This window comes from Metallibacterium sp. (assembly GCF_054637675.1).
Map to the genome: position 1 here is coordinate 1 of NZ_JBTSRB010000020.1, position 49546 is coordinate 49546.

33 protein-coding genes and 3 pseudogenes are annotated in these 49546 nt (G+C 63.9%); 14 read left to right on the forward strand and 22 right to left on the reverse strand.

Features of this window, described 5'->3' with window-relative positions:
* Positions 1–379 precede the first annotated feature (379 nt).
* From ACYDAT_RS08105 to ACYDAT_RS08120, 4 genes are all read left to right on the forward strand, one after another.
* Complete coding sequence (locus tag ACYDAT_RS08105; protein WP_461449479.1) at positions 380–2218, forward strand: type I restriction-modification system subunit M; 1839 nt, start codon at positions 380–382, stop codon at positions 2216–2218.
* A gap of 106 nt (positions 2219–2324) precedes the next feature.
* Positions 2325–3680, forward strand: a complete 1356-nt coding sequence (locus ACYDAT_RS08110) for a restriction endonuclease subunit S (protein WP_461449481.1) — start codon at positions 2325–2327, stop codon at positions 3678–3680.
* Positions 3677–4534, forward strand: coding sequence for a PIN domain-containing protein (locus ACYDAT_RS08115; protein WP_461449483.1), 858 nt, complete (start codon positions 3677–3679; stop codon positions 4532–4534). The genes ACYDAT_RS08110 and ACYDAT_RS08115 overlap by 4 nt, the downstream gene beginning before the upstream one ends.
* 13 nt (positions 4535–4547) lie before the next feature.
* Entirely contained in the window at positions 4548–7742 is a 3195-nt protein-coding gene (locus ACYDAT_RS08120) for a type I restriction endonuclease subunit R (protein WP_461449485.1), read from the forward strand.
* 52 nt (positions 7743–7794) lie between these two features.
* Here the strand turns inward: ACYDAT_RS08120 and ACYDAT_RS08125 are convergent, their stop codons facing one another.
* The 7 genes and pseudogenes from ACYDAT_RS08125 to ACYDAT_RS08155 all read right to left on the reverse strand — a co-directional run bounded on the left by ACYDAT_RS08125 (position 7795) and on the right by ACYDAT_RS08155 (position 20811).
* Entirely contained in the window at positions 7795–9309 is a 1515-nt protein-coding gene (locus ACYDAT_RS08125; RefSeq protein WP_461449487.1) for a hypothetical protein, read from the reverse strand.
* Complete coding sequence (locus ACYDAT_RS08130) at positions 9309–14243, reverse strand: NACHT domain-containing protein (protein ID WP_461449489.1); 4935 nt, start codon at positions 14241–14243, stop codon at positions 9309–9311. Before ACYDAT_RS08130 ends, ACYDAT_RS08125 begins: the two co-directional genes overlap by 1 nt.
* A gap of 185 nt (positions 14244–14428) precedes the next feature.
* Positions 14429–14638 (reverse strand): annotated as a pseudogene (locus ACYDAT_RS08135) (IS3 family transposase); the annotation flags it as partial.
* 210 nt (positions 14639–14848) lie between these two features.
* The gene (locus ACYDAT_RS08140) at positions 14849–16141 is read right to left on the reverse strand and encodes an AAA family ATPase (protein WP_461449491.1); all 1293 of its coding nucleotides are present in this window, start codon (positions 16139–16141) and stop codon (positions 14849–14851) included.
* On the reverse strand, positions 16128–18398 hold the full coding sequence (locus ACYDAT_RS08145) for a hypothetical protein (RefSeq protein WP_461449493.1): 2271 nt from the start codon (positions 18396–18398) through the stop codon (positions 16128–16130). The genes ACYDAT_RS08140 and ACYDAT_RS08145 overlap by 14 nt, the downstream gene beginning before the upstream one ends.
* Entirely contained in the window at positions 18386–19114 is a 729-nt protein-coding gene (locus ACYDAT_RS08150) for a TnsA endonuclease N-terminal domain-containing protein (protein WP_461449495.1), read from the reverse strand. The genes ACYDAT_RS08145 and ACYDAT_RS08150 overlap by 13 nt, the downstream gene beginning before the upstream one ends.
* Before the next feature lie 1061 nt (positions 19115–20175).
* Positions 20176–20811, reverse strand: a complete 636-nt coding sequence (locus tag ACYDAT_RS08155) for an SOS response-associated peptidase (RefSeq protein ID WP_461449497.1) — start codon at positions 20809–20811, stop codon at positions 20176–20178.
* A 179-nt stretch (positions 20812–20990) separates the two neighbouring features.
* On the opposite strand from ACYDAT_RS08155, the pseudogene ACYDAT_RS08160 reads away from it, so the two are divergent.
* A pseudogene (locus ACYDAT_RS08160) lies at positions 20991–21458 on the forward strand (DEAD/DEAH box helicase); the annotation flags it as partial.
* A gap of 220 nt (positions 21459–21678) precedes the next feature.
* On the opposite strand, the gene ACYDAT_RS08165 reads toward ACYDAT_RS08160, so the two are convergent.
* From ACYDAT_RS08165 to ACYDAT_RS08180, 4 genes are all read right to left on the reverse strand, one after another.
* The gene (locus ACYDAT_RS08165; RefSeq protein ID WP_461449499.1) at positions 21679–22968 is read right to left on the reverse strand and encodes a hypothetical protein; all 1290 of its coding nucleotides are present in this window, start codon (positions 22966–22968) and stop codon (positions 21679–21681) included.
* Between the two features lie 192 nt (positions 22969–23160).
* Positions 23161–23784: a hypothetical protein gene (locus tag ACYDAT_RS08170; RefSeq protein WP_461449501.1), complete on the reverse strand. Its 624-nt coding sequence runs from the start codon at positions 23782–23784 to the stop codon at positions 23161–23163.
* A complete protein-coding gene (locus ACYDAT_RS08175) occupies positions 23781–24803 on the reverse strand; it encodes an ImmA/IrrE family metallo-endopeptidase (protein ID WP_461449503.1) in 1023 nt (340 codons plus the stop codon). The genes ACYDAT_RS08170 and ACYDAT_RS08175 overlap by 4 nt, the downstream gene beginning before the upstream one ends.
* Positions 24781–25176 (reverse strand): helix-turn-helix domain-containing protein, encoded by a 396-nt coding sequence (locus tag ACYDAT_RS08180; protein ID WP_461449505.1) that lies wholly within the window; start codon positions 25174–25176, stop codon positions 24781–24783. The genes ACYDAT_RS08175 and ACYDAT_RS08180 overlap by 23 nt, the downstream gene beginning before the upstream one ends.
* A 29-nt stretch (positions 25177–25205) precedes the next feature.
* Here ACYDAT_RS08180 and ACYDAT_RS08185 point away from each other — a divergent pair, with 29 nt between their 5' ends.
* Positions 25206–25805 carry a sce7726 family protein gene (locus ACYDAT_RS08185; RefSeq protein ID WP_461449507.1) on the forward strand — a complete coding sequence of 200 codons (600 nt, stop codon included), beginning with the start codon at positions 25206–25208 and terminating at the stop codon, positions 25803–25805.
* On the opposite strand, the gene ACYDAT_RS08190 is transcribed toward ACYDAT_RS08185, so the two are convergent.
* Complete coding sequence (locus tag ACYDAT_RS08190) at positions 25785–26810, reverse strand: beta family protein (protein ID WP_461449509.1); 1026 nt, start codon at positions 26808–26810, stop codon at positions 25785–25787. The two genes, ACYDAT_RS08185 and ACYDAT_RS08190, sit on opposite strands and share 21 nt — an antisense overlap.
* Positions 26811–27344: 534 nt before the next feature.
* A complete protein-coding gene (locus tag ACYDAT_RS08195; protein ID WP_461449511.1) occupies positions 27345–27500 on the reverse strand; it encodes a hypothetical protein in 156 nt (51 codons plus the stop codon).
* A gap of 108 nt (positions 27501–27608) precedes the next feature.
* On the opposite strand from ACYDAT_RS08195, the gene ACYDAT_RS08200 reads away from it, so the two are divergent.
* Entirely contained in the window at positions 27609–28571 is a 963-nt protein-coding gene (locus ACYDAT_RS08200) for an IS1595 family transposase (protein ID WP_461449513.1), read from the forward strand.
* 423 nt (positions 28572–28994) lie between these two features.
* Here ACYDAT_RS08200 and ACYDAT_RS08205 read toward each other — a convergent pair whose 3' ends face one another.
* A complete protein-coding gene (locus ACYDAT_RS08205; RefSeq protein WP_461449515.1) occupies positions 28995–29375 on the reverse strand; it encodes an antitoxin Xre/MbcA/ParS toxin-binding domain-containing protein in 381 nt (126 codons plus the stop codon).
* 96 nt (positions 29376–29471) lie between these two features.
* Between ACYDAT_RS08205 and ACYDAT_RS08210 the strand changes: the two genes are divergently transcribed.
* The 6 genes from ACYDAT_RS08210 (at position 29472) to asnB (ending at position 36351) form a co-directional block, all read left to right on the forward strand.
* The gene (locus tag ACYDAT_RS08210; RefSeq protein WP_461449517.1) at positions 29472–30545 is read left to right on the forward strand and encodes a BufA1 family periplasmic bufferin-type metallophore; all 1074 of its coding nucleotides are present in this window, start codon (positions 29472–29474) and stop codon (positions 30543–30545) included.
* Between the two features lie 132 nt (positions 30546–30677).
* Positions 30678–31160, forward strand: a complete 483-nt coding sequence (locus tag ACYDAT_RS08215) for a DoxX family protein (RefSeq protein ID WP_461449519.1) — start codon at positions 30678–30680, stop codon at positions 31158–31160.
* A 620-nt stretch (positions 31161–31780) separates the two neighbouring features.
* On the forward strand, positions 31781–32056 hold the full coding sequence (locus tag ACYDAT_RS08220; protein WP_461439921.1) for a lipid-A-disaccharide synthase N-terminal domain-containing protein: 276 nt from the start codon (positions 31781–31783) through the stop codon (positions 32054–32056).
* Positions 32057–32512: 456 nt separating this feature from the next.
* The gene (locus ACYDAT_RS08225) at positions 32513–32833 is read left to right on the forward strand and encodes a lipid-A-disaccharide synthase N-terminal domain-containing protein (protein ID WP_461449521.1); all 321 of its coding nucleotides are present in this window, start codon (positions 32513–32515) and stop codon (positions 32831–32833) included.
* A 52-nt stretch (positions 32834–32885) separates the two neighbouring features.
* Positions 32886–34409: a glycosyltransferase family 39 protein gene (locus ACYDAT_RS08230; RefSeq protein WP_461449523.1), complete on the forward strand. Its 1524-nt coding sequence runs from the start codon at positions 32886–32888 to the stop codon at positions 34407–34409.
* A gap of 46 nt (positions 34410–34455) precedes the next feature.
* Positions 34456–36351: an asparagine synthase (glutamine-hydrolyzing) gene (gene asnB, locus ACYDAT_RS08235; protein WP_461449525.1), complete on the forward strand. Its 1896-nt coding sequence runs from the start codon at positions 34456–34458 to the stop codon at positions 36349–36351.
* A 74-nt stretch (positions 36352–36425) separates the two neighbouring features.
* Here asnB and ACYDAT_RS08240 read toward each other — a convergent pair whose 3' ends face one another.
* The 8 genes from ACYDAT_RS08240 to ACYDAT_RS08275 all read right to left on the reverse strand — a co-directional run bounded on the left by ACYDAT_RS08240 (position 36426) and on the right by ACYDAT_RS08275 (position 49282).
* The gene (locus ACYDAT_RS08240; RefSeq protein ID WP_461449527.1) at positions 36426–37286 is read right to left on the reverse strand and encodes a DUF6159 family protein; all 861 of its coding nucleotides are present in this window, start codon (positions 37284–37286) and stop codon (positions 36426–36428) included.
* 237 nt (positions 37287–37523) lie between these two features.
* Positions 37524–39713, reverse strand: a complete 2190-nt coding sequence (locus tag ACYDAT_RS08245) for a prolyl oligopeptidase family serine peptidase (protein WP_461449529.1) — start codon at positions 39711–39713, stop codon at positions 37524–37526.
* A gap of 109 nt (positions 39714–39822) precedes the next feature.
* Positions 39823–42276 (reverse strand): heavy metal translocating P-type ATPase, encoded by a 2454-nt coding sequence (locus ACYDAT_RS08250; RefSeq protein WP_461449535.1) that lies wholly within the window; start codon positions 42274–42276, stop codon positions 39823–39825.
* Positions 42277–42419: 143 nt separating this feature from the next.
* Entirely contained in the window at positions 42420–42860 is a 441-nt protein-coding gene (locus ACYDAT_RS08255) for a MerR family transcriptional regulator (protein ID WP_461440289.1), read from the reverse strand.
* 103 nt (positions 42861–42963) lie between these two features.
* Positions 42964–46152 (reverse strand): efflux RND transporter permease subunit, encoded by a 3189-nt coding sequence (locus ACYDAT_RS08260; protein WP_461440290.1) that lies wholly within the window; start codon positions 46150–46152, stop codon positions 42964–42966.
* Positions 46149–47531: an efflux RND transporter periplasmic adaptor subunit gene (locus ACYDAT_RS08265; RefSeq protein ID WP_461449531.1), complete on the reverse strand. Its 1383-nt coding sequence runs from the start codon at positions 47529–47531 to the stop codon at positions 46149–46151. Before ACYDAT_RS08265 ends, ACYDAT_RS08260 begins: the two co-directional genes overlap by 4 nt.
* Positions 47528–48805, reverse strand: a complete 1278-nt coding sequence (locus ACYDAT_RS08270; RefSeq protein WP_461449533.1) for a TolC family protein — start codon at positions 48803–48805, stop codon at positions 47528–47530. Before ACYDAT_RS08270 ends, ACYDAT_RS08265 begins: the two co-directional genes overlap by 4 nt.
* Positions 48806–48877: 72 nt before the next feature.
* Positions 48878–49282, reverse strand: coding sequence for a hypothetical protein (locus ACYDAT_RS08275; RefSeq protein WP_461440293.1), 405 nt, complete (start codon positions 49280–49282; stop codon positions 48878–48880).
* 141 nt (positions 49283–49423) lie between these two features.
* Here ACYDAT_RS08275 and ACYDAT_RS08280 point away from each other — a divergent pair.
* A pseudogene (locus ACYDAT_RS08280) lies at positions 49424–49546 on the forward strand (IS3 family transposase); the annotation flags it as partial.

Sequence of the window (49546 nt, forward strand, 5' to 3'; positions counted from 1 at the left end):
GGACAAGGACACCGCCTGGGCCTTGAAATCATCGGTATAGATACGACGCGGAATCGATTGCATGGTGAGCTCCAAGTAGCGGGAAAAGTATCGCTTCTTGGGCTCCGGTATGACGGGGCAGCTTCAACGTAACCCCAGAAGCGATGCTGACGGCTGCAAAGGCTGTAAAACGTCTCGTCAGGCAGCCACTCAAGAAGCGATGGCGCCGACAGTGCCAGCTGTCCTGGGTTGACGATGGGCCTAAGCGCCATAGCCTCGGCCCTGACACTCGCAGCCCGCAACCATCGTCCACCCTTGGCCCCTCCTCAGCCACCACAATACGCGAGAACCGCAGTGCGATTCAGCAGTCCAACCCTCCGCCACTCGAAGCCAAGACCCCATGAACCAACAATCGCTCTCCGCCCTGATCTGGTCCGTGGCCGACCTGCTTCGCGGCGACTTCAAGCCGCACGAATATGGGCGGGTGATCCTTCCGTTCACGGTGTTGCGGCGACTGGACTGCGTCCTCGCGCCAACCAAGGCGGCCGTGCTCGCCGAATATGATTCCAAGAAGGCCTCTGGTATCGCCTATGACGCCTTCGTGCTGCGCGCGGCGAAACAGACCTTCTTCAATATCTCCAGCCTGGACCTGCCGAAGATCATCGGGGACCAGGACCACATCCGGCCCAACCTGCTGAGTTACATCCAGGGATTCTCGGACGATGTCCGGGACATCTTCACCCGCTTCGACTTCGCAGTGACCGTGGACCGCTTGCACAAGGCGAACCTGCTCTACCTGGTCACGGAGCGCTTCACCAAGAACCTCGACCTGCACCCGGATGCGGTCGACAACTTTCAAATGGGCCTGGTCTTCGAAGAGCTGCTGCGGCGCTTCTCGGAAATGTCCAACGAGACCGCCGGCGAGCACTTCACGCCGCGTGAGGTCATTCGGCTCATGGTCGAGCTGCTGTTCATCGAGGATGACGAGGCGCTCTCGAAGACCGGCATCGTGCGCACCATCTACGACCCCACCGCCGGTACCGGCGGCATGCTGTCCGTGGCGGACGAGCATCTCCACAGCCTGAACCCCGGCGCCCGCCTGATCATGTTCGGGCAGGAGCTGAACGACGAGTCCTACGCCATCTGCAAGGCAGACATGCTCATCAAGGGCCAGAGCGTCGGCAACATCATCGCCGGTAACACGCTCTCGGATGACGGGCACCCGGGCGAGAAGTTCGACTACATGCTCTCGAACCCACCCTTCGGCGTGGAGTGGAAAAAGGTCGAGAAGGAAGTTCGCTCCGAGCACGAATCCCGCGGATTTCAGGGTCGCTTCGGTCCGGGTCTGCCCCGCGTTTCGGACGGGTCCATGCTGTTCCTGCTGCACCTGATCTCGAAGATGCGCGCGCCAAAGGATGGCGGCAGCCGCTTTGGCATCGTGCTCAACGGCTCGCCACTGTTCACTGGCGGCGCCGGCAGCGGCGAGAGCGAGATCAGGCGCTACGTGCTGGAGAACGACCTGGTGGAGGCCATCGTCGCCCTGCCCACGGATATGTTTTATAACACCGGCATCGCCACCTACGTCTGGATCCTGTCCAACAGGAAGCCGGATGAACGCAAGGGCTATGTACAGCTGATCGACGCCAGCAGCTTCTGGCAGAAGATGCGCAAGAGCTTGGGCGCCAAGCGAAAAGAGATCGGCCCTGGACACATCGAGGAGATTGCGCAGCTCTTCGGCGGCTTCAGGGAAGCCGAACTCGCCACCGTTTTCGATGCCGAAGGTAAGGTCGTCGGGCGCCAGGTCATCGATGCCGCCGAATTCGCGCCATCAGCGCCTGAAGGCGGCAAGGTCAAGGTGGTGCCGATCTCGCGGATCTTCCGCAACGAGCAATTCGGCTACACCACCATCACCGTGGAACGCCCGCTGCGCGATGAGCAGAGCCAGGTGGTCTTGGGCCAGAAGGGCAAGCAGAAGGGCAAGCCGCAGCCGGACACCAACTTGCGTGACACGGAAAACGTCCCGCTAGGCGAGGACATCCAGGCCTACTTCGAGCGCGAGGTGCTGCCGCACGCTCCCGACGCCTGGATCGACGAGGCCAAGAGCAAGGTCGGCTACGAGATTCCCTTCAACCGCCACTTCTACGTGTTCGAACCGCCGCGTGATCTCGCCGAGATAGACGCCGATCTAAAGACTGTCTCGGCGCGGATCATGGCCATGCTGGGGGAGTTGGCGGAATGATCCCGCACGTAGCGCCTGCCAACGTCATTGGCGCGCCCGCTGCGCCACTGAGCATGCCCCATCCCCAGCAAGGCGCGCCTCGGCTTTGCTTCTACGAGGCGCAGCCATGAGCCGGCGGCGCTATCCGACCTACAAGGACAGCGGATTGCCGTGGCTTGGGTCAGTGCCAAAGCACTGGGCTCTTAAGCCACTCTGGGTCATGTTCAATCGGGTCAAGAAGGTTGGATTCGAGGGCGAACAATTGTTGTCTGTTTATCGCGACCACGGTGTTGTTCCGAAGGCCAGCCGCGACGACAACAACAACAAGCCGTCTGACGATCTGAGTCCTTATCAACTTGTCTGCCCGGGAGACTTGGTAATCAACAAAATGAAGGCCTGGCAAGGGGCTGTCGCAATTTCAGATCACCGGGGAATCGTAAGTCCAGCTTACTTCGTCTACGAGGCGAGGCACGAAGAGTCGGGCAAATATCTCCATTACTTGATGCGGTCGCCGCAGTACGTGGCTGGGTACCTTTCAATGTCGAAGGGTATCCGCGTCAATCAGTGGGACTTAGAGCCGCAGTATCACTCACGCCTTCCGGTCCTTCTTCCGCCCAAGGAAGATCAGGAGCAGATCGTCGCCTTCCTCGACCGCGAAACCGCCAAGATCGACGCGCTGATCGCCGAACAGGAAAAGCTGCTGGCGCTGCTGGCCGAAAAGCGCCAGGCCACCATCTCCCACGCTGTCACCCGCGGCCTCAATCCCAACGCTCCGATGAAAGACTCCGGCATCCTCTGGCTGGGGGAGGTGCCGGAGCATTGGGAGGTCAGGAGCATTTCGTCGGTGAGCACGAAGATCACCAATGGATACGTTGGTCCCACCCGTGACTTGTTCGTCGAGGATGGGATTCGCTATTTGCAGTCTTTGCACATTAAAGAGAACTGCATCCGGTTTGATCCGCCCTACTTCGTAAGGCAGGAATGGAGTGACGAACACAACAAATCGATACTGGAAGTCGGTGATGTTCTGATCGTTCAAACAGGCGATATCGGGCAGTCGGCAGTAGTAACCAAGGATTTTGCTGGCTGCAATTGCCACGCGCTGATCATCGTGGCTCCACTCCGCGAGCAGTTGGACGGCCGCTGGCTCTCATGGGTGCTCAACTCGAACTTCGGTGTCAACAGTCTCTTATCGATCCAGACCGGGGCGCTTCATCCGCATTTGAACTGTGGAAATGTCAAAGGGCTTTACGTTCCCCTGCCGCCTCTCAAAGAGCAGGCAAGCATCATCGAATACATCGATGATGTGGGTAGTAGGTACGAAGCGTTGAGTGATGACGTGGTTATGGGCGTTAATCTGCTACGTGAGCGCCGCAGCGCGCTGATTTCCGCCGCCGTCACCGGCAAGATCGATGTGCGCGGAGAAATCGCGACGCATGATCGTGCGCCGATACTGCCGCATGAAGAGGCGGTAGCCAAATGATGGATGACTTGCGTTGGGGAAACATACGGTCTGAGACGCTAGCGTTCCTGCGAACGCTCGAATGGGCTAAGCAGTTCGTCGGGACGCTCGCGCAGTTTGTCATCGTTGTGGACGCCAACGTTGTCCTGTGCGATCTCATCTGGTTGGCGAGCAGGCGCCGAAACCCGACCGCGACCACATCAGTCATGGAATGCATCGTTGCTGGGACGTTTGTTGCCTACATCTCCGGAAGCGCGTTGAGCGAGATCGAAGAGCACATTCCGCGCATAGCGCGTGAGAACAACCTGCCGCTCGCGACACTGCGTGCCGAATGGAAGCAGTATCGCAAGCTGCTCAAGAAAAGAACGCCGAAGCAGTCCATTGTCGACAGGTATCGCGACGGACGGGATCCAGATGACGCGCCTCACCTTGCACTGGCCGAACAACTGGACGCAGCGGGGATTCTTTCCAACGACACCGACCTCGTCGCAATGGGCGGTCGTGTGCTTGAAATGGAATTCTCGATCGAGGCCAGGTACTACTCCCGCAAGATGGCCGTAGCCGTTTCGATGAAGGTGCTCGGTGTCACCGCAATCCTTGGCGCGGTGACCGCAACCAAGATCATCGGCGAGCTCGCCGGTGAGGCAATACGCTTGTTCGCGAGATTACCCCCGGCTTATAGGCTGCTGATCCTGATCGCGATCTTGCTGCTTGCCAACAACGAGCGCGTGCAAGATGGCGCCAAGAAAACTTTCTCGCGCATCCGTGACGCGCTCGCTGGCAATGCTCCTGGCGCTCTCGAATTCATCTCGAAGGCTTCCGAAACGTACAGCAAGAATGTGGTTCCGCCGCCGCAACTCAAGTATCGATCCTAGGGAGACTGATCCGATGCCGGCCATCCACATGGAAGAGCGCTTTGAGTCCGAGATCTGCGACGACCTTGCCGCGGCCGGCTGGCTCTATACGCGTCCCACGTCTGGCGAGATCAGCCCCGACGCCAAGCTCTACGACCGCGAGCAGGCCCTGTTCCCCGAGGATCTGAGGGCATGGCTTGTAGACAGTCAGCCGGCCACCTGGGCGGCGATCACCAAGATGCACGGCGACAGAGCGCTGCCGGAGGTCATGACGCGACTGCGCAAGGCGCTCGATGACCAGGGCGTCGTCCATGTGCTGCGCAACGGCTTCGAGATGCTGGGCCTGCGCCGGCCCGTCGAGGTCAGCCAGTTCCGGCCCGCGCTGGCCATGAACCCGGACCTGCAGGCAAAGTACCAGGCCAACCGCCTGCGGGTCGTCCGCCAGGTGCGCTACTCCCTGCATAACGAGAACTGCATCGACCTGGTGCTTTTCCTCAATGGCATCCCCGTCGCCACGATCGAGATCAAGACCGACTACACCCAGGCGGTCGAGGACGCCGTATACCAGTACAAGAGGGACCGCGACCCCAAGGTCGCCGGCAAGAACGCCACCGAGCCGCTACTCAGCTTCCCTGGTGGTGCGATCGTGCACTTCGCCCTGAGCAACTCCGAAGTCCGCATGACGACCCGGCTCGCGGGCATGGACACACGGTTCATCCCCTTCAACCAGGGCAGCAACGGTGCGGGCGAGTCCGGCGGCGCCGGCAACCCGGCGAACCCTGATGGCTATGCGACCGACTACTTCTGGAAGCATGTCTGTCAGCCAGAATCCTGGCTGGAGATCCTCGGGCGCTACATCGTTCCGGAACGCGACGCCAAGAAGCGGCTCGCCCGTGTGGTCTTTCCCCGGTTCCACCAGCTGGACTGCACCAGGAAAATTATCCAGGCCGTCCTCCACGATGGCCCCGGCGAGAAGTACCTCATCCAGCATTCGGCGGGTTCTGGCAAGACGCACTCGATCGCCTGGGCCGCCAACCTACTCGCGGACCTTCACGATGACGCCAACCGCAAGATGTTCGACAGCGTCATCGTCATCTCGGATCGCACGGTCCTCGATGACCAGTTGCAAGACGCGCTGAGCGCCCACGAGCGCACTCGCGGCGTCGTCGCCTACATCAAGGGGGAGTCCGGCGCCAAGGGCAAGGAGCTGACGAACGCTTTCGCCAGCGACAAGAAGATCATCGCCTGCACCCTACAGACATTCCCTGCCCTGCTGAGGAAGTCTCAGGAACTCTCCGAAACCCAGGGCAAGCGGTTTGCCGTGATCGCGGACGAGGCTCATTCGTCTCAGACCAACGAGTCGGCGGCCGCGGTCAAGCTCATCCTGTCTGAAAAGCTCGCCGGCGAGGTGGTCGAGATCGAGGAGGTCAGTAGCGAGGACATCCTGAACGATCAGCTTGCCGACGCCATGCGTTCCAAGGCGGCTGGCAAGGAAGCGGGTATCACTTTCGTCGCCTTCACCGCGACGCCCAAGGAACGGACGATCCAGCTCTTCGGCACGCGCCCGGACCCATCAAGGCCTCCATCCAGCGACAACATCCCGCACGCCTTCCATGTCTACTCCATGCGCCAGGCCATCGAGGAGAAGTTCATCCTCGACGTCCTGCAGAACTACATCAGCTACAAGACCGCGTTCCAGCTTGCGCATTTCGGCAAGGGCGGCAAGCAGGTGGTCGATGAGTCGGCGGCCAAGGCTGGGATCATGGGCTGGGTCGACCTGCACAGCTTCAACATCGCCAAGCACGTCGAGATCGTCGTCGAACACTTCCGCGAACATGTCGAGCCGCTACTGAACGGCCAGGCCAAGGCCATGGTCGTGACCTCGAGCCGCCTCGAAGCCGTACGCTGGCAGCGAGCTGTCCAGAAGTACATCGCCACCAAGGGCTACAAGATCAACACGCTCGTCGCTTTCTCCGGTGAGGTGGTCGATCCGGAAGTCGGCGAGGATCCGGTCACCGAATTCAGCAAGTCGCTCAATCCCATGCTCGGCGGCAAGAGCATCCGTGAGGCCTTCTCCAGCAAGCATGGCCAGCGCGGCGACTATGCGTTGCTACTCGTCGCCAACAAGTTCCAGACAGGATTTGATGAGCCTCTGCTGTGCGGCATGTATGTGCACAAGCGACTCGATGGCATCGCGGCCGTGCAGACACTCTCCCGGTTGAACCGGTCGTATCCAGGCAAGGACACGACCTATGTCGTCGACTTCAGGAACGACCCGCAGGAGATCCTCGCAGCCTTCCAGCAGTATTACGAGACGGCCGAACTTGCGGACGTCACGGACCCACATGTCGTTTATGCCCTGCGGGCGAAGCTTGATGCGGTTGGCTATTACATGGATCGGGATGTCGAGGCCGTTTCGCGTCTTCGAGTTTTTGGCGGGAAGCAGTCCGAGCTGGACGGCGTCCTGGTCCCCATCGCGAACCGCCTCTTGGCTGAATTCCATCAAGCCAAGGAGGTCTTCAAGGCCGAAGACGATGCCAGCAGCGAGCCAGCCCGCTCAGCCAAGGCAACCATGGACGCCTTGCTCCTCTTCAAGAAGGACATGGCCTCCTATGTGCGGCTTTACAGCTTTCTGAGCCAGATTTTTGACTATGGCAACACCGACATCGAGAAGCGCGGGATCTTCTACAAGCTGCTCGGGCGCCTGCTGACCTTCGACCGCGATCTGGACACGGTCGACCTTTCAGAGCTTGAACTCACCCATCACACCATCAAGGAGCTTGGCCGGCAGACGCTGAAGCTTGCCAAGGGCGGCCCCATGGAGCCCACGCAAGGAGCGGGCGGCGGCCTGGTTCAAGACAAACACAAGGAAGCGCTGGATGCGATCCTGCACAAGGTCAACGACCTCTTTGCCGGCGAGATCAGCGAAGACGACAAGCTCGTCTACGTGAATGACGTCATCAAGGGCAAGCTGCTCGACTGCGAGATCCTGATCCAGCAAGCGGTCAACAACACGAAGGAGCAATTTGCGAGCTCGCCCGATCTGGACCAGCAGATCTTGAATGCGGTGATGGATGCGCTCGCATCCTTCACGTCAATGAGCCGGCAGGCGCTCGAATCGGCGAAGATTCGGCTGGAGCTCAAGGAGATCCTGCTGGGACCCGTCGGCCTCTATGAGGCGCTTAAGAACAAGGGGAACGCGGCGTCAAAGACTCAGCCGAGCCAATGAATGTCAATCAGTCGAGCACAGATATGTGCCGTCGACTAAGTGTTATGGTCAGTCAGGGCCGGTGACAAGGCAGGTGAAAGGCGGTGGCCTTGGTGCAGACGGACTCGAACACGCAGGTTCTGCAGCACAGGTATTCGTCCACGCGCCATATCTCGCAGAACGCCTGCCCTATGTCGCCGCTCCGCGGCCCGCACTGTGCCCGGTTCTCCGCTGTGATGGCTGAGGCTTTTGCCCTCCATACCTCAACGTGCGCGCAGTGATGATCCTCCCCTGAGATGAAGAAAGCCCTCGGTTTAAGGGACCTTGCCATGATTGGAGTCGCCGGCCCGACGCCTTGCGCAAATGCGGCCGACGCCTCGTGGAAGGGGCACACGGGGACTGTGGGCATTTCCCTCAGGTAGTGCGTCTCATCCCCGGTGACCACGATGTATTCGTCGATGGAGGTTTCCCGCACCGCCGAGAGCGTCCCGAACGATGTGGCGTCGGCATAATGGGACGTGAGCCGTTTAGGCGCGATCGTCGTACCGAGGGCCTGGTTCACCTGCGCGAGGAGTGCAGCCGAGGCGACGGCGACTGCCGCGAGGTGCTGGCCGAGTTGCTTCTTCTCGTGCGGGAGCTCGAACTGGTGGTTGGAAGCGTCCACGGTCAGCCACGCTCCGAACCGGGACTGGAGGAAGAGCACCGGCGCCAGCGATATGTGGGGCGACGGCGTGTGCACGTTGAGCAGCTTCTCATAGCGCAGCTTGATCCCGTGCATCATCCCCTGCACGTTCTGGCTCTCGATGCTGAAGGCCACCGTCCCGGCCGACAGGTGCGGTGACTTGCCAAGCACCCTCTGGTATTCGAGGTGTTCGAATACCTCCGTGTACCGGCGTTCCATCTCCGAAGGGGCAGCTTGCTGGGCGTTGGGATCCCAGCCGCCGGAACCCTCGATGACCAAAATCTTTGCGGAGTCCCTGGTGCCCGCCTCCAGAAATGAGTCAGCCGGGTCGAGAAAGAGGATGAACCAGTCACCGTTGGTGATGATCGCTCTCGCAGGCGTCCTGTCGGCCATTGCCTGCACGGACCGCACATAGTCACGTAGGGTGGCGAGCCACTTGTTCCAGTCGTACGCCAGTTTGGTCCCATTCAAACCCTGCGACACGATTGCCGAGTAGTTGACCTCGGCGTACACGTTCGATGGGTCACGCAGTCTCGGCAACTCGGCGCTCGGCCGCTTGGTCTCCACAACCAGAAGCGGCACACCCGTCTGCCTCTCAATGCCGAGATAGTCCAGGAACCTTGTCGTCCCATTCTCAGACGACTGCAGCGCCACCTCGGGCACGAGGTTAAGTAGGCCATCCGCTGCGGAGACGTCCATACGCCAGTTCAGGGCAGCGAGGAGCGAGTTCACCACGTAAACGCGCACGTGGGCCTCAAGATCAAGATTCGCCTTGGTCTCCTCGGCAGTTGGCTCGCCCACGAGCCTCGCCCGCATCTGCTGGAGTAGTGGCCGGACCGTGTCGAGGTATTGCCCGCGGATCTCCCGGAATCGCGTCAGGAACTGGTCCGCGTTCACGGCGGGCATCACTTGAAGATCTCATCCAGCCTGTACGTTAACTGGCGGGCGGATGGCCACCCGGCTTCGACGAAGGCATCCAGTATCTCCATCAGCACGTGTCGGCACTCGGGATCGGTCTGGAGTACCTCCCTGTATTCGGCTAGGTAGCGCTCCACTAACCGGACTACCTGATCTGCGGCCATGGACTCGTATTGGAACCCGCCTGCCTTCCCGAAGCCGACGATCTTGCCAACCTGCTTGAACACGGCGGGTGGATCAAAGTCCACCATGTACTCAAGGATTTTCATCAGGTTGTGGGTCACGCTCGGTAGGCCGGAGGACGCCAGGAGCTCGAAGGAGGCCCGGGATTCCTCGTAATAGCGGCACGCCTTCCCGCCGGGCATATGCCCGTCAGAGTCATCCGCAGCCTGCCCTCCGGGGTTGTACGCACCGGAGGCGAAGTAGAGTTCCGTGCCGATGTGGTCGATCAGCCGATTCAGATCCTTCACCGCCTCCTGGTCCGCCTTGGCCCATTCCCCGTAGAGAACGCCCTTGTTCCTGGCGAGAATCCCATGCACCTCGTCGATGCTGGACTTCAGCAAGGTCTCGATGAGCTTCCAAATCCTGTAACGGACAGCATCCTTCGTCGGGTCCGCGGGCTCGACTGGGCCTTCGGTGGACGCTTCCCGGAAGTTCCGTACCAGCGTACTTGCCGCGTCGATGTTGGAGAGTGGATGCTCGGCGATTGAATAGACGACAGCCTCGCAGCGCGCCGCATTGCGCCATATGTGGAGGCCGGAGATGAGGCCGATGCAAAAATTGCGGACGGTGCCGGCGCCTGGGCCGTCCTTAACCCGGTCCAGGATGATCAATAGCAACCCCACCACCCTTTCGACGCTTGACGGCGCCAGATTCTGTATCGGCCCCGCGACCAATCCCTGGAGGACGCTGCGGCTGCTCTCCGCACGGCACATGTCCTCGATGATTCCCCACATCAACTCAGGCGCAGTTCGGCTGATCGTGTTCAGTGCGCATGCGACCTGGTAACGCACCGCTGGTACAGGATCCTTGGCGAGCGTGGCAATCGCATCCCGCACGGCCTGCGTTGCGTACGGCGCACTTCGGGCTAGGACTGTCATCCCGGCGGCGGCCTCGATGCGCGCAGCAGGACTTCCCCAGGACGGGCTCTTGTCGAACTGCGCGTCGTACTCGGGATGGTGCACAGGCTCCGGGTGCACAGCCCCGTCCAGGAGGATGTCCCTAGCCAGGTCGCCCTCGGGGGACTCCTTCAAGTCAGTGCGCGCGATCCTCGCCGCAACCGCTACGAGGTAGTGCATGGCGTGGTCGGCCTGCTGCCTTGCGACGCCGTCACGCTCCGCCGCGAGAAGCGCCTCGCGAAGCTCCCTCATGGCTGGGACGATGGACTTGATCTGTTCAGCCGTCGGGACGCCGTTCAGGTTCTGCTCCGCGAACTCCTTGACTGGCGCCTCCAACGTGCGGAGTCTGCGGTTTGGCTCGGCGTCCACATCGACACCTTGCTCCGCCAGGTACTCGACTTCGCCGAACGCGCGGCTATAGGAGCGAAGCCTTTCCGGTTCCTCGTAACTTGGCACTTTGTCGGCTGAGCGGAGCTCGTCCATGATCTTCCTCGCTTCCGCCGTGACCAGCGACCCCGCATCGGCTAGCGCCACGAGGAGACGGTGCTGAGTATTCTCGGAGGCCGGGAAGCCGATGTCCCGGTCCGTGCCCAAGCAAAGAATCGTCGTCTCGACCCTCTCCTTCTCGTCTGGCGCCATGGCCGGGCCGAGCGCCTTCAGGAGAGCAGCCATTGGGTAGGTCGTGTCGATGCTCTTGAGCATCGCCGAAGAGGTGGTCAGCGGCCGGACGATCTCACCCAGGGATTGCGGGTTCTCCGCCGCGACCATGAGGATCCGCCTCCAGAGGAAGCCGCTCCGGTTCTGCGTGACCGCCTCGGCGACGACCATCCTGAGCGCCGCAGTGTCTCCCTCCTTCGCCAGCGACTCCAGCTTCTTCTGGAACGCGTCGACCATCTTCATGGCGTCGTCATGACGGTATGTGCCGCCGTCCCAGATGCTGCTGTAGTCGATGCGGAGCACGCCGCTCAGGCCACCGAGATCGTACGCCTGCTCCTGAATTTCGCCGGACGAGGATGCATGGTCCTGGAGCGCGTAGTTATTGGCAGTCGCCACCAGGATGCGGGCCGCCGCCGGCAGGTTTGTGTCCATGAGCTCCGGGAAGGCCTCGCCGAGCTGGAAGAGCGCCATGTTGTAGTCTTGGCGCCGGTTGGACGTGAAGGAAAAGATCCGACCCGGTGCCATGGCCGTCGGTTCGTCGGATGCTTCCTTGAACGCGAAGGCCCTCTTGTAGAGCTCCTCGGTGAAGGATGGGCTATGACGGAAGATCCGCTTGATGTCGCGTGTGATCCAAGGGAGCTCCTCGAAGCCGAACTGGGCTAGATGATCCTTCTCCAGGGTCTTGCGCAGCAGAGCTTCAGATGCGAAGACGTCGGACTCAAACGTGCGCGACACGCAGAGCAGCCCCGCAACGACCAGCCAGTGGTCACGCTGGGGGCGCTTCCACGCGTAGTCCAACAACCGCCTGGCCACCTCGCCGGCGTGTTTGAAGCCGTCAGGCGGAAGGCGTTCCGTGTGGTCGCAGAAGGTCAGCAGGAGAGGCCGAATGCTGTAGGCAATCGGGTCGGACATGGTTCGGGTCACACGCTCAAGCACCGAGCACCATAGTTCTAGGTCCGCTGCATCGAGCTTCGATGGGCCAGACTCCTCCACCAGCAGGGCGCCGACCAAGTGGCGGAATGCGCTTTCGCCCGATGTCCGCACTACTTCCGTCTTTGACTCCATCGCAGCACAGAGCGCGTCTAGGTCGCCGAGAGTGGCGAGGGATTCTGCGGCGACATACGGCCCGATCAGCTTCGCGATCTGGGGGACACCATTCGCGTTCATCAGCCGGATTGTCAGGTCCCAGAACTGGCCATGGTCGGTGTCGGCCGCCCAGAGGTGCTGAAAGTGCATGAGGATGCTGGGCCTAACCACGATGGCCAGCTGCGTGTCGTCGCGCAGCTTCTCGATCAGCGCATCTGGGCACCCACGAAACATGAGCCGCGCTGCGGAGTAGTCGAAGAGGACGTGGTGCGAGAACGCCAGTACCTCGCGGTTCGGAAGGGACGCGATACCCTGCTGCCATTCCACCATGACGCGCTGGCTCAGGAGCCTGTAAATGCTCGGGCCCGCACCGGCCTTTGCGACCGCCGCCCTTTCCACGCGCAGCGCCCTTGATTCCACCATCTTCTGGACTACGTCGCGGAGCACGGTTTCGCGGCTGTCCCCGTCGTGATCATGGTCCGCATCAATCACCCGGTGCACCCAGTACCGCTCGAGTAGTTCCATCGTCGACGCGATGGGCGACAAGTCGCCGGGTTTCAGACCCGATCCAAGCATGTCGGCCAGGAGGCGGAGATGGAAGGGCTGGCTCATGAGGTCTTTAAGCGCGCCCGATGCCGACTTGATCAGTTCACCCAGCTCAGGCGACGACGCTTCTACCTGCGCCAACTCTTCCTTCGTTAAAGTGCCGACGTTCAGGTGTCGCACGTCGACGAACTCGGGGTCGACCAACCCGCTGATTGCGCCGCCGCGAAACAGGCGCCTGAGCTCCGTGCCGTACCGCAGGTCAAACTTGCGGATTGATGCGATGACGCGCCAGTTGCTGTCTCCGATGACGGAACTGATGAGTTCCCTGACCGCGCCGCCCAGGATGTTGCCGCGGGCTGCGTCAAGCGCATCGATAATGAGGAACTTCGGCTGGGAGCTGGGCCAGTTCGTCAGTACATTGACCAGTTCGTGCTCGAGCCCGAGTTCTTGCCGAATGGCTGGCAGGCTGCCTGCGGCGAGCCTATCGACAGCTATGAATACATAGTCGCGGCCTTCCTTCTTGAGGATCTCGACCAATCCGTGCAGCGCGCCTGACTTGCCCGCGCCAGGCTCGCCCACCACGAGCAGCGACGCCTGCTCGGCTTCGTCCCGCAGGACGGCCTTGATGGGCCTGTCGATCCACACGTTCTGTTGGCCGACCAATATCACAGAAAGCTGGTTCAGCCCCTCAGACGTCGACTCGGACTGGGCGCGCAGCTTTTCGATGTCCGCCCGGTAGCTTCGCGGGACCTGCAGCCGGATGCCATGGCCCATGAGCTGCGTTTGCAGCCCCTGGCGATTGATGCTCGATCTGCGCGATGCAAGTTCCGAGCAGGTCGTCACGAGCTGCGACCACGCGCTGTCGGCCTGGTCGGGGTTACTAAGGGTCGCCGCCTTCAATGCCTGCTTCGCTGCCGCCTCGTCCTTGCCTCCCATCAAGTCGAGCGCCTCGAAGCGCACCAGCCCCAAGAGCTGACGCAGTTCGGCCTCCGAAGGAGCGGCGCCAGTGACGCGCTGCCATGACGTATTCGCGTGAGCAGTCAATGCATGCAGAGCACTCTGCTCATGATCGTTAACGGCTGCATCCATCAGCGGCGCCCCGGACACGAGGCCGCGGACCCGGTCAAGCATCCTGCCCGCATCGGAGACGATCGCCTTGGAGCTTTCCGGCGACGTGGCAATCACGAAGCGGTCACGCGCGGGGTCAGCCGCCCGGTCCCAAGGACGGGAGCCGGTCGGCTTGTTACGCATCGAGACGACTTGCCGCACGCACTGGTCCACGGCGGAAGCGAGGTCAGACCCATCACGGGTAGACAGGTTCAAGGTCTTCTTGGCCTGGATAAAAATGAGCCCGCCGGCCGAGGTGCCAGCCATGATGTCATCGATGGGCTGCTCGGTTTCGCACCTGAGCCAGTCGAGCGTCGTTCCCGCAGGCAGGCACCACGGCATGACGGCGTCCTTCTCCGCCAGGATCAACACCGCGAGCCAAGCGCTCACGCGGTGCTGGAAGTCCATGCCGCCAGCGGTGGCCGCTCCGCCGCCAGTCACCTTCCGGTCTCCTGTTGCATCGGGATGCCTCTTGCAGCCTTGGGGAGGCGCGTTGCGCTAGGCAGCTCAGCCCGTCGTCTGAGTCAAAGTCTAACGTGCAAATGACGACGTAAGTTGACCCGCCGGGGGTGCGGCAAAAAAGCTTGGGCTGGTTAAACAGCGATGCCCATGTTCCTGCGATATTCGATGGGGCTGCTGGAGCCTAGCGTAATTTTGATCCGCGCCTCGTTGTACCAGCGAATGTAGGAGTCCAGCGCCGAGATGAACTCGTCGATGGTCGTAGTCAGCCAGTTGCGCGAGTAGAACAGTTCGTTTTTCAGGCGGCCGAAAAAGCCTTCGCACGCGGCGTTGTCGGGCGAGCACGTGTCGGCGCCGATCGGAAAATGACCCCTTTGGCGCTCTTCTGCCGATCCTGCACTGATCCTGCCATAAGGCGCCGAACGTCATGCGAGCCAAGGATTCGGTCCGCCGAACCAGGGTCAACCGTATGATCGGGTCACACCACGATCGGCGACAACAACCTGAGATCAGGTGCGAAGCAGTTGTCGGCAAGATGCCGACGCGGCGACCGTTCATGGTGCTTGTACCTCGGCCCAGAATGCCGACCAATAGGCGTCGTCACGCGGCATCAAGTCTTCATATCGGCGCATCAGTCGCGGGTCCCTTGAACGCAACGCTGCGACCGCCGGCGCCACGGGCGCCAATGCCGTGGCCGACGCGCGCCGGAAGTCGTCAAGACGCAGAACCTCGTCGCTCCGCTCCAGAGCGATGCGCTGGGCGGCGATCCACAGCGCGATGATGAGGCGTGGAATTCCGGCAGTACATTCGATCACCAGCTCGCGCAGCTCTGCAGTCACTGGAAGACGCTTTCGCAAGAACTGATATCGGCCGAGCTGCTCCAGAAACATCACGAAGTTTGGGGCGTCGGCGGATCGGAATTCATCGATCCGGTGGTAGCCCGACGTGACAAAGCGCTGCACTGTACTCAGACGCTTGGTCAGCGCAGCAACCCCATCGGGCGTCCCCGACAGGATGAGGGGAATCTGCCAGGTGTTGGTTAGCGTCAGGACCGATTTCAATGTCTGGTCTTCAATGAGGCTGAGTTCAATCGCATCATCGCTGCCGCGTCCGGTTCTTGCACGCCGTCTTGCGAGCGTCGGTAGGCGAAAGAAATTCTGGACCTCGTCGAGGTGTAGCACCCCGAGGAAATGCGCGCTAGCCACCTGCCGCCACTCATCCAACATGCGCGCACCATCGCGACGTTCTCGGACAAGCACATCGGCAAATCGGCGCGGATGACCTGGCGCGTACTGCGCAAAGGCCTCGTCCCAGGCGATCATCAGGTTCGCCGCCAGATCAGCGAGTCTGCCGCTTGCAGGCACGTCGGCCGAGAGCCACACCACCTGGTGGTGCGCCCCAACCAACTTTGGAAACGTCGTGTGGGTGATGACTTGTCCAGGGTAGCAACCCAGCGCGCGGTGGATGGTCTCGGTCTTGCCCACGCCCGAGTGCCCCACCACCACGGCCGCCATGGCTGGCGCGCGCCGAACGCTTGCGGCAGCCGATGGTTCGTTTCCAACGATCGTCCAGGTTGCGGCTCGTGCTGGGTCGCGATACCGGTAGCTTTGGCGCAGCATCAGGTCGATGGTTTCGGCGGCACGCACCCCCTCAATCAGCGGCATATGCAAATCGCGCACTTCCAGCATGCGGTGCATACGAACGTGCGGCGGCATGCTTGCGAGCTCACGAGGCAGCGGGGGGAGCGTGGTGATTCGAGCCAGCCATTCCTCGCGCGCCAAGATCGGGCCGAGCCCCTGCGTCAAGATGTTGTCCTTATAGGGATCGGCGCGTTCAGACTTGCTCACGTTCATCCTCGACCTGGTTGAGATCCGCGAGGATGTCGCGCATGGTAATCAGATAGCTCTCATCGGCCTGGTCCAGGTCCGAGTTGCTTTCGGAGTGAGGTGCTGGCGCTGGTGTCTCTGCTACAGGCAGGCCTTCGGCATTGACGGCAATTTCGAGTTGACGTGATTCCGTCATCGATGGCTTCGTACCGTTGTGTCGCGACTCCGCCTCGGCAGTGAGTTCACTGGCAGTGCTGACGATCTGCTCGTTCATCTCAAGCGACGCGAGACGCACCATGGTATTGGCATGCTCGACTTGGGCACGCGTCGTTCGCGCATATTCGAAGGCGTCGACGACTTCATCAAAAGTCAGCTCTGGAGAGGCCGTTGACTGGTCGGACAGCTGAAGCTCCAGCATGCCGGCGCCGCTACCACTCGGTGTCCATATGCGTCCCACCGAGCCAGGAAAGTACTGGCACGGAATGTCCCAGCCGCCAAAGTTTCGCGCTTGGTCGAACCACTGCTGTTCGGTGGCGGAGGCGCACACATAGTCGCGTTGCGCAAATTGGATGCCAGAGCGAGTGATGCGTGCCGTGCTCCCTGGCAGGAGCGTCGTAATGATCTCCGCTTGGGGTACGTGGCGCCGAAAGCCGATGCCGACCTCGTGGCCCCATCGCCACAGGCCGGCGGGGCTGGGAAAGACGCCGGTGGCGCGCATGTGTGCATCGAGCCGATTTTGGCGATTGGCGGTCAGGTTGTAGGTGCTGAACATCGTGTAGAGGTAGTGAACGTAGTCCCGCACTGTCAGCACGGAATCCGTTGGGTCGAAGCGCCGTAGTTCATATTCCGCGCGTCGGGCATCGATGGCCCCGGGAACGAAGTGATATTGCTTGTCCTTTTCGATTCGGTGCAGGACCTCGACGAGTCCTTTGAGGTCAGGCCGGTACGGTGGCGCATAACTTTGCATTGGCAAGAGTTGCACACCCGTTTGGCGCGCGGCTCGCGAGAGATATTCGCCCCGGTCGCACATGAGCATGGCCGGGAGCGTGGGCGCCGGCATGAGAGCGCCCATCGGCTGATAACCCCAGAGATCGGCAACGAGAATCGGGTTCGCGCCTGAACAGAAGAGGCTGAGTTTTGCTGTTGCCCAACTGGGTCCATCAAGACAAACGTAGAACCCGACCACGGCTGTCGACCACACATCAACCAGTACATAGACCACAGGCCTACCCAGGATCCAGGCCCGGTTAATCGAAGATCGCAGGTACATGTCGCCGATTGTGGAATCGACGGCCCAGGTGTGCCCCGGGCCGGCGACACCTTTCCAGGAGCGGCCCGCCGCTCCGCGCAGACTCCGCTTAAAGTGACCTTCCGTGGTTCGCTGCAATAAGCGCTGCAACCGTGGAATGTCTACCTCGAGAACCCGCTGGATCTGCTGTCGATTGGGGTACTCACCAAAACCCGGCTTGATCTCGACGAGCTGATCATCTTGAAAGCGAAAACGGCGTATGAAATGGCTCTTCACGATCCTGTCGCAGCGCTCGGGCATCAAGGGCTTTGGTGATGGCATCAAACGATCCGCTGCCATTATCTTGCTGCGCCAATCGGAGTTCATGCCGGGCTGCTCGGGAGGCGTTGGCTTGCCTACGGCGGCTGCGATGCGCTGCTTGGTCGACCAGCGCCCAGCTTTTTGCCGGCCCCCGGGATCGCATGGACGAGAGACACCCGGTGCGCCGCAGCGGTCGTGGCGGGGACGCAGACTCGACTCGGTGATGCCGTGCCGACAGAGCAACGACCAGCATTTGTAGACGAAGACACGGCTCGCGTTGCCTGCCTGCATGGCGTCGCTCACCAGTTCACTCAGACCCCTGTATGCGAGAATCCGATCCCGGAGCTGATCAAACTGCAGGAATGCAGTCATCGTCTTCTTGCGCTTTTCGAAACATGCCTGGGCGCGATCTCCTAACAATGGCACTAAGTACACGGCCTCAGGCTCGATCTCGACAGGATGAAGCTGGTGGGCATCATGCAACGCCACCAGTTCACGGCGATCGAACCAGAGCAAGGCTCCAATCAATGGCGTCTGTCGTTTTTTGTGGCAACTGGACGGAGCGCTAGCCTTTTCAAGCTGATTCGTTGCTGCTGACAGCACAGATCTGGCTTCAAGGCGCACGAGCACCGTACGATCCGTGCGAACTTCGTCGAGGATCACCCGAAAGATGCCAGTCCACTGTCCTTCCGTGATGCGGATGACATGGTTGTGGCTCAGCCTTTCCACGAGGACCTCCGCGACGCGATGGGATTCAAGGAACGGAAGTCCTCGTGGAATAGCAGAGAGATTGGAATGTGCGGCCGCCAACCCCGACGCAGATCGAGTGGCAAGTCGCCGGACCAAGCAGCCTGCCAAAACGCGCGCTGTGCAATCTCCATGGCCCCGAGTTGCCCTGCGAGGCGCGTCAACACCTCGCTCAAGGACCTGGAAAAGCTGTCGCGAGCGATGTCCGTGGCCAGCCGACGCGTAGCAGCCGGAACGGCCTCCCCAAGCGCCCACGGAAAGCTTTGCCGCAGGGTCAGCGCCACCAATGGGTCATAGAGGCTCGGGCTGATCAGCAACCATTTCGTGCTGCGGGCTTGCCAGTACGCCGCCTCCAGCCGAAGTTTCTCGACCGTTCGCCGGTGTTGCAGCTCCGAGTCGTATTTGCATGCCACGGCCAACAGCTCAAGTTGGCCACTTGGATACCGTAGCGTGAGAAGTAAATCTGTGGTCATCGGCCACAGGATCGAGCGCCCATCGCCGTGAACCTTCGGGTGGTGGATGCCCAAGCCTTCGGCAAGTTGGCTGGTTCCGGGCGCCAGCGACGCTGGGTGGCCCACGTCATAAGCAGTCAGCTCATGCGCCGCAGGCTCGATTGAAAGTGGGAACTGCTCGCGTAGGTCGAGTACGTTGGGAAGCATCACAGCGAAGATGCAGGCAGCCCATTCGAGATCGCTCAACAGTTCGCGTTGGCGTCCACGCCACATCAGCAAATGCGACCGGCCGCGACTCGGCGGATCGCTTCGAGTGACGCGGTGCCAAGGCAAGTAGTCCGCAAAGGTTCCACGCCCACGCTCTTGGACGGAAAACCAATCGAGCAAATCGGGCGACATTCGTTTTCTTTTGCGCACGCAAATCCCCCTCTGCGGTGTCGCGGCGCTGCCGCAAAACCGCTTTTTTTGGAAAACAGGGGGAAGTTGACGGTCCCAGGACCGTCGTGTATGCTTCGCATCGCTCGATGTGAAGCTTGGTTTCCCCCAAGCCTAACGGCGCATGGTTGCCAGACCGTGCGCCGTTTTCATTTTTGGGGCCGTCGTGGATCACCGCATGGTGGTTCTCCTGTTGCAAGGCAACCGACAAGTCAGAGAGAACTACTTACACGCCCTACCCGCTTCGCTCCTGCTGCAGCGGCCAGAGGCACGGGCATCGACCCCAAGACCTGTGCGATGTCGAGTGCATGAAAATCTCTCGAGAGAGACGCGGCCACGAGCGGTGGACAGATAGGAGCCGGTCCGCGCACGGATCCAGCGTGCTCTATGTGAAGTGCGCATCCTAGGAACGCCGACCGACAGGACGGCGCGTTCGCCCGGATGGACATCACCGCGTGGCGCCAAACGCGTGCACATCTCCGAGTCTGCTGAGGGGTCAACTGAGTCGCCTTGGTTGATTTAGTGTGACTATTTCCCTTTCGATGCATGTGGGCGCAAGAGCTTGCTCCTGCACGCTTCCGATTGGTTTGTGTTGTCCTTGCGTGCACAACATCGACCTATTTATTGTATAAGTTCCGCTTACCGTAAATCCGAATTAATATAAATAATATTCAGTAGCGCCGCAACTCGCAGCGCCTATTGATCGGCCCAAAATAGGTTCCAGCAGCACAGCGGACGTGCGGGTAAGTCTTCGCATGTTCCGGTTCAGTGTCGATCGTTGTCATGTGGTTTTCGGCAACAGCGCGCCGCTTGGCCCTGGTGTCGCCAATCGAAGTGCGTGCCCACACTAATGCCGTTCAGGGTGCGCACGGTCAAGCGACTGCTTGAATGCACTCCGCGCCCTCATGGGCAGCACGCTTGGCCGCATCACTGACGTGCCATCCATGCAGCTTGGCGGCAGCTGACGTTCCGGCCAGCGCCACGGCTTCGCGACCCGCCAGTGCCGGATCAAGCCACTGCAGCACTTGATCGGCGGGCACCACCACGGGACTGCGATCGTGCACGCGGGCGACCGGGTCGACCGGGCTGCGGGTCAGGATGGCAAAGCCGGCCTCCTTCGCGACCGCGCCGAGGAAGAGCGGCCCGTGGTCCGTGGCTTCGAAGTACCACCACGGCCGGTGCTTCTCGGTCTTGGCGCCTTCCGGTTCGTAGAACCCGGACGCCAGCACCAGGCAGCGGTGTTTGGCAAAGGGCTCTCGGTACTCCGGCACAACGTCGGCCGTTTCGCTGCGCACGTTGATGCGGTTGCCGCGCGAGGTCGGAAAGATCCATGTGTGTTCGGCAAACACCGGATCGCCGTGGGCATCGAGCGCCAGCAGCCACGCCTTCGTGCCGGGCGGAATGTTGTAGCGCGGCAGGTCCGCCGCCGCCTCGGTCGGCGTCGGCGTCAGTCCGGCCGCCTCGGCAAAGGCGGGTAACTGCTGATAGCGGGCAAAGCGTCCGCACATGGACCGCTACGCTGCACCTCGGCCGGTGCCGGATGCAAACGTTCCCGTGTCGCCGCAAGCATTGACGTCGCAGGGTGTGCGACGGCCTTGCGCCAGCGTCGCGTTCCCGTCCGTGGAGCGCCGCCATGTCCAGCCCTGATCCCGTGGATTTTCCCGAGCTCGCCCGCGCCCGGGTCCCGATGGACGCCTGGGTGGCGCGCCTGTGCGCACGCTACGGCGATCGCATCACCGGCCACCTTGCGATGCCGGCGCAGGAGGGCGCCTTTGCCGATCTGCCGGAGGGCCTGTCCCCGCGCGTGCGCGATGCACTGGCCAGCCGCGGCATCACGCGGCTCTATGACCACCAGCGCGCGACCTGGGAGGCGGTGCAGTTCGGGCAGCATGTGGTGATCGCAACACCCACCGCGTCGGGCAAGACGCTCTGCTACAACCTGCCGGTGCTGGAGGGGGTGCTGCGCCGGCAGGCCCGGGCGCTGTACCTGTTCCCGACCAAGGCGCTGGCGCAGGACCAGGTGGCCGAGCTGCTGGCGCTCAATGACGGCGGGCGGCTGGGCGTGCGCGCCTACACCTTCGATGGCGACACGCCCTCCGATGCACGGGCGGCGGTAAGGCTGGCCAGGGACGTGGTGGTCAGCAATCCGGATGTCGCTTTCGGAAATAAATGGGACATTTCAGAAATAAATGCGACAAACTCGCCGGAATCAACCAGCCGCCGTCTGGCAGCTGGATAGGCATGTTTTCCGGGCCACGACGGCCATAGCGCGCCGATCCTTGGCACCGGAGTGGCTGCTGCAGATCAGCGCAGCTTGTACGCGCGCGCGCTTCCGTCGCGAAGAAGGAAACCGGCTAACTGCTTGCCATCCGCCATCAAGGCACTTCCAGATCGCCCATCCACTTCACGTTGTCCTTTGTCACGATCGGCGGGGAAAGCCCTGGCAACTGCTCATAGACATACGCAACGGCCTGCCTGAGATGCATCAGGTACGTCCTGCAATGGGCCTCATCGACCGCTGTGACCACGGTTGAAGTCAACGCCATCGGATCGACCTCCTCGTCCCGCTCCTTGGCGTGCATGAACGCATTGCGCAGTTCGCGCACTGCTTCCAGTGCGCCGTAAGCGGGTTGCCCCTCGGCGAGAGAGACGAAACCGTTGCCGCTGGCGCTGGCGAGCGCCGCTGCGGCTTCGTTGATCTTCTGCAGTGGCTGGCGCTTGTCCCGGTAATCCGGATGCGCGGAGGTTTGGGTGAACGCGAGCTTGTTGGCGATGGCCTCGACGCAGGCAGCGACCGCCACGACACAATAGACGCCGTGGAAGAACGCCGCTTCCGTATTTCCGGCAAGAGCGGCGGCCTTGACGTCATTGAACTCCCGCAACGCCTTCTCGTAGTGCAGCAGCGCGAACGACAGCTCGATTCGCGGACGCCCAGTGGCATCGTGCGTCAGGCGTCCATACTTGGTCAGTGTCGGCGCTGCATAGTCGAACCGCGTCTCAAGCGGTGTGCGGCTGCGGTGGTGACTCGTGGCCGCCGCAAGCATCCGCTCGTTCTCAACGAAGATGTCGTCCAGCAGCGCGGTCAGACGCCGCAAGTCGCGCGGCGCATCACGCGGCCCATTGATGTATTCCTGATGGAAGGTGCGCACCAGATCCGCCAGGGGATCGAAATTCACGTGCGCCGACCGGGGGCGACTGTGTCTGTCGACGACGATCAGTTCAGCGAACTTCCGCTGGTAGATGCCGTTGCGGTCGACATAGATGTACTGAGTGCCGAGCGCAGCAAAAGGGTGCATGCCAATGAAGAACGGATCGTTGAAGAACATCATCCAGTTGGCGCGTGGATTCGCAACACCTTCGACGATGACGTTGCTGTCCGGCGAAAGCCCGGCGTTCAGCCCTGGACCGACGAACGCCGAGAGCAACCGCTGCCCGCCCTCGTCCGGGCGGATATTTTGAAAGAGGCGGCCTGTCGTGAACACCGGGAAACCGTCCAGGCTGGTGCAATGGGCCGCCAGACGGTCCGTATCGACCGCCAGGAAGGGATACGTGTCGATGGGCACCCAGACATCCCGATGCCGTTGCAGCACATGCTCCATCAAGAGCCAGTTTGCAGCCTGTGTGGAAGGCAGAGCATCGCCTTTGACGCCTTTGAACCGCTGCACACAATTCCCCGCCTGTAGCCGTCGATTGCCAAGATATTATTGGTTTTCACCAGGCGGCCAGCTGTAGACGATGGGACAGTCCGTCCAAGGGTGATGCGGCGGCGCGGTGCATTAGCAAAACAGCGCAATGGTCGATCCAATCAGCGGTGCATCGTTCAAGAGACGGCCAAGAATCGGGTGGATGCAAGGGACCTACTCGTAGAGCAGGGACGGGGCGTCTTTCCGCAGGTCCTCGATATAGGAGAGAAGCCCTTTGCGGACCTCGAGCTCAACTGCGTACGGCGGCAGAGGTACCGCACAACGGACCGCTACGTCGAGGTCGCGATGCGGCTCGATCGACGTGGCCAGCGTTCCTACGCCGAGACGATCGAGTGCGCTGAGCACCACCTGTTCCAAGCAGGCGATGCGACCGGCAACCCGTTCGACAATGTTTTCGAGGCCCGGTGCAGCCAAGGCGCGAAGTGCGCGCTTATCACCGGTCACCAGCACGGCTTGGGGATCGCTGCAGAGCATGGCGATCAACGTGATCTCGCCCGCATCAAGGCCCGCAATGCCCTGCAAACGGGCGATGACCTCGGCGTCGGGGCGCCACGCCGCGCCAAACTGGCTGAGCGCAACTGCGAGGCAGTCGGCGACAGCGGCGTCGCGAAACAATTTGGGATCGCGCCGGGCTGCGCGGAACCGGATCGACTCCACCGTGGCTTGGCGGTCCGGCGGAATACCGGTGGCACCCTCCAACTCGCCGAGCAAACCCCAGTGCGCAAGCTTGACTAGCGCGTCGACATCGACGACCAGCCTGCGGCTGTCCTCGCTCACGGACGGGGCGTCACGCCAGTCAGTTGCTCGACGTAGTCCTGCAGATCATCCGCCAGCTGTGCGGTGTCAATCTCTCGCGAGAGCCGTTCGACCAGCGTGGACTGCGCATCGAGATCGTCCGACAGGAAGTTGAGCGCGGATCGCGCCTCCGGCCACTGTCGGGTTAGGAACGCATGGCGCAGGATGAGGTGACCCGGTGCCGTACGCAGGGGGCGCGCATCGGCCAATGCCGACGTCGCGAGCGATACGGCGGGCAAGCCACGGGCCCACCGTTCAATGATCTGGTCGATCTCGTGACCACCCATGAGCTCGTGCGCGAACGCATTCGCCTGCAGCTCTTGCTGGTCCGTCTCGCCCCCGACGTCGAAGTCGGCGCTGTCGGAGATGGACCCCTCGACGATCGACGCGTTTGGACTGACGTGCCCAAGGCACAAGTGCCCGAGCTCGTGAGCGACCAGAAAGCTCAGCCATGCTTTGGAGTTGTTGCGGATCGCGATAACGATCGCGGGGCGCCCGTCGACCCGGATGGCAGCCGCGTCCATCTTCTTCACGCCGCGCGGGACGTTCGGCAGCGGGATGACCGGAACGTCGTGCGACCAGCAATAGTCGACCAACGTGTCGAAGCTGATTACCGCGTCTGGTCGAGCGAGGATGTTGTCCCGGATCGACGACGCGGCCTGCGGTAGCGCTTCGCCCTTGGGCGGCATGGATGCCACGACGGCGCGTGCGAGGCTGGTGGCCATCAACGTCGCCGCCCGTAATTGCAGCGGCGTGACACGCACCGTGTGCTTGTAGCGCGTGGCTTCGATATCGGCGATGGGGCGCACTTCGCCGGCGACCAGTGCCGGCGAGTCGATGCTCAATCGGCGCCCGAGCAGGACGGCTGTCTCCCAAAGGCCCGCCTCGGTGGCTGCCATCTCAGGCGTCCACCAGGTTGGGAGCAGCGAAGCGACCTGACCCTTAGTCAGGCCGAGGTCCCGAAGACCACGGAAGATGTCAGTGAGCGCGCGGTTGGTCATGGTCGGCTCCTGGCACCGGGGCGGGCTTATAGATCCGCAGGAGTGGGGCAAGCGACTCGATGACGCTCGCCAGCGCAAGCGCGGCGTGCGGATTGTCACCGATTGCCCCACTCAAGGCCTGAGATAGCCTGCGGTGAGCATCGACTTCCGGCTGACCCGTTTTGGCATCTAGTCCGGCATATTGACATAGCTTGAGGACACTCGGTGTGACCCGCTTACGCTGCCCCGCCAGCAATCGACTGATGTTGCTCTGTGACACACCCGTCACTTTAGCGACATCAGGCTGAGAGTGTTGGTTGCGCTCCATCGCTGCCCGCAGGGCGGATTGAATCTCGCCCATTCGCAAGTCGGCAATGTGGCGTCTATTTGGCATACACGCATAGCATATGGCATAATTGTCCTATGGCCAAGTCTGCACCGATTACCGAAGCTGCCATACGTTCCGCGCTTGTCGAGCGTCTGCGGACGCAATGCGCACCGGGCCATGTGCTGATCGAAGAGCTGGGCATCGAGAACGGTGCCGCGCGTGTAGATCTGGCCGTCGTCGGCGAGTTACTCGAGGGCTTCGAGATCAAGAGCGATCTCGACACGCTGGATCGTCTGGCGCGACAGATGCACACCTACCACCGGGTGTTCGACACCGTCACGTTGGTCACCACCGCTACCTACCTCGATCAAGCAGAGCAGTTGCTGCCTCGCTGGTGGGGTTTGTGGGAAGCGCACTGCAAGACGGACGAGTCGGTCGAGATCCGCGTCCGCCGCTCGGCGTCCCCACACACCTATCAGGACGCGCAAAGCATCGCAGCGCTGCTTTGGCGCGACGAGGCGTATGAATTCCTGGTTGAGAAGAGCGGGCCCGTGGTGAAGACCCGCGCACCCCGACACGCCATCTATGAAGCGCTCGCGCGGCAATTGCCTGTCGAGCAGATTCGCAGGCGCGTCATCGACACGCTTCGAATCCGACCCAAGCTCCACTCCCGATCAGTAATTGCTGGCTGCTAGCTGGCGGACCGTGTAGACCAGATGGTGACTGGTCGCGTCCCGGCGCCAGGTCATGAAGCTCCCCGACGTCGATCCAGCCGTCGAATGCGCCATGTAGCGGTCGTCGCCGAAGCTGAAGGCGCCGCCGCAGTACCGCGCATCGTTGACCAGCAGCGCGCACAGGCCGTTGTACTGGCGCCAGCCCTTCGTTTTGACGCCAGATGCCCGTAGCAACCACCACTCGTGTTTCAGGGTATAGCGGATGTGCGCGGACGGATTCATCGTCTTTGGATCGATGGGCTCCAGCGGCTGGGGGTTGGTCACTCCGTAATCCCCGAACGCCGCGTCATGACAGCCGGATGCGGCACGCACCGCTTTCCAGATGCTGAGTTCGCGACGAGGAAGCAGGTTGCCGACGCCAAGCTTGAAGCCGCCCACGGTCAGCGGGAAGGAACCGCCGGCGACAATGACGCGCGTTACGTCGCCAAGCGCGGTCAGGTCGCGCACGTACGGCACCGCCATCGCGGCGACCGCGTTGGGGTCGATGTCGCCAATGGAATCCAAGTCGACCACGACGTGAAGGCGACCGGCACGACCCATGGCCTTGCGCACGTCCTTGGCAAGCGCGAGCGCGGCTGCGAGCGGTGTGTCGTTGGGATAAATGCGCAGCACCAGATCAGCCTGCCCTCTGAAGGCTGATAACCCGCTTGTATCGGCCAGCGCATCAGCGCCGTGCATGACGGGCCATACGTCTAGCCCCGTCGTCTGGAACCGCCCTACGATGCGCGCCAGGCGCGCAAGCGGAACGCGCGTACCAAGGTAGACCGGCTTGATGTCGATGGCGATCGGATACTGATCCGTGTGCGCCGAGCGCAGGGTCTTCTCCAGCTTGGGTTGACCGCCCGTCTCGAGCACCTGGACTTCGGCGATCGGCAACAAACCCGCGCGATCGGCCGCGTCCAAGCGCGCCACGGCCAATTGCTCGCCCTGCTTCCAGCGCAGGATCGGATAGTAGTCCCAGCTCATGCTTCCCCCCCCATCTTCGCCTGTCTAACCTACGGGGTGCGGCCAACATCATCCGTCGGCCAATACCGTGCCAGGCCTTAGGATTTTTCCGATCGGATGTGTCGGCTGTCAGCCTCTGCGATTCATCGACCACGACCGCGTCGGGCGAGCTTTGCGCCCCTGAAAAGCGTTCCACGACTTCGCGCAAGGCATTTTGCCCCAGTCATTGCGCGTGCGAATCCGCCCTTGCCGGAGCGCCAGCCCCGCCACTTAATGAGCGGATCCTATCCGCTCATGCGCGCCAAGCAGCGATTTTCGCGCGCTTGGCACTCCGGCCTCAACCAGCATCCCAAAGCGTTCCTCAAACGACAACTCCTGGGTGGTTGGCGACCCCAACTGCTGCGCCAACGCTGTTGCCATCGCGTGCAACTTCAAACGGGTGAGGTCTTGCATCTTGCCGTCAGAGCGCCTCGTCGTGCAGAACTCCGACGCCGATCATCCCAGGCCACCGGTCCGCGCTATGCAACAGGGTCAAGGCGAACCAGCAGCATCGGCTCACCGGCGCAAACAGCACCCCCGTCCTGCCTCATCGACGGCGCGGCCGATCCGCTCTGATAGGCACCGGCGCAGGGTCTCGTTGCCCAGACTGCTGGCATCGGTGGGCAGCAGCTGCAGCAGCGCCGTGGCGAGGGGATCGGTGGCAGCGGCCATGCGCGGGAATCTCCTGACCTGATTAGCCCCGAACCTCAGCCCTCCGTCGCGTGATTTGCGACGGCGGCGGGTGACGATGGCGCCCTCTCCGAGACCGAGGGCGTCATCATGTCGATCAATCTCGTGCAGTTCCAGCAGGGCCTGTCGATGGTCGAGTTCATGCAGCAGTACGGCACCGAAGCGAAGGCCTACCGCGCCCTGTACCGGGCGCGCTGGCCGCACGGCTTCCGCTGCCCGGCTTGCGACGATCGCCGGCGCTCGCGCTTTCGCCGCGGCCGGCAGGTGTACTACCAGTGCCGCGCATGTCGGCATCAGACGACCTTGCTCAGCGGCACGATCTTCGAGGCGACCAAGCTGCCGCTGCGCACCTGGCTGCTGGCGATCCACCTGCTGACGGCGACCAAGACCAACATGGCGGCCCTGGAGTTGAAACGCCACTTGGGCGTGGACTACAAAGCCGCGTGGCGCATCAAGCACAAGGTGATGCAGGCGATGGCCGCGCGTGAGGCGCCGCGCCAGTTGTCGGGCTTCGTGCAGATCGATGATGCCTACCTGGGCGGGGAGCGCAACGGCGGCAAGCCGGGACGCGGCTCGGAGAACAAGCAGGCCTTCCTAATCGCGGTGGAGACCGACGCGACGCTCGAGCACCCGTTGCATGCGGTGATCGAGCCGGTGCGCAGCTTTGGCGACGACAGCACCAAGGACTGGTGCGCGCGCCATCTGGCGCCCGACGCCGAGGTCTTCAGCGATGGCTTGTTCTGTTTCCGTCGCTTCGCCGACGCCGGGCACGCGCACACGGTGCTGGAGACTGAGGGAGGGCGTGCCGCCTGTGAGGTGAAGGGCGCACGCTGGGTGAATGTCCTGCTGGGCAACGTCAAGCGCGCGATCAGCGGCAGCTACCACGCGATCCGACAAGGCAAGTACGCGCGCCTCTACCTGGCGGAAGCGGCCTACCGTTTCAACCGCCGATTCCGCCTGCGCGAGATGCTGCCGCGACTGGCCCGGGCGATGATGCTGTGCAAGCCCCATCCCGAGCCGACTTTGCGCATGGCGAGCAATTTTCATGGCTGAGGAATAGCCCTAATCAGGTCTCCTGAAGGGATGCGCGCAAGGATAGTCACTCTGGTTGCAGGGGGGGTGCGACATGCGCATTCCGATCAAGCCCGCCACCGATTTCACTCTCAGGCCGGTCGCCGGGCATGTCGTCAACGCAGCCACCCAAGATGCTCTCAAACTGGCTGGCCCGAGCGCTCCCGAATCTGCTGCCCTGGGCTCGGCAATCCCGCACTCTGACGGCACATTCGGATCGGCGCAATCCAAGCGAGAGTTCGGCGCGACGGGGAGAAATCGGCCTGTTGGTGCGCGTTGCACGCTGACATATTGAAACAAGAAGGCCCCTTTCGGGGCCAGATATAGGCTGCCGCAGCCAAACAAGATAGGGCGTGTGGACAGCGGGGCAGAGATTACCCCCTCGAGCCCACTTTTCACGCAGAATCATCCCGTGGCGCCGCCTGCGATCGACCCGATGTAGTCGATCACGACCTGGGCCTTGCCTATCCGCACGAGCGCATCCGCTGTCTGGTGATCGAAGTCCTGCAGGGGCTCATTCATGAACCAGAAGATGGCTCGTTGACGGTCGCCCGCAGCCACGCCCTCGGCCGCTGTCAGGACGCGCACCACATCGCGCAGATACTGCTGCAGGTTTTCATTCTGCGGACGCGCCGCCGGTGTGTTGCGGCTGACTCGCGCCCGTTCGGCCACGCTCTGAATCTGCAGGCCCAGCGCGTTACCGATGCGGTGAGGCGACAGGTAGGCATGGTCGGGCTCGCGAAACGATTCTGCGAGGCTGCTCCAGGTGGCGACAGCTGTATTCATGCGCGGACTCCAGCAAGGATGCGTCAGCAAGCCGCGCACAAATCATGCACGCATTTTGCCAACACTCCAAGCCGAAGCCGATTGGTTGGTCGAAGCATGGAGCTGGACCTGAAGATGCTGCCCATGCGGTTGCACCGGTACCGATCGGCGGCGCGCGGACCCATCGGGCGCTCCGCGAGCAAGCCGCACCTCAAGGCGAGCACCGGAACCTTGGCGCTCGTTTCCGACAATGTTGGTCAGCGCCGTGATCACGAAGGCTGCTCACCAAGTTCCGTTTACGACTTTGCACGAAACCGCTGGCCGACGAACATCCCACGAAGCAAGCAAATCCGCGGGTTGGCGTTTACGACTTTAATTGCTAAGAACACAAACTGTTCCAGCGGGTCGGTCATCGGCAGCCGCGAGCGCGGTCGGCTCACGCATGTGCTGGCGCAATTGATCGAGCACCTTGTGCTTGAGGATGCCGACGATTTAGGTCTTCAACTGCGAGGCGCCGTTGCAATGCTGCGCGCCCCGCAGCACCGCAAGCACGGTTTCCGACACCGCATCCTCGGCCCATGCCTGGTTGCGCAACTGCAGATGCGCCAGGCGCAGCAGGGTCGGGCGCGGCGCCGCGATGCGGCGGCCCAGCTTCTGTGGATCGATACCGGCCTGCAGCGCGGGGTTCATGGCGCATGCGCGGCGAATGGACAAACCATTTGCATGGGGTGTAAGGAATCCGGTGCGAGCCGCGACCAAGGCTCGGCGGCGCATTCCTTCACCAAACGCCACGCCGAGCCACAACGGTCACCCAGCCGCTTTCAACCTACCCAACTTTCATCTCTCCAATTGAGGACATCCAGCATGAACAAGCATCAATTTCTCAGCATCGCCGCGGCTTCCATGATTGCCGCCGGCGCCTTGACCGCGGCGCCGGCACACGCCGCCACTTTGGAGAAATGCTTTGGCATCGCCACCGCCCATCACAATGATTGCGCTGGCATCTCCGGACTGCATTCATGCAAGGGCACCACCCCGGCCAACTACAACCCTGGCGATTTCCGCGTGGTGCCCACTGGCACCTGCGAAAAAATGGGGGGTTTGGACATGGCGCAGGCCAAGGCGATTCTGAAGAACCCGGCCGAGGTCAAGGCGTTCGAGGCCAAGATGGAAGAAAAGGCCAAAGGCTGAACAGCGTCGCCCCGGGCTGCGCGTGCCGTCACCCGCGACGGCGCAGCGGCCACGGGGCGGGCTTCAAGATTTTACGCGACTGGCCCGAGGTCGTCGCCACGCCCCCTGAGACGACCACCGGAGAAAATCTCCATGACCACTCCTGCATCCGCAGTCGCCGCCGCACGCGGTCTCGACGCCGCGCGCCGTGCCTGGCGCGGGTTGGAGCGCATCCTCGAATGGTTGCAAGCGCCGGCGCTGCTGGCGGCGCGTGCCTATGTGGCGTGGGTGTTTTTCCTTTCCGGCCTGCAAAGCCTGCGCGCCTGGCCGGCCACGCTGTGGCTGTACCAAAACTTCTTCCACGTTGCGCTGCTGCCACCCGTCGTAGCGGCCGTGATCGGTACCGCGGGCGAAGTACTGCTGCCGCCGCTGCTGGCGCTGGGGCTGTTCGGTCGCTTCGGCGCGCTGGGGCTGCTCGTGGTCAACGCCGTAGCGCTGCTGTCCTATCTGCATGCGCTGCAGCCGGCGGCGATCATGTTCCACTTCATCTGGGGCATCCTGCTGCTGCTGGTGGCGCTGTGGGGGCCGGGCGCATGGTCGGTCGATGCGTGGCGGGCGCGTCGGCGACGTGCCTAGGTGTCGAATGAAGCCAAATGCAGTTTCGCCGGATTCGCGCTGAATCCTCTGGGTCTGGCCAAGCCCACTGCTTCGGGTGTGCGCCGCGCCACCCAAGCCGATCACGTGCACCCAGTAGCCCACCCTTTTGCTTTGTCTTCGTAGTCCTCGCCGCGACCCGAACAGATAGGCCCGTCGGGTCTGGCCACGGCCCGGCTCGATCTGGGCGACGGGCGCGTCGGCATGCCGCACCGGGCGGGTCAGGAGTTCGCGCCGCAGCGCATCGACCAGCGCGTTGGTGGCGCCAAGAATTGGCCACATCCGGGCGACTTTGCGCGGCGCTGGCCGATCAGCCACAACATGGCTCCAGGCCTTTGCGACCGAGCGATTGCGCTGCAAGCAGATGGTCAGTAGCCTGCGCGCAGGCTTGGTCCGTCGCGCGGCAACAGGCATGGGCCAGGAATGATTGCAAACCGTTTCCCGCATGCCCCCAGCGTGCTTGCATTCGGGGAGGAGTCCATAGATAACATCGGGATTCATCTGCGAATTGACACTTGCCAAGTACCTGCTGTGGCGAACCAAGGCGCTGGATACCCAAAAATCATGGGGAATCCTCGGCTTCCGGACGCCATATGGGCACTTTGAACATCGTCTGGCTGATCATCGGTTTCATCGGTCAGGCCATCTTTTCTACACGATTCCTGCTGCAATGGCTTTACAGCGAGTACAAGCGTCGCAGCGCATTCCCCATGGCCTTCTGGTATGCCAGCATCGTCGGTGGCGCGATCCTGCTTGCTTACGCGATCTACGAACGGGATCCGGTGTTCATTGTCGGCCAGACAGGCGGATTGCTCATCTACTTGCGCAACCTGCAGTTGCGCCTGCGCGAACGCAGAAGCCGCACCGAAACGGACTGAGATCTCGTGCACCACGTATCGGGATCTGGGCATCCGCCTCCTGGCACGCCCCGTTCCGCGGTCGTGTCGAGCGGGATGCCGATGACCGGATGCCGCATGACGCGAGCCTGTTGTTCGGCTTGTGAAACCCCTTTTGCCCCGTTATGGTCGAATCTGCATGACCGTTCCGGTGCGAGTCCTGTCCGCCCTGCCATGGGAGGGTTCGTCCACGCCGTCGGCAGGACAAACCCAAAGTGAGGTGTTTGCAGTGAACGCGACAACAACCGGCAGCACATGCCGCGACTCACACCGGATCCGACGACCATGGTCCGCAACAGCGGGCGCCGTGCGGCGAGCGAGATCGCGATCGTTGCAAGGCGTGGCAATACAATCCCGTCCGTATCCGGATACACACGGCACTCGTGACGATTCGGCCATCGGCAGGCATTGCGGCAAGAGCCACCACGGCGAGGCCGTATGCAGCCGGTTCCCTCGCACAACATGACCCTGATGCCGGGAGACCTGTCGCTCACTGGCCAGACACTCTGGCTGGCTGTCGGATTCGCCGGACAGGCTCTCTTCGGCATGCGTTTTCTGGTGCAATGGCTCTACAGCGAAAAGCATGGCAGGAGTGTCATTCCCAAGGCGTTCTGGTACCTCAGCGTCGCCGGCGGAGTGGTCCTCCTGTCATATGCCATCCATCGCGACGAGCCGGTGTTCATCGTCGGCGAAGCCTTGACCCTGTTGGTGTTCCTCAGAAATCTGGATCTGATTCGCCGGAAACCGAAAAGGGACTGATGCCCCTGCCACGCGCGCTGTCATCTTCCGAAACTGAGGTCTGAACGCACACATGTCCAAAACTGCATCGGACGATCCGGTACACGGGAACGCTTCCGCACCGAAGCTGCCGGCACTGCTCTGGCTCGCCATCCTCATGCTGGTGCTCGGTTTCGCTTTTCAGGGCACGCGGGCACTGTGGAGCCCGGACGAGGGCCGCTATACCAATGCCGCGCTGCAGATGGTCGACTCCGGCAATTATCTGGTGCCGACCTACAGCCCCGACCAGATGAATTTTTCCAAGCCTCCGGTCACTTATTGGACCGTCGCCGCCTCGGTCAAAACCTTCGGGCGCAATACCTGGGCAATACGCGCGCCCTATGCACTGGCGTTCGTGCTTACCGTGTTGCTGCTCTACGCGATGGGCAGGCGCTGCATTCCCGACAAGCCATGGTTACCCGGCCTGATATACGGCACCGCGTTGTGGCCGTTTCTTGCCACCAATATCGTCAGCACCGATGTGCTGCTGACGTTCTTCGAAGCCTTGGCAATGCTCGGCTTCATTCGCGCGGCACTCCCCCGAACCCGATCTCCGGGACGGCTTGACATCGGGCTCATGTGGCTGGGATTCGGGCTGGCATTCCTGACCAAGGGTCCACCAGGCCTGCTGCCGTTGCTCGGGGTGATTCCCTTCATCGTCCGGCGCGACGGCTGGCGTGCCCTGGCACGCTATTTCGCGCCGGTTGGCCTGGCCATTTTCTTCATCTCGGGGTTGCTCTGGTATGTCGTGGTGATGCTGCGCTACCCGTGGCTCACGCACTATTTCTTTCACCGGGAAATCTACGACCGCCTGTTCACGCCGATCCAGCACCGCAACTCGCAGTGGTACGGCTGGATCGCGGTCTACCTGCCGGTGCTGACCCTGGGGGCCTTGCCTTGGTGGCCGGCACTGGCGCGCTGGCTGCGCGCGGTCACGCGACCGGACCGTTGGCGGCAATGGTGGCGGCAGCCATCGATCAAACTCTTCCTGCTGCTGTGGTTTCTGGTTCCGCTGGCCATATTCTGTCTGGCCCGCTCCCGGCTTCCGCTCTACGTGCTGCCACTGTTCCTGCCCCTGTCGCTGATGCTGGCGCTGGATCTGCAGACACGGATCGACCTCCAGGCAACCCGACAACGAATCATGCTGGGGTTCTGGGTGCTGGCCCTGCTCGTCATGAAAGGCGGCATCGGCTATTTCGCCCACCCCGCGGCGGACAACCGCCTCGCCGCGCAACAATTGAATGCGGCGAGCGAAGGCACCGCCTACGGCGCGGTGGCGTTTATCGAGGACACCGGATCAAGCTATGCCATCGAAGAAAGCACGCCCTGGGGAATCCGCCTGTATCTCAACAAGCCGGTCTACGGCATCGCCTGGAAAAAGCCAGGCGCCGCAGAACAACCCTGCCGGGTTCTGCGGGCACACCATGCCGCCTTGTTCGTGGTGGACAACACCATCAAAACGGCTGCCATTTCATCGGCGCTGGCGCGTTGTACCGGTCAGACGGCCATTCGTCTTGGCACCTGGCGGCACAGCTATCTGGAACGGGTCCAAAACTGACCTTTGCCCTGTTCGACAGGGCCTGACGAGCTGAACGTCTGTAGTTATGTGTGGAATATGCGGCGTACTCACCCTTGACCCTCATGCCGACACGCGAGGGTTCGGCCCCACGGTCCGCGACATGCTGGCCGCCATGGCCCACCGTGGTCCGAACGGCGGCGAGATTCTCGCGCGTGGCCAGGCGGTCATGGGTGCCAATCGCCTCGCCATTCGTGGTCTGGGCGACACGCACCCCCCGCTCATCGAGGATGACTCCGGCATCATCGTGTCCTGCAACGGGGAAATCGACAATCACCGCGAATTGCGTAGTTGGCTGGAGCAACGCGGACACGTCATCGACCGCAGCACGGATGTCGCCGTGATTCCCGCTTTGTACCGGGAGCAGGGCCTGGCCTTCGTGGAGTCCCTGCAAGGAGTCTTCGCCCTGGCAATCTGGGATCCGCGCCAACAGTGGCTGATCCTGGCTCGGGACCGCGCCGGTGAACGCCATCTCTATTACACGATCGCCGCTGGCGTCATCCGCTATGCCTCGGAATTGGCCGCTCTGAACGCGAACTCGCGGCATATCCCGCAACTTGATGCGGATGCACTCGCCGGGTATCTCGGCAGCGGGTTCTGTCCCGCGCCGCAAAGCCCTTTTGTCGGGCAGTACAAGCTGCGCCCCGCGGAACTGGTCATCATCGACCGTAACGGCGTGACCCAGCGCCGCTACTGGCAATGTCCGCTGGGCCGGACCCGACAGGTCGCGCCGCGCCGCGAACAGTTCGACACGGTCTTTCGCAACGCCGTCTTCCGGCAGAGCGACATCGATGTCGATTACGGCGTGTTGCTGAGCGGCGGTATCGACTCCGCGCTGATCACGGCGGTAGCCCGCAGCGTCCGTCCGCACACGCCACTCACCGCCTACTGCATCCGGTTTGCAGAGACTTCCTTCGATGAAGGTGAGCCAGCCGCCCGAATCGCCCGTCAACTCGGCTGCGCGTTCGTACCAGTCCTTGTTGCCGCGCAGGATCTTCCCGCCACCCTCAGCGACCTCATCGAAACAACCGGAGAGCTACTCGCCGATCCCGCCTGGATACCCTTGGCGCTGGTCACCCGGCGAGCCGCGCAAGACGTGCGGGTTCTGCTTTCCGGCGAGGGCGCCGACGAACTATTCGGCGGATATCCCACCTACCTCGGCGCACATTGGGCCACCCTCTACGCCGCACTGCCCGAAGCGGTTCGGGCAGCCTTTCGCGGCATCATCCAGCGACTGCCGGTCAGCGACCGGAAGGTCGCGATTTCCTTTCTGCTCAAACGTTTCGTGCAGGGCCAGGAACTGGACGCGCTTGCGCGCCACCGGCTGTGGACCGCCAGCATCCAACCCGACTTGTTGCGCCGCCTGGGTCTGGAGCTTCGCGCCATGCCGGGACAACACGAGGCGCTTGCCCCGCTCGATGCGGTGCAACGGCATGACTTCGAACACTCGCTCCCCGAGGCCCTGATGGCCAAGGTCGATCGCGGCGGGATGCGGCACGCCCTGGAAGTCCGCGCACCGTTCCTCGATCAGAACGTCATCGAGTTTGCAGCGACGCTGCCCGAGCGCGCGCGGGTTCGGGGTCTGACCACCAAGACTTTCCTGAAACACTACGCCCTGCGGTATCTGCCCGGGTCGGTGGTCAACCGGCGCAAGCGTGGCCTTTCCGTACCACTGGCATCCTGGTTGCGCGAACCGCTATTCGACTGGGCGCGTTCCAGGCTGGCAAATAGCAGGCTGGAGGAAACCGGAATCCATACCGATGCAGCGCTGCGACTGCTCGCGGAACACCAGTCACGGGTCAGTGACCACTCACGCGCACTCTGGACCATCATCGTACTCAGCCAATGGCTGGACTGGGCCGCACTGCGCCACTCGGATCAACTCGACGCCAGCGAAACCGCGTCTGCCCCATGCACGGGCTGATGGCTGCGTGACAGCCATCACCCCACCCTCCCGGAGCCCTGGCCACGTCGCTATGTCCACAGCGCGGGCCAGTATCAGGCCTTGACGCGAAACGCCTGCGCCAGCGTCGTGGCCTCGAAACCGTTGCCGGCGCTGCCGATGGTGGCATAGCGGTACAGCGCGGCGGAATAGATGCCCTGCAGCGCGCTCTGGATCAGCCCGAGCAGGATGAGGACCAGCACGAACACTCCCGCCACCAACACATTCACCCAAAGCGAATGCGAGCCGGCCGCCAGGAACATCGCGCCGCCGACCAGCGCGATGGCCGCGAACAGCACGCCGAAGGCCATGCTGATCCCGGCATTGCCAATCAGGTTTTCGCCCCAGGTGCGACGCAGCAGCGTGGCGCTTTCCTTGACGGCCTGGGCCGGCCCGAGGTCGGTGGCCGCCAGCACCGGCACCACCAGGAAAGCGGCCACCGTCCAGGCAACGCCGAGCAGGCCGATGACCCAGCGACCGATGAGCCCGGCGCGCTGCTCCAGCGCGCGCAACACCATGCCCACCGTGGCGGCGATCAACGCATAGCCAAGGATTGCGGGCAACCGGCCCCACGCCAGGCGCAGGCCATCGGCGAGGGTCGGATCGTCGCCGTCCAGACGCATCATCGCTGCCCCCACCAGCGCCGTGTTGAAGGAGAAGATCACCGTGTACTGGCACAGATAAAACAGGAACAGCAGTGCGTAACCGCCAACACCAAGCCCGCCACCAGGCTGAGTGGCAATATCGTGCAGATGCGCCAGCCCACCCGTGGCCAGGAAAGGCAGCGCGAAACTGGCCACCACCAGCAGCGTGGCCATACCCGACAACAGCGGAAACACGAGCAGCTCGCGGTCGCTCCTGAGCACCGCGGCGCTCGCCTTGACCAGTGCCCAACTGGTTGCGAATTTGCCAGCCATGATCGCGTCCCCCGTGGATTTGCGCTGGCTTTCCAGCACCCTGCAGTCTTGCTTGCCAGAGGTGCTCATTCGGCGGCACTTGCGCGTGTCAATGCTGCGGCGTTGCTGGCAGAACCGGATGCCAGCGATGCCCGAAACACGGCGGCGTCGTGATTCATGCGGCCAGCGCCTGAACGTGCAAACGGACTCGGAATAATCGCAGGGCCGTCCACATGGACGGCCCTGCGTGGGGATTGCCTACTTGCCGCCCGGCGCGTCCGGGTTGCCCTTGGGCGCGGCGCTCACGCCGAGATTGTTGGCCATGAACGCCAGGATGTCGGCGCTCTGCCGGATGCGCTTGTCGGTGGGCATGTAGTTGTGGCTGGTATCGGTTTCCACGCGCAGCAGGATGGGATTGGCGCAGGCTTGATCGTGCTGCATAGCCGCCGTGAACTTATACGAGTTGCTCGGCACCACGCGATCGTCGTGATCGGCGGTGGTGATGATGGTCGGCGGATAGCAGGTGCCGGGACGCACGTTTTGCACCGGCGAATACTTGATCAGCCACTCGAAGTCTTTCTTCACGTCCGCAGTGCCATATTCCGGCGCCCACAGCGCGCCACCGGAGAACTTCTGGTAGCGCAGCATGTCCATCACACCCGCGCCGGCGTAGGCCGCGCCGAACAGTCGCGGACGCTCGGTGATGCTGGCACCGATCAACAAACCGCCGTTGGAGTAACCCTGTATGCCGAGCCGCTTGACCTCGGTGTAGCGGTTTTTGACCAGCCACTTGGCGGCCCAGGCGAAGTCGTTGAACACATTCTGCTTGTTGCCGAGCATGCCGGCCTTGTGCCACGCCTCGCCATATTCGCCGCCGCCGCGGATGTTGGCCACGGCGTAGATGCCGCCCAGTTCCAGCCATACCGGCAGCGTCGGCGAGAAACTGGGCGTGATGCTGATGTCGAAGCCGCCGTAGGCATACAGCAGCGTCGGGTTGAGCCCGTCGCGCTTGAGGCCTTTGCGGTAGGTCAGAAACATCGGCACACGCGTGCCGTCCTTGGAGTGATAGAACACTTGCACGGTTTCGTAATTGCTGGGGTCGAACGGCACATCGGGCTTGAACACGGTGCTGGTTTTGCCGTCGCTGACGTCGTAGTTGAAGATCGTGGTCGGATACAGGAACGAGGTGAAGGCGTAGTACACCTGCTTGCTGTCCTCATGGCTGCTGATGCCGCCGACCGAGCCCAGCGTGGGCAGCGGCAGCGTGGCGAGGTGCTTGCCATCGCTTGCGTACAACTCCAGCTCGCTCTTCACGTCCTTGAGCTTGTTCACCAGCACGCGGCCATCGGCCAAGTTGGCGGACTGGATCACCGCCGCGGTCTGCGGCACCACCACGCGCCAGTGCGCAACATCGGGATGACCGATGTTGAACGCCACGATGCGTCCGCGCGGCGCATCCAGCGTGGTCTGCAAATACACGGTGTCGCCGATCGTACCGATCGGCTGGTACACCGCATCGTTGCTGGTGAATAGCGGCCTGGTGGGTGCGCTCAGATCGGGCTGCGCGCCGGTGCCCAGATCCTTGACGAACAATTCATTGCGATTGGCGGTGCCGTTGACCAGGCTGATGAACAGGTACTTGCCATCGTGGCTCACCTGGCCGCCGATGATCCACTCGGGCAGGTCCGGGCGCTTGTAGATCAGCACGTCATCGGACTGTGGCGTGCCGAGACGGTGGTAGTACAGCGCCTGATTCTCGACGCGATCGCTGATCGCCTCGCCCTTGGGCGGTGCCGGATAGCGCGAGTAGAAAAAGCCCTTGCCGTCGTGCGTCCATGCGATGCCGGAAAACTTCACCCACTGCACGTCATCGCTCAGCGTCTTGCCCGTGGCCACATCCATCACGTGCAGGGTTTCCCAATCCGAGCCGCCCTGCGAGAGGCCGTAGGCCAGATAGTGGCCGTCCTGCGAGGGTTGCCAATCCAGCAGCGCGATGTCGCCGTTGGGCGAGAGTGTGTTCGGGTCGAGCAGTTCGCGCGGCTTGCCGCTGGCGCCGGCCTGCACGTATACCGGTGACTGGTTCTGCAGGCCGCTGTTGCGGCTGAAGAACAGGTACTTGCCGGCCTGCACCGGCACACCCTCCTTGGCGTAATTCCACAACTGCGTCAAGCGCTGCTCGATCCACGGCCGCGTCGGCACCTTGGCCAGATAGGCGTGGGTGAGCGCGTTTTCCTTTTCGACCCAAACCTTCAACGCCGGATCGTTGAGGTTCTCCATCCACTGATATGGCGCCGGCACCTTGTCGCCAAAGTAGTTGTTGACGATGCTGTCGCGCTGCGCCACGGGGTAGTGCAGCAGCGCGGCGGCGAGCGCGGGCATGGCGATCATGGCGATCATGGCGACGAGGACTGCCAACGCGAGGGCATGACGACGGGGATGTGCGGGCATGAAACGCTCCTGTCCTTGGGGTGCGCGGTGGCGCGAGCCGCGATTATGGACACGGCGCCAAGTCGGCGCTCCCGCGGTGCAACAGCCCTGGGGACCAGCAAGTACCGGTTCAGTGCAGCGCCACCCGGCGCAGCCGCAGCGCGTTGCTAACCACCGACACCGAACTCAGGCTCATCGCCGCCGCGGCCAGCGCCGGCGACAGCAGCACGCCGAAGAACGGATACAGCACGCCAGCCGCGACCGGAATGCCGATGCTGTTGTAGACGAAGGCGAAGAACAGGTTCTGGCGGATGTTACGCACGGTGGCGCGCGACAGCGCGCGGGCGCGCAGGATCGCGGTCAGCTCGCCCTTGACCAGGGTCACCTGCGCGCTCTCCATCGCGATATCCGTGCCGCTGCCCATGGCGATGCCGACGTCGGCCGCGGCCAGTGCCGGCGCGTCGTTGATGCCGTCGCCAGCCATCGCCACGCGCCGTCCTTCGGCCTTGAGCTTCGCGATCACCGCGGCCTTGTCGGCCGGCGACACCTCGGCATGCACCGCGTCGATGCCCAGCGTTTTCGCCACCGCCTGCGCGGTGGTGGCATGGTCGCCGGTCAGCATGACGATGCGCAGGCCGATCGCGTGCAGGCGGCGAATGGCCTCGGGCGTCGTCGGCTTGATGCGATCGGCGACCGCGACCAGCGCGGCCAGCGCACCGTCGGCGGCGAGAAACATCACCGTCGCGCCCTCGCCGCGCAGGGCCTCGGCCCGCGCGCGCGCCGCGGCATCCACGGTGACGTGCAGTTCCTCCATCAGCACGAGGTTGCCCAGCGCGGCGTCGCGATCGCCGACACGCGCGCGCACACCGCGTCCCGTCAGCGACGCAAAGCCCGCGGTCTCGGCGACAGTCAGATGTTCCTGTTCGGCGGCGCTGACGATCGCGCGCGCCAGCGGATGCTCGCTGGAGCGCTCCAGCGCCGCGGCCAGCGCCAGCGCGCCGGCACGATCGAACGCAGCGAACGCGATCACCTCGCGCAGGGCCGGCTTGCCCTCGGTCAGCGTGCCGGTCTTGTCCACCACCAGGGTGTCGACTTCGCGCAGCGCCTCGATCGCGGCGGCATCGCGGAACAGCACGCCGGCCTGCGCGCCGCGCCCGGTCGCGACCATGATCGAAATGGGCGTGGCCAGCCCCAGTGCGCAGGGGCAGGCGATGATCAGCACCGCCACCGCGGCGATCAGCGCGTTGGCGTAGCGCGGATCGGGACCGAACGCCGCCCAGGCGACGAAGGCCAGCACCGCCACCGCCACCACCACTGGCACGAACCAGGCGGCGACGCGGTCGGCCACGCGCTGCAGCGGCGCCTTGCTGCGTTGCGCCTGCGCGACCAGGTTGACGATCTGCGCCAGCAGGGTGTCGGCGCCGACCTTGTCCGCGCGCAGCAGCAGCGTGCCGGTCTGGTTGAGCGTGGCGCCGGTGACGCGATCACCGGCATGTTTGTCCACCGGCAGCGGCTCGCCGGTGAGCATCGACTCGTCGATGCTGCTGGCGCCTTCCAGCATCACGCCGTCGACGGGAATCTTCTCGCCGGGGCGCACGCGCAGGGTGTCGCCCACGCGCACCTCCGCCAGCGGCACATCGGCTTCACCACCATCGGCACCGACGCGATGCGCGGTCGTCGGCGCCAACCCCAGCAACGCCTTCAGCGCCGCGCCGGTGCGGCGACGCGCGCGCAGTTCGAGGAAATCGCCCAGCAGCACCAAAGTGACGATCACCGCCGCGGCCTCGAAGTACACCGCGACGCGGCCCTCGGCGCCGCGAAATGCCGGCGGAAACAGCCCGGGCACCGCGAACGCGATCACGCTGTAGGCCCAGGCCACGCCGGTGCCCAGCGCGATCAGGGTGTACATGTTGGGTGACCATGGCCGCAATGATCTCCAGCCGCGCACGAAAAAGCTGGCACCGCCCCAGAGCACGACGATGCTGCCAAGAAGCGCCTCCGTCCACGCGGCGAGCGCGTCCCACGGCGCCGGCAGATGCACGCCGAACAGATGCGGGCCCATCGCCACCGCGAACACCGGCAGCGACAGCGCGACGCAGATCCAGAACCGCCGCGCGAGCTGCGCCAGCTCGCCGCCGTCATCCGCGTCCAGCGTCGGCAACAGCGGCTCCAGCGCCATGCCGCATTTGGGGCAGCTGCCGGGATGATCCCGACGGATCTCCGGATGCATCGGGCAGGTCCAGATCGTGCCGGCCGGCGCGGCCGCTGGCGGCGCGGCACCCGTGGGCCGCAGGTACTGCGCGGGATCGGCGTCGAATTTTTCCTTGCAGCGCGGATTGCAGAAAAAGTACGTCGCGCCGGCGTGCTCGCTGCGGTGCTTCGCGGTGGCCGGATCGACGCGCATGCCGCAGACCGGATCGATCGCCGTTTTCGTGTCGCCCACGGTCGCACCATGGGCGTGATCGCCGTGCGTGTGGCCCGCGTGCGGATCGTCCGCCGCGTGGCGATCGCCACCCGCGCAGCAGGACGCGCCAATGGGCGGTGCGGGTTCGACGCTGGTTTGTGCGCCGCCGCTGCATGACACATCCGCGGCAGACGCCGCAGAGACATCCGTCTTGGAACCAGCACAACATCTGCCAGGCGTCGGAGCCTGCGCGTCATGCCCGCTGGTGTCATGTGCCCCGTCAGGGTCGGCATGCGAATGCTCGTGGCGATGTTCGTGGGTGTTCATCGCGTCTCCTCGTGGCTCAGTGCGGCCAGGATCGGGCAGCTTTCCAGCGCGCCATGACCCGGGCAGGTATCGATCAGGTGCTTGAGGCCGCGCTGCACGCGCTTGAGTTCGCGGATGCGCCGATCGATCTCGCCCAGCCGCGCCGCGGCGCGCTGCTTGACGCCACGCACGCCGCGTGCGCGATCGGCCGACAACGCCAGCAGTTCGCGAATCTCAGGCAGGGTGAAGCCCAGCTCCTTGGCGCGACGGATGAAGCGCAGCCGTGCCACCGCGTCAAGCGTGTAGTCGCGATAGCCCGACAGGCGCCGCTCGGGCTCGGGCAGCAGACCCTCGCGCTCGTAAAACCGAATGGTGTCAATGCCGACGCCAGCGGCGCTCGCGACACGGCCAACGGTCATATGCGGGGTTTCCGCGGTGGCTTGAAGAAGGGTGTTCATGTGGCAAGCCTAAACCCTTGAGCATGGTCCTGAGTCAAGCGGCCGCGCCCAAGTGCCGCATTTGCCCCCGGCACAGGCACAGAACGCAATCGGCCCGCGCCCGTCATGGCGACGCCGCGTGCGACGCCCGCATTGACGCCACCTCCGGCTCCGCGCCCAGCGGCCGGCCGGCGCGCAGGCGGCGACGCTCGAGCATGCGATAACCCGCCGGGATCACCAGCATCGACAGCAGTGGCGCGGTGATCATGCCGCCGATCATCGGCGTGGCGATGCTGCGCATCACCTCCGAGCCGGCGCCGTGACCGAACATGATCGGGAACAGGCCGGCCAGGATCACCGTGACCGTCATGGCCAACGGTCGCACGCGCAGCACCGCGCCCTCGTGGATGGCCTCGTCCAGCGCCTTGTCGTCCACTGCGCCCCGGGCAACGCGGCGTTCCCAGGCATGGCGCAGGTACAGCAGCATGACCACGCCGAGCTCGGACGACACCCCCGCCAGCGCGATGAAGCCGATCATCGTCGCCACCGACACCGGATTGCCCAGCAGCCAGACCAGCCAGATGCCGCCGACCAGCGCGAACGGCAGCGTCAGCATGATCAGCAGCGCCTCGGCGACGCGCCGGAACACGCTCCAGATCAGCAGGAAGATGATCACCAGGGCTGCCGGCACCACCATCTTCAGGCGCGCCGCGGCGCGCTGCATGAACGCGTACTGGCCCGACCAGCCGACGGTATAGCCGGCTGGCAACGTGACCTCGCGCGCGACCGCGCGCTGCAGGCGCGCGACCACGCCACCGAGATTGCTGCTGGTGCTGTTCACGTAGACATAACTGACCAACTCGCCATCCTCGCTGGTCAGCATCGAGGGACCGGCCGCCACGCGAATGTCGGCGACCGACTCCAGCGGCAACTGCGCGCCGTCGGGCGCGACGATCAGCAGGTGGCGCAACGCCGAGATCGTCTGCCGCTCGGCACGCGGATAGCGCAGCACGATCGGGAAGCGCTCGCGACCCTGCACGGTCTCGCCGATGGGGTCGCCGCCGACCGCGGTGGCGATCACGTCCTGCACATCGGCCTGGGTCAGGCCGTAGCGCGCGGCGGCATCAGGGCGGACGCGCACGTCCACGTAGCGGCCACCGGCGATGTAGTCGGAAACCGCCGAGCCGACGCCCCGCACCGCCCCCGCCACGCGCGCGATGGCCTCGCTCAGGTGCTGCAGTTCCACCGGATCGGGTCCGGACACCACGATGCCGATCGGACTCTTGATGCCGGTCGATTGCATCGCCACGCGATTGGCGATCGGCGGCACGAACAGGTTGGACAGCCCTGGCACCTGCACGGCACGGTTCAGCGCGGCCTCGACCTTGGCCAGCGTCATGCCCGGCGGCCATTCGCTGCGCGGCTTGAACGTGATCGTGGTCTCGAACATGTTCAGCGGCGCGGGATCGGTGGCGGTGTGCGCGCGTCCGGCCTTGCCGAACACCGTCGCCACCTCGGGCACGGTCTTCAGCATGCGGTCGGTCTGCTGCAGCAGTTGCGCGGCCTTGCCGTAGGACAGCCCCGGCAGCGCGGTCGGCATGTATAGCAGCGTGCCCTCGCCCAGCGGCGGCATGAACTCGCTGCCGAGATGCGCCAGCGGCCAGAGCGTGGCACCCAGCACCAGCGCCACGCCCAGCAGCACCGGCAGCGGCCGCTTGAACACGCCTTCCAGCAGCGGCCCGTAGCCGGCGATCAGGGCGCGGTTGAGCGGGTTCTTGTGCTCGGGACGGATCTTGCCGCGTATCAGATAGCCCATCAGCACCGGGATCAGGGTGACCGCCAGCACCGCCGCCGCAGCCATGGCGTAGGTCTTGGTGAAGGCCAGCGGCTTGAACAGCCGTCCCTCCTCCGCCTGCAGCGCGAACACCGGCACGAAGGACAGCGCGATCACTAGCAGACTGACGAACAGCGCCGGTCCGACCTCGGTCGCGGCCGCGGCGATGATCTCCCAGCGTTCCGCGCCCTCGGGGTCGCGCCCGTGCTGCTCGTGCCAGTGCTCGAGATGCTTGTGCGCGTTCTCGATCATCACCACCGCGGCGTCGACCATCGCGCCGACGGCGATGGCGATGCCGCTCAGCGACATGATGTTGGCGCTGATGCCCTGGAAGTACATCACGATGAAGGCCGCCAGCACGGCCAGCGGCAAGGTGATCACCGCCACCAGCGAGGAACGCAGGTGCCAGAGGAACAGCGCGCAGACCGCGGCCACCACCAGGAACTCCTCCAGCAGCTTCTGGCGCAAGTTGCTCACGGCGGCCAGGATCAGATGCGAGGCGTCGTAGGTGGGCACGATCTCGACCCCCTTGGGCAGGCTGCGCTGCAATTCGGCAAGCCGCGCCTTGACCGCGACGATCGTCTTCAGCGCGTTCTTGCCCGCACGCAGGATCACCACCCCGCCGACCACCTCGCCTTGGCCGTCCAGCTCGGCGATGCCTTGGCGCAAGGCCGGCCCGCGGCGCACCACGGCGACCTCGCCGAGGCGTACCGGCACGCCTGCGGCGCCGGTGGCGATCGGGATGCGGTCGAAGTCGGCGCGCGTGCGCAGATAGCCGATGCTCTGCACCATCAGATCGGCCTCGCCCTGCGAGATCACCGAACCGCCGGTGGCGCCATTGGCCGCGCGCACCGCGCTCGCGACCTGGGGCAGAGTCAGCCCGTACGCCGCCAGCTTCACCGGATCGACCACGATCTGCCAGCCGCGCACCATGCCGCCGATGCTGGCGACCTCGGCCACGTCGGGCACGGTCTTCAGGTGATAGCGCAGGAACCAGTCCTGCAGCGTGCGCAACTGGCCGAGATCCATGGTCCCGCTGCGATCCACCAGCGCGTACTCGTAGATCCAACCCAGTCCGGTGGCGGCCGGTCCCATCGTCGGCGACACCCCCGGAGGCAGCTTGGCGCGCGCCTGGCTCAGATACACCAGCACTTGCGAGCGCGCCGCGTACAGGTTGGTGCCGCTGTGGAAGATCACGTAAACCAGCGAGTAGCCAAATGACGAGAAGGCGCGAACGGACTTGACCCCCGGCACCGAGAGCATGGTGGTCGCCAGCGGATAGGTGAGCTGGTTCTCCACGACCTGCGGCGGCTGGCCTTGCCATTCGGTGCTCACGATCACCTGGGTATCGGAGAGGTTTGGCAGCGCGTCGAGCGGCATGTGCAACGCTGCCCACACGCCGCCGCCAGCGAGCAGCAAGGCCCCCATCAGTACCAGGAAGCGGTTGCGGATGGCGAAGCGGATGATGGCGACGATCATGGCGCGTGCCCTCCGCTGGAAGCCGGCATGGCCATGCCGGGCATGGCGTCATGTGCCGGTGGCTTCATACTCGGACGTGCGGGCACCGTCGGCGCCGACGACGCGGGCACGACAGGCGCGGCGGGCACATCAGGCGCGGCCGACGAGCGCGGCGCGGGCGGCGTGATCAAGCGCTGCAGCGCGCCATCGAGATTAGCCTCGGAGTCGATCAGGAACTGGCCCGAGGTGACCACGCGCTCACCGCCCTTGAGGCCTGCCAGCACCTCGGTATAGCCATTCGCCGAGCGGCCGATGCGCACCGCGCGTGGCTGCATGCGGCCGTCGCCAAGATCGAGGATCACGCGGTTCTGCACGCCAGTGCTGATCAAGGCCTCATCGGGTACCAGCGGATGCGGCGTGGTGCCTGCGATCGCCAGCCGCACCGTCGCGTACATGCCCGGTGCCAGCGTGCCGTGCGGATTGTCCAGCGCGATACGCGCGGTTTCGGTGCGCGTGCGCGCATCCACCTCGGGCAGCAGGGCCTCGACGCGCCCATTGAATGCGCGGCCGGGGAAGGCATCGACTTCGATGGCGACCGGCGTGCCCGGGCCGATACCGGCGACCTCGGCTTGCGGAATCGCGGCATCCAGCCACAGCCGGGCGAGATCGTCGATGCGCAACAACGTCGTGCCGGCGGCCACCTGCTGGCCCTGACGCACATCCAGCGCGCTGACCACGCCGGAGACCGGCGCGCGCAGCACGATGCCGCCACCCGCACCGACATCCGCGGAACGGATCTCTTGCGCACTCATGCCCAGCACGCGCAGACGCTGCCGCGCGACGGAACGCAACGCGCGCGCATCCGCCGACTGCGCATGCTCGAGCGCGCGGTATTCGGCGACAGCGGACATCCATGCTGGCGCCAACAGCTCCGCCAGCGGCTGGCCGGCACGCACGTGATCGAACGGCGCGCGCACGAACAGCCGCGACAGCACGCCATCGGTACGCGCGCTGACCACCACCGAGCGACGACGATCCCAGGCCAGCACGCCCGGCACCCGCAACTCGCGGTGCAACACGCCGACACGGATGACGCGGGTGCGCATGCCGAGGTTCTGCTCGACGACGGGATCGATGCGCACCAGGCCCTTGCTCGTACCTGACCCGCCCGCATACTTCGGCACCAGTTGCATGCCTGGCATCAGCGGCGAAGGCCCAGGATGATTGAAGTGCGTGGCGGGCTGCATCGGGTCGTACCAGTAAAGGATCTTGCGTGGGACCGATGCGCTGCCATGCCCGGGCACCGCGGGCTCGGTGCCCCGGCCCCACAGGTAACCGGCGGCGACGGCAACGGCCAGCGCCGCCACGACGATGACGACAACAACGATCTTGCGGTTCATTGCGCGTACTCCGGTAGCAGGTAGGCGAGTTGGACCCAGGTGTCACCCCAGGCATTGAGCGCGCCCACATAGTCGAGGCGAGTGCTGATTTCGTCGCGCCGCGCCTCCAGCCAAGGTTGCAGCGAGGCGCCGCCGCGATAGGCGGCCAGTGCCGCCGCACTGCGATCGGCGGCCAGGGCCAGCAGCGTGTCGCGGTCGCGCCGCACCTGGCGGCCGTAGCCCCGCCATGTCGCCAGCAGGCGCTGCACCGCCTCGACCTGCGCCCGGCGCGCGTTCTCGCGCTCGGCGCGTACCGCATCGAGGTCGGCGCGGCGAGCCAGGATGTCCTGGTCCTCGCGATGCGCGGGGAACAACGGCAAGCGCACACCCACCATCAGCGTGGCCAAGGCCGGCAGGCCGGGCACGCGCCCGTAGCTGAGGTCCACATTCCAGCCGGGATGCTTGCTGGCGCGGGCGCTCTGCAGCGCGGCCTCGGCACGGTCTTCGCGCGATTCCCAGTCGAGCAGCGGCGCCTGCGCGTCGGGGCTCTGCAGCAGGTGCGCGGCGGTGACCGGCAATCGCGTGAAGTCAGGCGGGTCCGCCAGCGTGGCCTGCGCGGCGGCGACACCGACCCAGCGCGCTAGCGCGGCGCGTGCGGCGGCGATCGTGGCGTCGGCCTGATCGAGGCGGTTGGCCAGCTCAGCCTGCGCTGCCTGGGCCGCGAGGGCGTCCGCCGTGGAGCCGGTGCCGCCGGCCAGGCGCGCCTTCGCCGCGACGATGACCAGCGCGTTCTGCCGTTCCAGTCCCTCGAGCTGCTCGCGCGCCCGCCTGGCTGCCCACAGAGACACCCAGGCCGCAGCCGCCGCTTGTCGGGTATGCAGGCGCGCCTGCTCGGTTTCCGCGCTGGCCGCGGCCGCGCCGGCACGCGCGCCGGCACGTTCCGCGGACAGCTTGGCGCCGGATGGGATCTCCTGACTGAACCCCACCGTGCGCATGGTCATCGAATCGGCAGCGGGGATGAATGCGCCCGGTCCCTGCACGGGCAGATTCTGTACGCCGAAGTCCAAGCTCGGATCGGGCCAGCGCCCGGCGCGGTCGAGATCGGCGCGGGCGGCGTCCTCGCGCGCGTGGCCCGCCTGCACCAGCGGCGCGCGCTCGACGGCCAGTGTCACCGCCTGTTGCAGGGTCAGTGGCGACGCGGCCACTGCCGGAAATACCGTCAGCGCCAGCAGCACGGTCGCGCATTGCAGGTGAAACACGGCGCCACGGCGGCGCCGGCGATCGAACACGAACATGGCAAGTCTCCATCGGGCGGAACGCATCCGGCACGCGCTCGGCGTGGCCGGTCACGACACACGAGGGAGGGTCTAGATCAGCAGGACGCAGCAGCGCGGCGGCGGCGATGCGCCGAGATCAGCGGCCACGCGCTCGTCGAGACGCGTCGACGGCGAGGCTGGAGTGATCGCCAGCACCGGTGGCTGCGGCGGCAACGCCAGCGCGGGCACCATGGGCGCGCGCGCGTCCTGCGGCGCCGGTGCCGGCTGTGCGCAATGCTGCACGCACAACGCGCGCGCATGCTGAATCATGCTCGTCATGCCGCCGCAACCCGGCATGCTCGCCATCGACTGCATCGCCGCCTGCACGGGTACCGCGGCCTGCGGCAGCGAGCAGGCGTACGCCACCAGCGCCAACTGCTGGAACAGCAGCGCGCACAGCGCCAGCAGCGCGATGCGCAGGCGCGTGCGGCGGGCGAGGTGCGGACGGCGGTGCATGTTTTGGATGCTAACCCAAGACGAGACTGTGTGCTGCAAAGTTGCGTGAAGTCGCCATGCGCAAGCCGTTACTAAAGCTTGCCTGGTCGATCGCGAAACAGAAGTGGCTCAGGAAATTTGAGCACGATGCTAAGTGGATCGGTCCATCCCTACCGGCTGCGTGGTCCGGCCATCACCCGGCCCAACCAGATCTGGGCCATGGATATCACCTACATCTCGATGGCACGCGGCTTCGTCTACCTGGCCGCCATCATCGACTGGTAC

What these genes read in the sequence shown, in the direction of transcription:
- ACYDAT_RS08105 (WP_461449479.1), top strand. Translation starts at nt 380, where the DNA reads ATGAACCAACAATCGCTCTCCGCCCTGATCTGGTCCGTGGCCGACCTG.
- ACYDAT_RS08110 (WP_461449481.1), top strand. Translation starts at nt 2,325, where the DNA reads ATGAGCCGGCGGCGCTATCCGACCTACAAGGACAGCGGATTGCCGTGG.
- ACYDAT_RS08115 (WP_461449483.1), top strand. Translation starts at nt 3,677, where the DNA reads ATGATGGATGACTTGCGTTGGGGAAACATACGGTCTGAGACGCTAGCG.
- ACYDAT_RS08120 (WP_461449485.1), top strand. Translation starts at nt 4,548, where the DNA reads ATGCCGGCCATCCACATGGAAGAGCGCTTTGAGTCCGAGATCTGCGAC.
- ACYDAT_RS08125 (WP_461449487.1), bottom strand. Translation starts at nt 9,309, where the DNA reads ATGCCCGCCGTGAACGCGGACCAGTTCCTGACGCGATTCCGGGAGATC.
- ACYDAT_RS08130 (WP_461449489.1), bottom strand. Translation starts at nt 14,243, where the DNA reads ATGGACTTCCAGCACCGCGTGAGCGCTTGGCTCGCGGTGTTGATCCTG.
- ACYDAT_RS08155 (WP_461449497.1), bottom strand. Translation starts at nt 20,811, where the DNA reads ATGTGCGGACGCTTTGCCCGCTATCAGCAGTTACCCGCCTTTGCCGAG.
- ACYDAT_RS08175 (WP_461449503.1), bottom strand. Translation starts at nt 24,803, where the DNA reads ATGACCAACCGCGCGCTCACTGACATCTTCCGTGGTCTTCGGGACCTC.
- ACYDAT_RS08180 (WP_461449505.1), bottom strand. Translation starts at nt 25,176, where the DNA reads ATGCCAAATAGACGCCACATTGCCGACTTGCGAATGGGCGAGATTCAA.
- ACYDAT_RS08185 (WP_461449507.1), top strand. Translation starts at nt 25,206, where the DNA reads ATGGCCAAGTCTGCACCGATTACCGAAGCTGCCATACGTTCCGCGCTT.
- ACYDAT_RS08190 (WP_461449509.1), bottom strand. Translation starts at nt 26,810, where the DNA reads ATGAGCTGGGACTACTATCCGATCCTGCGCTGGAAGCAGGGCGAGCAA.
- ACYDAT_RS08195 (WP_461449511.1), bottom strand. Translation starts at nt 27,500, where the DNA reads ATGGCCGCTGCCACCGATCCCCTCGCCACGGCGCTGCTGCAGCTGCTG.
- ACYDAT_RS08200 (WP_461449513.1), top strand. Translation starts at nt 27,609, where the DNA reads ATGTCGATCAATCTCGTGCAGTTCCAGCAGGGCCTGTCGATGGTCGAG.
- ACYDAT_RS08205 (WP_461449515.1), bottom strand. Translation starts at nt 29,375, where the DNA reads ATGAATACAGCTGTCGCCACCTGGAGCAGCCTCGCAGAATCGTTTCGC.
- ACYDAT_RS08210 (WP_461449517.1), top strand. Translation starts at nt 29,472, where the DNA reads ATGGAGCTGGACCTGAAGATGCTGCCCATGCGGTTGCACCGGTACCGA.
- ACYDAT_RS08215 (WP_461449519.1), top strand. Translation starts at nt 30,678, where the DNA reads ATGACCACTCCTGCATCCGCAGTCGCCGCCGCACGCGGTCTCGACGCC.
- ACYDAT_RS08225 (WP_461449521.1), top strand. Translation starts at nt 32,513, where the DNA reads ATGCAGCCGGTTCCCTCGCACAACATGACCCTGATGCCGGGAGACCTG.
- ACYDAT_RS08230 (WP_461449523.1), top strand. Translation starts at nt 32,886, where the DNA reads ATGTCCAAAACTGCATCGGACGATCCGGTACACGGGAACGCTTCCGCA.
- asnB (WP_461449525.1), top strand. Translation starts at nt 34,456, where the DNA reads ATGTGTGGAATATGCGGCGTACTCACCCTTGACCCTCATGCCGACACG.
- ACYDAT_RS08240 (WP_461449527.1), bottom strand. Translation starts at nt 37,286, where the DNA reads ATGGCTGGCAAATTCGCAACCAGTTGGGCACTGGTCAAGGCGAGCGCC.
- ACYDAT_RS08245 (WP_461449529.1), bottom strand. Translation starts at nt 39,713, where the DNA reads ATGCCCGCACATCCCCGTCGTCATGCCCTCGCGTTGGCAGTCCTCGTC.
- ACYDAT_RS08255 (WP_461440289.1), bottom strand. Translation starts at nt 42,860, where the DNA reads ATGAACACCCTTCTTCAAGCCACCGCGGAAACCCCGCATATGACCGTT.
- ACYDAT_RS08260 (WP_461440290.1), bottom strand. Translation starts at nt 46,152, where the DNA reads ATGATCGTCGCCATCATCCGCTTCGCCATCCGCAACCGCTTCCTGGTA.
- ACYDAT_RS08265 (WP_461449531.1), bottom strand. Translation starts at nt 47,531, where the DNA reads ATGAACCGCAAGATCGTTGTTGTCGTCATCGTCGTGGCGGCGCTGGCC.
- ACYDAT_RS08270 (WP_461449533.1), bottom strand. Translation starts at nt 48,805, where the DNA reads ATGTTCGTGTTCGATCGCCGGCGCCGCCGTGGCGCCGTGTTTCACCTG.
- ACYDAT_RS08275 (WP_461440293.1), bottom strand. Translation starts at nt 49,282, where the DNA reads ATGCACCGCCGTCCGCACCTCGCCCGCCGCACGCGCCTGCGCATCGCG.